Raw genomic sequence first — 56,668 nt, 5'->3', positions numbered from 1 at the left:
TTGCTTTTTTGATAGTGTGTGCTCACTTAAAATTTAACGTTGGCGCTTTGTTTTGTTCAGTTTTCAAAGAGCAATTTCGTTGTCGTTTACTTCGTAAGCGACTTTTACATCTTATCATGTCTTCAACATTGTTGTCAACATGTTTTTTTATTTTTTTTGTTTTGATGAAGCTGCGAAAGCTGATGTCCCGCAGCGACATGTATTAATATAACACCTATATTACTATTGGTCAACAATAAAAATGCATTTTTTTAAAAGTTTTTTGATACCCGATAAAACCGGTGATATACCTCGTGACCTTTTGTCTCCGCCTTGATGACGTCGATAACCTTCTTCTCTATCAAATATTCCAATAAAACACCCAGGTCGACTGAATAAAACTTAACTTCCGGATGCTCCATAAGCTCCGCAATCGTCCACGGATCTTCTTTCGTCCCCATTATTTCGATCAAATGCTGTGAACCTGCATTCGTCCTCGAATAAATAAGAAATTCGCTCGCAAGGAAAAGAAGCTCCAATCTTTTTTCGAGTGTTTCCTCGCTGCTGATCAATTCTTTATATAACTTATAGATCTCAGGTTCCATATGCTTCACTTGGTTCCAGACCGTAACCTCCGGATAAAAACCTTGTTCTATTATTTCCAAACGGGCCAAGTGATGCAAGGAATGAACGATATGGTTGTATGCCTCCAGATAATGGCCTTTTTCAAAGAAGCTTTTCCCATCCATGTACCTGCGAATTAACTTCGCAAACTCCATCCCCATCTTTAACTTCCTTCCATAGAAGGGGAACTCCCGGATTTCTGTTTTCAAACGGTCCAAATATTCATTCCGGTCAAAAAGAACCTTCCCGTTATATATCCAGTCAACCACTTTGCGGTTCGTACCTAATAGAAGCCATTCTTTTAACTGGTCTTCCTGTACGATATGCAAGGCTGCCTTTTTATCCCGGTAAGTGTAATGCTTTAAAAACACGGCCTCTTCGGCTTCGTCTGCAATCACAAAAAGGATGTAGTCAAATGTATCGGTAATCGGGCTATTATCATCCCTTTTTTCTATTAACAAGATTCCAAGTGTAGATTTTAAACTTGCTCGCTCTTGATAAATCGGGCGAAGGATATCTTCCATCATAAATTCCTCCAAAACCTTTTTTTTTAGACTTTCGACAAAACTCTTCAAATTCCTGCTTATCTCCCTTACCCCAAACCATCTCAATTCAAAAGTAATATGTATCCTTTATTTCTTTTTTGTTCCATCCGCTGTTTATGTTATAGTTAAAGTTATATTTTAGGAGGGACAATCCATGGCTAAATATTCTAGCAAAATCAATAAAATACGCACTTTTGCTTTGAGTTTGATTTTCATTGGCTTCATCGTAATGTACCTTGGGCTTTTCTTCAAAACGCATCCTGTTGTCATGACGATTTTCATGGGGCTGGGCCTTTTATTCATAATCGCAAGTACAGGGGTTTATTTTTGGATTGGAATGCTTTCCACAAAATCGATCCAGGTTGTCTGTCCTAACTGCGGCAAACCTACAAAAATACTAGGGCGTGTAGATATTTGCATGCATTGTGAAGAACCATTGACACTTGACAAAAAGTTGGAAGGCGAAGAATTCAACGAAAAATATAACCGGAAAAGCCTGCATGACTAAAGGAATTCGGCTAGCTGAATTCCCTTTAAAGAAGTCTATAACAATTGTATCATTTCTTCATAACATGAAAAAAAGTTCCAACCAAGTGGAGGAACTTTTTTTAATGCGATTCTTTTTTCGCACAATCCGTACAGTCGCCGTAGATTTCCATCCGATGGTGACTAACATTGAAACCGGTGACTTGTGCTGCGAAATGCTCGACTTCATCCAATGCAGGATAATCGAAATCCACAATTTTCCCGCAAGTTTGGCAAATTACATGATAATGATTCGTCGTCACAAAATCAAACCTTGCCGAAGAATCACCATACGTAAGTTCTTTCACCAAACCTACCTCACGGAACACACGCAGGTTGTTATAAACCGTTGCCACACTCATATTCGGAAACTTGCCTTCCAGCGCTTTATATATATCATCAGCGGTAGGGTGGGACATGGAGCTTATCAAATACTCAAGTATCGCATGGCGTTGAGGAGTTATTCTTACACCGGTATCTTTTAAGGAATCCAACGCTTCTTTTAACTGAACTTCAGACACCGTCATCCACCTCTTTTTCTCATTAAGTATGCATTCTTAAATTATAATGTTTATAAATAGTGTACCTTTTATGCGTTGAATTTGTCAATAATTCAATGGCTTAACCATTCTTTTTTAGTTTATTCATGAGCACATTGAATCTTTCCCATTTTTGCATTGAGTTTAGTATCCCCTGGATAAGTCGATTACATTGGTGAAGTCTTTTCCAGCTTTCAGGTATTCACGCATATTTTTTTCGAATATGGCAAAGGTTCTTGGTAAATATTCTCCGCTTTTACTTGAAAGATGCGGAGTGACTGTAACATTCTCCATCCTCCAAAACGGATGCCCTTTTCCTAAAGGTTCCGGATCAAATACATCCAAGATGGCATGAGATAATTCCCCGGCATCCAGGGCTTCGATCAACATTTCATCGTTAATCAGGTCACCGCGGCCAATATTCACGAATACTGCAGTTTCTTTCATTGCTTCAAAGTGTTCTTTTTGCAGAAGGCCCTTCGTTTCATCCGTACTTGGCAGGACGGATACGATATAATCGGCTCCCGGTATGGCTTCCAATAAATTATCCAGGGCATAAAGGTGATCGATGGATTCCACTGGCTTCCCGCTCCGGTTCACTCCTATCGTCTTCATCCGAAAGGCTTTCCCAAGACGAGCCACTTCCCCTCCGATTGCACCCACGCCAATAACGAGCATCGTCTTGCCGTTCAATTCCCCTACTTCAATCTTTCTATCCCACAGTTCTTCCTTTTCATTCTTCATAAGCAGTTTCAATTTCTTTTCATATTGCAAAAGCATCCCTATCGTATACTCTGCCATCGGTATTTTATGAATGCCTCTAGCATTCGTCACCAGAATGCCCCTTTCCTCTATGGCTTTAAATGGCATTAATTCCATCCCTGCACTCATGACCATGATCCATTTCAAGTTCGTGGCTTTCCCAATGATTTCTTCAGTTAAGTCTTCACCATATGTAATTAAGATTTCAGCTTCACGAAGCGGCCCATCCGTCCATCCTTTTTGATAAATGAAGCTCAAGTCAGGAAAAGCTTCCGTCATCTTCTTTTGGATGCCTTCATTCGGAATGACAGTTGAAAGTATTAACATGTTTATCTCTCCCTTTAATTAACATAAAAAAACACGGGCTCTATGTGTCCCGCGCAACTTTCTCTGAGGAGGTATTCCCTTAATAAAGCATATTCAGGTGTCCCCTTTTTGAGTTGGACAAAAGCCTTAGCCTTATTAAAAAAGGCTTTATTTTAAGGAATTTGGGTTTAATGCATCTAATTCCGGCAAAATGAAAACGCCATCCCTTCTTATCAGGACGTCGTCAAAGAAGATGTCACCACCCCCATATTCGGGACGCTGGATCAACACCATATCCCAATGAATCGATGATCGGTTTCCATTATCCGCTTCTTCATAGGCAAGTCCAAGAGCCAAGTGCAGACTTCCGCTTATTTTCTCATCGAACAAGATATCGTCCATAGGTTCCAATATGTATGGATTGATCCCAATTGCGAACTCCCCGATAAACCGGGACCCTTCATCAATATTCAGAATTTGGTTCATTTCAGAGTCACGATTGGAAGTAGCTTTAATGATTTTTCCCTTTTCCAAGTTTAATTCTATGTCACTAAAGGTGAATCCTTCATAGGTTGTTGGTGTGTTGAAGGATATCCTACCATTGAGACTATCTTTTATGGGTGCCGTAAACACTTCCCCATCAGGTAAATTCTTTTTTCCGGCACATATGACGGCCGGCATACCTTTGATGGAAAAGGTCAAATCTGTTCCTGGCGAAACGATCCTGACTATGTCAGTTCGTTCCATCAATTGTTTTAACGGTTTCAAGGCCGTCTCCATTTTCCCGTAATCCATGTTGCATACATTCAAAAGAAAATCTTCGTACCTGTCGAAGGTCATGCCGGCTTTTTGCGCTGATGCGTTGGTGGGATAATTAAGCAAGACCCAACGTCGGTTGTTTACATAGAAAAGAGTGGGGGAATTCATAGCCTCCCCCTGAAGACGGTGCCTCTCGATGGGAACATCGGTCATTTCCACATCGTTTTCTTCCCCGGTGATGATGATTACCGCATCGATATCCTTATATTTCTTCAAGGCCCATTGCGAAGAGGTGTCAAGTTGTTCCTTTACATTCCCTTGTAACAGGTGGCGGCTTATTTCATCGTCTTCGAGTTCTACATATGGATAAGCACCCACTCTGTATATTTCATCAATCAGCTCTTTCAATAATGGTTTCGTATTGATATTCCCCCGTATGAGGATTCTCTCTTTTGGCTGTAATTGTATCGAATGATGAATCAGCCTGGCTGCAAGCTTCGTTATTCGCTCATCCTTCATCTGCCTGTCCCTTATTTTTCGAGGTCGCGAAGAGTTTGAAGAGCTTCTTCGACATGGCCTTTGACCTTTACTTTACGCCATTCTTTGACTACCATACCAGCCTTATCAATCAGGAAAGTTGAACGTTCAATGCCCATATACTCCTTGCCGAAGTTCTTTTTCAATTGCCACACATCAAATGATTCAGCCGCTTCATGATTTTCATCAGCCAGCAGCAGAAAAGGCAATCCATGTTTTTCGATGAATTTTTCATGACGTGCAGCTGGGTCTGGGCTGATTCCAATGATGACCGCGTTCAATTCCTCAAATTGCTCATTATGGTCCCGGAAATCACAGGCCTCCGTCGTGCAACCTGGCGTCATGTCTTTTGGATAAAAATATAAAACAATATATTTCCCCTTAAAATCCGATAGGGACACCATTTCACCATTGTTTGCAGGGAGCTTGAAATCAGGTGCTTTTTCTCCAATTTTAACAGTCATATTGAACCCTCCATTTCTTTCATTATGGTAAGAGTACCCAATAATCGAAAGAAACACAACTTTCATTTATCCTTCCTATCTTTGTGCTCCAAATCGATCACCGTCCGGATCACGAACGCTGCCGGCAGTGTATAACCGATGAAAGCCTGAATCGTAGCTATCATCCTGCCCATTCCAATCGGGGCTATATCTCCATACCCTACAGAAAACATCGTCATCGCACTAAAATAAAAAGAAGTCTTCAACTGTTCATAGAAAGTGCCATCCAATCGATTGCCCATATCAAGAATCACCGAATGATTCTGAAGTTCGTATAATAAATAAATCAGTGCAAATCCAACTAATATCGTCGCATATAAATTGCCAAGCCACAGCATATCCTCCAGAGAAAACTTCTTTCCTCCCGACTCGACAAGAAATAACGTACGAATGCTCATCACCATGCAAAAAATGATTCCTGCAATCAAGATGTAGAAAGTCATCCCCCACGCCCCATTTCAAAACGCCACTTCCTCTATACATACTCCCTGTCCAAACAATATATTCTTTTTTAGGAACAGACCTCATCCTTATCACCCACACACCTTATAACCGGATACTTTTCCTGAATCGTTTTTCCATGTTGACCCTTTTGGTCGGATATGTTAAGATTGTCTAAATTTTTATAATAGTTTTTATTTTATAAATTTTTAACCTGCAAACAGTTATCAAGGCAGGTTTTGTCAAATTTCATATGTGGAAATAGGTTCCTAGTTTTTAATTAGGATTAAAAGGGAAGTCCGGTGTAATTCCGGGACGGTCCCGCCACTGTAATGGGAGTGTTAGCGCCATCCAATATGCCACTGATCAACGGATCGGGAAGGCCCGCCGCTAATGTTAATCCCTAAGTCAGGAGACCTGCCTATTTCGACAACACTGTTTTAACCTACGGGAGATAGGGAGGTGTTAGGGACCTTATAATTGTAAGGGGCATTTTGCATGCCTCTTTATTTTAAGCATTTCTAACCATCTCTTTTGACGGTTAGGAATGCTTTTTTTATTGCTCAATTAAATGAATATAGGAGGATGGGAATATTGAAAAGCAGTAGTTTGGGTTACCCTCGAATCGGGGAAGATCGTGAATGGAAACGTACATTGGAAGCTTACTGGTCCGGTAAAATCGATGAAGCAGAATTTACGGCACAACTAAAAGCCATCCGTTTAGGCAACTTACAAAAACAGAAGAAACGAGGCATTGATATCATTCCTGTCAACGACTTCACTTTCTATGATCAAATGCTCGATATGTCCGTAATGTTCGGTCTTGTTCCTGAACGTTATTCAGCCTATGAAAGCGGAAGCGTTCCCCTTTCCGTTTATTATTCAATGGCTCGCGGAAACAATGATGAAGTCGCTTCCGAAATGACGAAATGGTTCAATACGAACTATCACTATATTGTCCCTGAATTAAAGGTGCCACAGCTAACGTTAACGGAAAATAAACCACTTGCAGCATATCGGGAAGCCAAGGAAAAGCTAGGAATTGAAACAAAGCCCGTGTTGATCGGTCCTTATACTTTCATCTCCCTTTCCAAAGGCTTCAAAAAACAAGATATCCCTGGCATCATCCTGAGCCTGCTTCCCCTATACACGCAAATCCTCCGGGAGTTGGAGCAAGAAGGCGTGAAGTGGGTTCAAATGGACGAACCTTCACTTGTTTCATCGATTTCCAAAGAAGATATGCAAACTGTTACTTACCTCTATGAAAAACTGAATGAAGCAGCACCAAACCTGAACATCATGCTACAAACATACTTTGATGCCGTGGAACATTACCAGGAAGTCATCGAATTACAAGTCCAAGGAATCGGTCTTGATTTTGTACATGACAAAGGGAGGAATCTAAGCAACCTGGAAGCATTCGGCTTTCCGAAGGACAAAGTGCTTGCTGCAGGTTTGATTGACGGAAAAAACATTTGGCTTTCTGATTTATCGAAAAAAATCCAATTGATCGAGACTCTTAAGACAATGGTAGCCGAAGACCGAATCTGGCTTCAGCCCTCTTGTTCCCTGCTTCATGTCCCGGTGACCGTTCGTAATGAAACCGCCCTATCAAACGAAGTGAAAGAGGCCCTTGCTTTCGCTGATGAGAAACTTGAGGAAATCACACTCTTGGTCAAAGGGAATAATCAAGGCTTTGAAGCAATCGCCGAGAAAGTCGATGCAAATAAATTCACGCTTCAAACGTTAGCAAGTTCAAATGCCCGGAATCACGGAACTGTACAATCCAATGTCGAAAAGGTTAAAACCAGAACCGCCGGCCGTCAGCTTCCATTTAAAGAGCGTTACCAAAAACAACAGGCATTTTTCAAATTGCCTTTTCTTCCTTCGACTACGATCGGCAGCTTTCCGCAGACATTTGATGTTAAACAAGCACGCGGGAAATTCAAAAGAGGAGAATGGACCGCTTCGCAATATGAAACATTCGTTAACGAAGAAATCGGCAGGTGGATCGAAATCCAAGAAGAAATCGGTTTGGATGTCCTTGTTCATGGGGAATTCGAACGAACGGATATGGTTGAATACTTCGGCCATAAGTTAGGTGGATTCGTCTTTTTAGAAAAGGGGTGGGTACAATCCTATGGATCCCGCTGTGTGAAACCGCCAGTCATCTACGGCGACATCCATTTCATCGAACCGATGACAGTCAGGGAAAGTGTATACGCACAATCACTGACGAAGAAGACGGTAAAGGGAATGCTTACAGGTCCTGTTACGATTTTGAACTGGTCATTTGTCCGTGATGATATTTCCAGGGAGAATGTATGCTATCAGCTGGCACTCGCTTTGGAAAAAGAAGTCATTGCATTGGAATCCGCTGGAATCAAAATGATTCAGGTCGATGAGCCTGCACTTAGAGAAGGTCTGCCATTGAAAAAAAGCGATCGCGACGAATATTTGAACTGGGCTGTGAATTCGTTCTTGATATCGACATCAAGCGTGGAGGATACAACCCAAATTCATACGCATATGTGCTATTGCGACTTCAACAGTTTCATGGATGTCATCTCCTCCCTCGACGCCGATGTAATTTCCATCGAAACATCCCGCAGTCATGGGGAGCTTGCTTCCGCATTCGAGGAAAAAACATATGAAAAAGGTATTGGTCTAGGTGTGTATGACATTCACAGCCCGCGTGTGCCGGCAGTGGAAGAAATGGTCGATATGATCGAACGTGGGATCAAGGTATTGGATAAAGACCAGTTTTGGATCAATCCTGACTGCGGACTGAAAACAAGGGGTATCCCGGAAACCGTCGCATCCCTGAAAAACATGGTCGAAGCAGCAAAAATCGTCCGTGAAAACCTGTTAGCTAAACCAACCGGCAAATGATTGAAAAGCAAGTTGCCCACCCAACACAGCAGTCACGGACTTTTTTAACCGACCTTGTTTTTCCACCGGATACAAATCATCACAATACCATCTTTGGCGGAAAAGTAATGGCCTATGTTGATAAAATAGCCTGCATTTCAGCTATGCGCCATTGTCGAAAACCCGTTGTGACTGCTTCAAGCGACTCTTTTGATTTTTTGGCCCCCATCAAGACGGGGGATGCGATCAACCTTGAAGCTTATGTCACCTGTGCCCATCGCACATCAATGGAGGTATTCGTGAAAGTGGAGCGCGAAAACCTATTAACAGGTGAGAAACAGCTTACGGCCCGTGCTTTTTTAACGATGCTGGCCATTGATGAAGACGGTAAGCCGACAAACGTACCACAGGTCATTCCGGAAACCGAAGTGGAAAAGCAGCTATATGTTCAAGCACAAGCAAGATATATTGAAAGAAAGAATAAACGCAAATAAACAAAAACCCCTTCAACATGAATGCTGTTGAAGGGGTTTCTTTCAGTTCCCTGCACCGCGGTACCTCTTCACTCCCTGATTCCATATGAATACGGATATCATGAAAAAGGCTACCCCAATTACAGGTGTGGCAAATGCATATGCATACCACTCTTCTTTTCTAAGGAAATAAGATGCCGGATAGACACCAACAAACGCGAATGGCAGCACCCATGTAAGGACAAAACGAATGACCTTATTATAAATATCAACAGGATAGCGCCCATAGTTCCCGATATTGTACATCATTGGCATGATGGATGTTTTCGCATCCGACCAGAAACCAATGCTTGCTATCGCAACGAATATGGCTGCATAAGCAAGGGCCCCGCCTATTGCAAAAATGATGAAAAGAATCGGGTCATACCACGCAAGCTGCAGATCCAATGAAATCCCCGAATAGAATATAATGATCAAACCGGTCACAACACCAAATAACGCTTCAAGCTCGATTCTTTCTAAAATGACTTGAAACAGGCTATGTATCGGTCTTGTTAATATCCGGTCCATTTCACCTTTGACGATATAGCGGTCATTAAAATCCCAGATGTTGAAAAAGGCTGAAAAAAGGGCGAATGGGATAAGGAAAAATCCATAAATGAATATGATTTCTTCACGGCTCCAGCCGCTTAAAAATTGGGTATGTCCAAAAACGACTAAGATAAATACCAGATTCACGACCTGATTCAGCAGGTCAGATAGGATTTCCATGAAGAAATCGGCTCTATATTGCAGTCTTGTTTTCATATATTGACTCACATATTGAAAAAACATCGATACATAAAACATCCCGTCAACCTCCTTGAATAATCAGCTGTTTTTTTGCGACTATCCATAAAAGCTGAATCGGTATTATGAGAATGATGCACCAAATTAACTGCTGTAAAAGCGCCATGCCAATTTCGCCTGAACTGTACCCGTTCGTAAATATCATGCTTGGTACATAGCTGATCCCTTGAAAGGGTAAATATTTCATCACTTCCTGCGCCCATATAGGATAGAAACTGATGGGCAGCAGCAGGCCGGAAAATAAATCAATGATAACCCTTTTAGCGCGAATTAATCCGGCATTATTATATAAGAAAAAGGTAGTGATTCCCGTCAATAAGTTAATTTGTGTATTGATGATGAAGCTGAACAGCAAGGAAATGCCGAACATCCCCCACGTAGCCGGCTCGTGCGGCAATTCGATAGGAAAAATGAAAGCTACCAGCAGCATCCCCGGAATTGAGAAGAAGAAGAAACGGAATATCCCTTCCCCAAGTCCTTGCATCGTTTTCATGCCTAAATAGTTATAAGGCCGGATCATCTCAATGGCAACCTTGCCGTCTTTAATCTCAGTTGCGATTTCGCGGTCAATATTATTGAAATAAAAAGCGCGCGCCATCCATGCAACCGCGACATAGGTTGTCATCTGCATGCTTGAAAGTCCTTCGATGGAGCTTTTTTCTCCATATATCGCATTCCATAAGAAATAATAAGCACCGATATTAATGCTATAAATTAAAATGCCGGTATAATAATCCGTTCGATACGCAAGCATCATTAAAAAACGCATGCGGATCATGGCAAGATACTTCCCCATGGCCCTCCCCCTTCTTGATAGACACGTTGTTTCTTATTGATAAGAGAGTCAGACAGTGCCTTCTTCGTAAATATTGCGAACGATCTCTTCAATGGACGTTTCATGGATTTTGATGTCTTTTATTTTAAAATGAGATACGACAGCTGAAACAAGCTGTGAAATATGATCACTTTCTTCTTTCAACAAGGCAATGTAAGTTTGATTTTTCTCATCATAAACCCAGTTAGCGGTAAATGGGAGCGCTAATGATCGTAATTCCTTCAATGCGATCGGCTCGATGAATTGAAAATGAATCTGTTTTTCCTCAGCCCAGTTATCTTTCAAACTCTGCAATTCCCCATCATAGATGATTTGTCCTTCATCAAGCATGATTACACGCTCACATAATGCTTCAATGTCTCCTAGATCATGTGTAGTCAAAAGGATTGTCGTATTATATTTCTCATTGATTTCTTTCAGGAACTCACGAATCTTCATTTTCACGAGCACATCAAGTCCAATTGTCGGCTCATCCAGGAACAGCAAAGGCGGATTGTGGATCAAAGCTGCCGCAAGCTCACAGCGCATTCGCTGACCAAGCGAGAGTTTACGCACTGGTTTGTCCAGCAAAGGACCGATATCAAGCGTCTTGATGACATGTTCCATATGATCGTTATATTGTTCATCCGTTACCTTATAGACCTTTTTTAACAGCCTAAACGATTCTTGAACCGCAATATCCCACCAAAGCTGTGAGCGCTGACCGAATACGACTCCGATTGTCTGGGTGAACTTTTCCCTTTCTTTATGCGGATTCATGCCATTGACCGTGATTTCACCTGCTGTCGGTTCCAAAATACCTGTCAGCATTTTGATCGTGGTCGATTTCCCTGCACCATTTTCCCCGATATAAGCTACCATCTCACCCTTTTTTACAGTAAAATTGATATCATTGACGGCAGGGACGACCTTATAATTTCTGGTAAGTAAATCCCGGAAGGCACCCTTTAGCCCTGAACGGCTTGATGCCGACTTAAATTCCTTCCGAAGCTGTTTCACTTGAATTGCATCACTCATCCTGTTACATCCTCCGTAATCTCTTGTCCTAATGAATTAGTTTATCCAAACCAACCTTTTTAGACAATAAAAATGCTTGGATGCCATATACCATTTTCAGGGAGGAAATGGCCGTTGTACCAGATACTTATATAAAGGAGACGAGTATGCTATGAATATCAAAAAATTATTACTATCCCAAATTGAAAAAGTCGTTTTCGACCTTCGATATGACTTCCTTTATGAAGATGAGTACGGTGAATTATTATGCCAGGTCATCCAAAGGGATTCCAGCGGGTCCATCGAAAGCACACCCATCAGTTTCCACCTCCTCATTAATGAAGAGAAAGGGACCGGCCAGATAATCTATTACCAAGCCCAGGGCGAAATGAACCGCCAATCCTTCGACATCGAAAACCCTGACACCATCTTGGCCATTCTTACTTTCATAACAGGAGTTTTGAAATCCGACCCTATTTCGCATACAGAATGATGGCCCGGAACCCTGATACTTATAAGGCTGCAGCTCTTCCATCAGTGAATGAATCACATTTCCCAGTTTTCGACCCCAGATTTACGGACGAAAAAGTGCTATGATTAAGGGGAAATATGTTTATATTTTTAGGAGGTTTTAAGATTGGATTTTAGTAATTCGGAGCTTTTACATAAAGAGGCATTGGAACATATCGTTGGCGGGGTTAACAGCCCATCCCGTTCCTACAAAGCTGTAGGCGGCGGTTCACCTGTTGCGATGGATCATGCCAAAGGTGCTTATTTCTGGGATGTTGATGGCAATAAATATATCGATTACTTAGCTGCATATGGCCCGATCATCACAGGTCATGCGCATCCACATATTACGGAGGCGATCGTTAAAGCAGCAGAAACGGGCGTTTTATACGGCACACCGACCAAACATGAAGTCAAATTTGCCAAAATGTTGAAAGAAGCCATACCATCCATGGATAAAGTCCGCTTCACCAATTCAGGAACCGAGTCCGTCATGTCCACCATCCGCGTTGCCCGCGCTTACACAGGACGCGATAAGATCATCAAGTTTGCAGGCTGTTACCATGGACATTCCGACCTTGTTCTCGTCGCTGCAGGCTCTGGCCCGTCCACTTTAGGAACACCGGACTCTGCCGGCGTTCCCAAAAGCATCGCACAAGAAGTCATCACGGTACCTTTCAATGATATTGAGCCATTTAAAGAAGCACTGGATAAATGGGGTAATGAAATTGCTGGCGTGCTGGTTGAACCGATCGTCGGCAACTTCGGAATCGTGGAGCCAAGCCCCGGCTTTTTGGAAGAAGTCATTTCATTATCTCACGAAGCCGGATCACTAGTCATTTTCGACGAGGTCATCACAGCGTTCCGCTTCATGTACGGAGGGGCACAGGACTTTTTGGGAATTCAACCCGATTTGACCGCGCTTGGTAAAATCATCGGGGGCGGGCTTCCTATTGGTGCCTATGGCGGTAAAAAAGAGATCATGGATTCTGTCGCACCGCTGGGACCGGCCTATCAAGCGGGTACGATGGCAGGAAATCCGGCTTCCATGCTTTCCGGGATAGCTTGCTTAGAAGTACTTAAAGAAGAGGGGCTGTATGACGAGCTGGACCGGCTGGGGAAAATCCTTGAAGAAGGCATCCTGAAAGCAGCCCGCCAATATAATGTACCGATCACCATCAACCGCCTTAAAGGGGCGTTGACGATCTATTTCACGACAGAAAAAATTGAAAACTATGAGCAGGCGGAAAATACGGATGGCGAAATGTTCGCTAAGTTCTTCAAACTCATGCTAAACCAGGGAATCAATTTGGCACCTTCCAAATACGAAGCCTGGTTCTTGACGATTGCTCACACGGATGATGATATCGCTTATACTCTAAAAGCGGTTCAACATGCATTCAAAAACCTAATATAATAAATCGAATCAGCATAATTATGCATTTTTTATACACCCTCAGGATGTACATCAATCTTGAGGGTTTCTTATTTCCCTGTAATAAATCTTTAATATTGGCATTTGAAGCCACTCCTCACAAAAATCTCGCCAACCACAGCATCCAGTCCATTGTATAAAAAATTGATTTCTGAATATTTAAATGATATGATATGGATACATTTATATACATTTATACACTTTCTTTCAATCTATCAAAACTTGGACTATTGTTCGGGTTTACTAATATTTCCCCCATTAAACACATGCTACAGGAGGTGAAAGGCAGCGAATAAGGGTAACCTTATTCAAGCCACATATATGACCCAACAATGGACACCTGCTACATTCAAAGAATTTCACAAGGAAGAACATGATGCCTGCGGTATCGTTTCCTGCATCGAAAAAAAGAAGATCCCTACTAACGAAAACATCTTTGCCTGTATCGACGCCCTGGTTAAAATGAACCATCGCTGCGGCTTCATCAATGGTGAGGGCGATGGCGCCGGCATCCATATCGATATTCCCCGTGCTCTTTGGAAAAAGAAGCTTGAAGCGGTAAATGTCGATTCAAGCATCGTCGATCAAGATACCTTCATTGTCGGCCATTTATTTTTAAGCAAAAAAACAGAAGCTAACGACTTAAAAATCGAAGTCAAGGAGAAACTGCTCCAGCATGGTCTCTCATTGATATTCGAAACGGATAAAGCCTACCGTTCCGAGGCATTGGGACCGATTGCCATTCAAGAAGACCCAGTGTTCTGGCAATTTGCCTGTTCCTCCACCATCAATAACAACCAGGAGCTTTCAAATGTTCTTTTTGAGCTGACTTCCGACATCGAAAAAAGTGATTTCATCCATGTTGCATCTTTAAGCCAGCATCATGCGGTATACAAAGTGATGGGTGCTGGAGATACGCTCCCTGCCTATTATCTTGATCTTGCCGACCCTTTGGCTGCCTCCACCATGACACTGGGGCATAATCGTTTTTCAACTAATACTCTATCAAGCTTCTTCCGGGTCCAGCCTTTCAGTGTACTTGGACATAATGGCGAAATCAATACCATCGCCAAATTGCGTGATGAAGCAAAAATGATCGGAGTTCCCATCGCTAAAGATGGAAGCGACTCACAGGATTTAAACAAAACGATCGAAACTTTCATCTGCCGTCATGGCTACTCTTTATTTGAAGCTGTCGATCTTATGTTCCCGCCAATCATCAATGAAATCAAGGAATATCCCGAGCACTTACAAGACTTATATACGTATTTAAGGGAAGCATGGGGTCATTTTGCACAAGGTCCGGCAGGCATCATCTCCCGTTTCGGCGATGAAGCCGTGTTCTCAGTCGACTCTTTAGGCTTGCGCCCACTATGGAATATTGAAACGGAATCATCTTATATGTTCACTTCCGAACCAGGAATCATCCCTTCCAGTGAATATACCGGAGATCCGAAACCGATGGGGCCAGGGGAAAAAATCGGTTTGAAATGGAACGGCGACAGCATTGAATTGTACACATACAAGGATTACCAGGATAAAGTATTTGAACTCTTCAATGATCGTTTCGTCCTTTCCAATGACCGAGTTCGCTTACAGCAACAAGTGTTTGAAAAGGTTGTCTCCATGACAAATACGCAAGCCATTCATAATGGTCAGTATAAAGCCTTTGGGTGGGAAAGGGAGCATGTCCAATTAGTGGAACAGATGGCCGAAAAAGGTGCTGAGCCCATTCGTTCACTTGGTCATGATGCGCCACTCGCAGCACTTAATCCCCAACGGACCAACATTGCTGATTTCATTAAGGAAAGTGTGGCCGTTGTAACCAACCCTGCGATCGACCGGGACCGGGAAACCGAGCACTTCTCAACAAGAACGATCATCGGAAAACGTCCTTCCCTTTTCGAAGCGAATAAGGCAGGAAAGGTTACGGAGCTGCTGACTCCCTTATTGATTGAAGGGTCAACGGGTTATGAGTGTTCATCTATCGTATCGCAGCCAAGCTATGATCAGTTCATTAAATATAACCAAGATCAAAAACTCGTACACTTCATTTCAAGCACGTTCAAAGAGGATGAAAACATCACGGATGCCTTGACCAGGATTACGGATGAAAGTGTCACTGCAGTGGATGAAGGAAAAACGCTGCTCGTACTGGATGACGCCCTTGCCCATCAAAACGGCAACCTTTGGCTTGATCCCCACCTTGTCACCTCAGCCGTCGATCAAGCGTTGGTCCGTACAGGCAAGCGCCGTGATTGTTCCATACTTTTACGTTCAGCATCGCTAAGGTCACTGCATGATATCATCGTTTCTTATGGTCTTGGGGCCAACTTAATCAGCCCCTATTATATGTTCCTTTCCTTATCTTCGGATGACCTCAAGGGGGTTAGCAATCTATATAACTCCTTGACGAAAGGTCTTGAGAAAGTTATCTCCACCATTGGCATTCATGAGCTTCGCGGCTATGGAAGACTTTTCTCAAGCATCGGTTTACATGAGGAAATCGCGAAATATTTAAATGTGGCTAACTTCTTCGGATCCAATGATCTGGACTATAATTTTGATAAAATCAAGGCCGATGCCATCCAGCGTGCAGAAGATTACGGCAATGAAAAAGAACGGATGGGCAAAACTTTCCATTTGTTCCCAAGGATTTGGAAGTCTATCGGGGAAGTTGCTTCAACCGGGGACTATGATGCTTATCGCGAAAAGATCACCGAGCAGGAAGAATCCAATCCTACGACGATCCGCCACTTGACATCATTAAAAACTTCAGATGCTTCCATCCCTTCTGAAGAAGTCAGTCTTTCGGTCGGCGAACAGGAATTGCCGTTCGTCATTGCCTCCATGTCTTTTGGGTCACAAAATGAGATTGCTTTCCGGGCCTATGCAGAAGCTGCCGAGAGGTTAGGCATGATCAGCATGAATGGTGAAGGCGGGGAAATAAAGGATATGCTTGGCAAATACCCGAAATCGCGCGGACAGCAAATCGCTTCCGGCCGTTTCGGTGTCAATGCAGAACTATTGAACTCTTCAAATCTATTGGAAATTAAAATTGGGCAAGGGGCAAAACCTGGTGAAGGCGGTCACCTTCCAGGTTCCAAGGTCACAGCGAAAATCGCAGAAGCCCGAAATGCAACAATCGGTTCCGATTTGATCTCCCCTTCCAATAATCATGATATATACTCAATTGAAGATTTGGCCCAAATGATCCATGAGCTAAAAACGGCAAACGACAAAGCAAAAGTTGCCGTCAAAGTACCAGTCGTTCCTAACATTGGTACGATTGCTGTCGGCGTCGCAAAAGCGGGGGCAGATATCATAACGCTTTCCGGTTTTGATGGCGGAACGGGTGCTGCCAGGATCCATGCACTCGAGCATGTTGGTCTGCCAGTTGAGATAGGTGTGAAAGCGGCCCATAATGCACTGCTTGAGTCAGGTATCCGACAGAACGTTGAAATTTGGGCTGACGGTGGGTTAAAAAGCTCGATGGATGTATTGAAGGTAATGCTGCTTGGTGCAAACCGTGTAGGCTTTGGGACCCTTTCGATGATTGCCGTCGGCTGTACAACGTGCCGCGGATGTCACCTTGACACTTGCCATGTGGGCATCGCCACACAAATTGAATCGGAAGCACAGGCGAAAGAACACGGGCTGCGCCGTTTTGTTCCACGAAAATTTGATTTAGCCGTTCAGGGATTAACGAATATGTTCAATGCATTTGCAAAAGAACTCAAAGCTTTGACCGGATCACTCGGGGTGAAGAATCTTCAGGATATCGTCGGACGTTCTGATTTACTGCAGCAAGTTAAAGGACAACAATCATTGGATTTAACCTATTTATTGAAAAACTTGGATATAACACCGTTCTCACATAAGGAAACGGCGGCATATTTGAATGAAGGCTCCATGCAGGTGGCCGTTGGCGCTGAATATCTTGATTCGCATGTAGATGATCTGCAGCAATCCCGTAGCTATAGCTCAATCACTTCCGAGCAGCGTGTTCTCGGCAGCAGGGTGTCCTGTCACCGCGTTAGGGGCAGATTGGACGGATCATACAAAAAACTTCCCCCCGTTCACCTATCCTACCAGGATGGTTCCATCCCGGGTAATGGACTCGGGGCATACAATACGGAAGGAATTACAATCAGCGTGAATGGCGGTGCCCAGGATGGTATCGGCAAAACATCGATTGGCGGAAATATTTCCATCTTTAAATCTCCAGGAAAAGATGGAAAGTTCTACAATGGCTCTGTAGGCAAGGGGTTTGGATACGGTGCACAACACGGCCTTCTCATTGCCCAAGGTGATGCGGATGCCAGGGCGGGAATCCGGCTTTCCGGGGCGGATATGATCATTGGAGGATTATTGAAACAACCGCTTCCTAAAAAGGAAACCGGTAATATTGCGGTAACTTCCAATATTAAGGGATTCGCTTTTGAATATATGACAAATGGAAGAGGTTTGGTTCTGGGAGATCCCGGTCCATGGATTTGCGCAGGGATGACAGGCGGTGTCGTTTATTTACGGCAACAGCCTGAATCTGGATTAACCAAAGAGGTCATTAAGAAGCGGGTTGCGAAAGGGGCAAAGATTTCCATTGAGCCCCTATCCGCAAGAGGCCTGCAGGATGTGGCCGAACTTCTGGGCAAATACACAGCCCTATTGAAAGATCATGGCCAAACCGAAGAAGCGGCCTCTTTAGAGGCACTTCTTCAAAAGCCTGAAGAGCACTTCCTTCAGGTCGTTCCAGTTAAAGAACAGGCGGATCCTGCTGTTTCCACGGAGTGATGCCGAAAATATAAGAAAAGGCTGATGCTCGTTAATGCGAGCATCAGCCTTTTCTAGTCATATACCTCTGGAATGTCTTCAAACGATGGAAAAACAAACTTGAAAGCAATCAAGAAATTGCCTATCGTTTCTTTATATATTAAACTTGATTTTAGCTATTGTAACTCTTAGGAAAATCCTGTATATTACTTTTTGTTTACATCTTCTTATTTTAGTGTAAAGTACTAACAAATAAGTTAGAATACAACTTTAAGCAAAAGCCTATATATAAATAGAGCCACGATCCATTACAATACAAAGAAAGGATTAACCCATATATGAAGTTTGGTGCCCGCATTCTCAAAACAGGAATAGCAATCGTTTTAGCGCTTTATCTCTCGGAACTGCTTAACCTTCCTGCTCCTGTCCTTTCTGGGATTGCTGCAATTTTTGCAATACAGCCGACCATTTACCGTTCATATCAAACGGTGTTGGAGCAAATTCAAGGAAATATCATTGGCGCATTGGTTGCTGTCTCCTTCGTTTTGTTGTTCGGAAATGATATTTTTATGATCGGTCTTGCCGTAATGGTTGTCATAACCATCAATTTAAAATTGAAAATGGATAAAACGATCGTCCTTTCCATCGTGACGGTCATCGCCATCATGGAAAGCCAGGAAGGGGAATTCCTGAATTTTGCCTTTATTCGTCTCTCTTCCGTTTTGCTTGGAATCGTTTCTTCGTTTATCGTGAATCTTGTTTTCATTCCTCCAAAGTACGAAGCAAAGCTTTATACACGCATTACAGATGTAACCGAAGACATCTTGAAATGGATCAGGATCAGCACAAGACATGCTACAGAACATACTTTATTGAAAAAAGACATCAGCCGATTGAAGGCGGAGTTACTCGATCTGGAACATATCTATTCCATGTACAAAGAGGAACGGGAATATTTCAAGAAGAACAGTGTAGCTAAAGCAAGAAAGCTTGTCGTTTATCGGCAAATGATCATAACGACAAAAAAAGCGTTTGAAACCTTGAAGAGAATCCATAAATTCGAGAATGAAGTATATCAAATGCCTGAAGATTTCCAACGGAGCATCTTACAGCAGCTTGATTCCTTGATCCGCAAGCATGAACAGTTGATATTACTGCATATCGAAAAAATCAAGTCAATCGAGGAGATTGAAGATTGGGACCAGGATTGTTTAAGTCGTAAAGAGCTGCTCGCCCATTTTTTCGAACAGCAGAATCAAGTGGACGAAATGCATGATAACCTAGGCCACCTCTCTGCCCGCCTTGTACCATTGATTTCTGCAGTCATAGAATATGACGAACAATTGGAACACCTTGAAAAGCTGATCGTCAGCTTCCAGTCCTTCCATAAGGAAGATAACGAAATATCTGTCCAGTATGAAGAAGATTAAAAAAAGACGGTTCCCGGGAACCGTCTTTTTTCGTCTCTATTTAGAGCATGACCTCATTCAATCATCCAAAAGGTTCTTATCAGCAGCCTTTTCAATCGTATCCAATTTCTTCAAAAGATCCTGCAGCTCGTCTTCCGAGAATGAATTGAAGTTCTTGCCCATCAATTTGTTATGATCCGCAAGGACTCTCCCCAAAATCGCTTCCCCAGCCTCTTTCAATTCAAGGTTGATGACCCTGCGATCCTTATCAGAGGGCTGCCTTTTTACATAATCCATTTCGACCAACTTATCTACAAATACGGTAATCGCACTTGGCTTTACGGTTAAGAAGTCAGCCAGCTGAGTCGATTTGATCGACCCCTCTTTTTTCAATATCAATAATATGAAAAACTGAGGCGATGTTAATCCATAAGGCTGAAGATTTTTTGCTACGATGGCCCTAAGCTTCTTCCTAATCCGAAAAATCTGCATTTCTATACTATTAGTTACTTCCCATTTAAATTCCAGCCTTCTCACTCCTTATATAGGACAATCCTACCTCTTAAATTTAATTAAATGGCATTCCAATGTCAACTTTACTTTCCATATATCCTTAAAACTAAAAAAAATTCAAATTTTTACTATTTCTCTGTATTTATTTCCCACCATTTTTCCGAATAAATTACATGACAAAAAATAATTAAACTGGTAAACTCTTTACTTAATAATATTAATACTTATAAAAGTTAATATTTATTTAATTTAACAAATAAACATTAGAATAGGAGGCGTTGTCATTTCTGGCTAGTGAACAGTATCGAAAAAAGGAATACATCATCAATATTTTTTGGAGGCGAAACAAGTGAATAGAGGACGTTTAGTTTTAATCAATGTCATTGGTTTGGTTATTATCATAGCGGTATTAGCCGGTGGGGCTTATTACTATTATGAAAGCACGAATTTCATTAAAACGGATGAAGCGAAGGTTTCAGGAGAGCTATATACCATCGTTGCCCCCGCTGCCGGTAAATTAGCAGATTGGGACTTACATGAAGGAGACAGTGTAAGTAAGGATGACAATGTTGCCAATGTAACCACTTTAGATGGAAAAGAGGCGGTAAAAACCGCAGCACAGGGTACTATCGTTAAAACACAAGTGCATGATGAGCAGCTTGTTCAAGCGGGTCAAACGCTGGCTCAGACCATCAATATGGATGATCTGTCCATAACGGCTAATATTGAAGAAAATAAATTAAAGGATATCGAAAAAGGTGACAGCGTAGATATTATCATCGATGGAGATCCCGATACTGTCTTCGAAGGTACATTGGAACAGATCGGTTATGCTACAACGTCCGTCTTTTCAGTGATGGGCAATCAAAACAGCAGCGGAAACTATACGAAAGTCACTCAAAAAGTACCAGTTAAAATTTCCATCAAAGCACCATCCGATAAAGTTCTGCCTGGAATGAACGCAGAAGTGAAAATTTCAACTAAATAAAATGGCTACACAGTTATACAGAAAGGAGGCTTTTCTTTAAATGGCTTCTCAAACCATCACAGTAAATGAAAACAAGGGAATGAAGCAGTTTGCCCCCATGTTAATTATCTTAATGCTAGGTTTGTTCATGGTCATTTTGAATCAAACCCTGCTTAGTGTCGCCATGCCCAGGATGATGGCAGAATTCAATGTAGCTGCGACTACGATTCAATGGTTATCAACTGGATTCATGCTCGTGAATGGAGCCTTGATCCCACTGTCCGCTTTTTTAATTGAACGGTTTGGCACGCGCATTTTATTCCTTGCTGCCATGTTTTTATTCACCATCGGGACATTCATCTGCGGCATCGCACCAAATTTCCCCGTCATCCTTACAGGCCGGCTGATTCAGGCGGCTGGCGGCGGGATCCTGCAGCCATTGGTCATGACGATCATTCTTTTCATCTTCCCTCCGGAAATGCGCGGGAAAGGCATGGGAATCTTTGGACTTGCCATTATGTTTGCACCTGCAATCGGCCCGACTTTATCTGGTTGGGTCATTCAGGAATATAGCTGGCGGGTCATGTTCTACGCAATGGTGCCATTAGGCATGATAGTCATGACACTCGCCTTTTTAAGTATGCGTAATGTAGCAGAACCAAAGAAAATCAAATTGGATTTGTTGGGTGCGTCTCTATCCTTGCTGGGAGTTGCATCCTTACTATACGGTGTCAGTGAAGCGGGTTCCAAAGGCTGGACGGATCCCATCGTTCTGGGAACGATCATCATCGGGCTGATCCTTTTGACGCTTTTTGTGGTTCAACAGCTTAAATCGGAAACACCTATGCTCGACTTCCGTGTATTTAAGTATGACATGTTCGTATTATCGAATATCATTTCCGCCATCGTCACAGTGGCCATGTTTACCGGGATATTCTTATTACCTATATATTTACAGACTTTAAGAGGCTTCACACCAGTTCAATCCGGCCTATTGATGTTACCCGGAGCCCTTGTGATGATGGTGATGTCACCCATTTCAGGAGCATTATTTGACAAAATCGGACCTCGTCCATTAGCACTAATTGGTTTAGCGATTACTGCCGTCACAACCTTTGAGTTTGCTAAATTGACTACGGAAACTACCTATTCGACTTTGGTCATCATCTATGCCATCCGCGCACTTGGAATGTCTTTACTGATGATGCCGATCATGACTGCTGGGATGAATCAGCTTCCCAAGCATTTGAATACACATGGTACGGCAATGAGCAATACGCTTAAACAAGTGACCGGAGCCATTGGTACGAGCTTCGTCACAACCATTTATACAACCCGTGCATCTTTCCATGGAACTGCTTTAGGAACGGAAATGAGTACGAGTGATCCCGGTTTTGTTCAGAATTTCCAAACAATCGTTCAATCCATCATGAGTTCGATGAATCAAACTAGTGAACAGGCACAGGAAACTGCCATGTCGCTGATTTCTTCACAAATCCAGGGTCAAGCAAACGTGATGGGAATCAATGATGCATTCTTTTGGGCAACAGGCTTTGCAATTGCCGGTATCGTTCTTTCACTGTTTTTACGTGACGTTCGGAAGGACAAAGCAATGAAAAAAGCTAAACAAGAACACTTGGATGTACCTTTGCTTCCTTCACCAGTAAAAAAATCGGTTTAATTAAATGGGGGAATAAAAATGAAGATCTATGTTGTTTACGACAGTGAAGGCAACCATACGAAAGCACTTGCCGAATCAATAGCTCATGGGGCCGCCGCGGTCCCCGGCGCTGAGGTTCTCATTGACCATGTGAACGAGGCGGATGTTTATAAGCTCCAGGAAATGGATGCCATCATTTGGGGCTGTCCCGGTCATTTCGGCACCATCAGTTCGAGTTTGAAAACATGGATTGATAAACTTGGGTATCTATGGGCGGAAGGTGCGCTGATCAATAAAGTGGGTGCTGTGTTCTGTACGACGGCCACCGTACATGGCGGACTCGAGGCTACAATGCTGAACTTAATCACCCCTATGCTTCATCAAGGCATGATCATAGTTGGCTTGCCCGGCACTGTCCCGGAAAACGCCTTATATGGCTCCTACTATGGAGTAGGAATAAGCTGTCCGCCCGGTGTGGATGACAACATCACCAAAAATGACTTGCAGCTTGGAGAAGCATTAGGAAAACGGGTTGCCCATGTCACCCGTTCATTCATAAACGAGCTCTAGGAGGCTTGATTCAATGGGCATAATTCTAATTATCATCGTTGCCATATTAGCGGTTACGGGCTTGATCACATACAATATCAAGGCCTTATCCCCTGAAGGTAAGCCGCCGGGTGTCGAGGAAGAGAACTCGTTGGAAGAGTCCGCTTTCTCTTCGGCTGATGATTCCGTAACCGAAATCATCTCCCCAGCAGACAATGATGAATTGAAAATGAAAGATCAGGATTATCGTTTGGCACTTTCCAAGCTTCACAATCAAAAGCCAAATGATGAGCCAACTGCAGAAAAAAAGCCTAATCTTCGCAAAATGAAAGACAAGGAATACCGTGGTACATTGGAAGACTTCCGGCAAAATGGCGATTGAAGCACGTCACCCCATTCGGCATATTCGCCTCTTCTGGGGTTTTCCACACCGCCTTTATCTTAAAGATAGACCTGCAGGCTTAACTTATTTTTCTGGTTGACAAATATTCACAAAGACTTTAAGCTAGGGTAATGCAACACAAACATTTTTTTAAACTCAGCTTTTGTTGAGAGACGGAATTTTAAAAGGATTTCCTTTTTTCGTTCGTCACTTGCCTTTTTGGCAGGTGGCGATTTTTATTTTTACAGGGGTGAAAAATATGCAACTTTTGAAGTATTCCATAATGGTCTTAATCGGTTCGATCTCATATGGCACATTATCCACCATGATGAAGTTTGGATTCATGGATGGCCATTCATCCGGAGAACTGGTCGGCAGTCAATACCTCGTCGGTTGGCTGATTGTCTCCGTGTTATTTCTTTTTTCGTTTAAATATAAAGTTTCATGGAAGAGTGCCGGATTACTTTTAATCACGGGCATGATGTCCACTTTCGTCGGAAAGGCATATGCCGTTTCCGTATCCGAGCTTCCCGCTTCGATTGCCGTTGTCTTTTTATTTCAATTTACCTGGATAGGCGTCCTCATTGAAAGTTTCATAAATAAAAGACGCCCGGATAAAAATAAACTCATTGCCATTTTCGTTCTCTTCATCGGAACATTATTGGCAGGCGCGATCTTTGGTCAGCCTCTATCCGGCCTAAGCCTAAAAGGCGTATTGTTCGGTCTATTGTCTGCCTTGCTTTTTGCGCTATATATGTATTGCAACTCTCAATTCGCAGTTGGGGAATCTTCAATGAAACGGCTGTTTTTCATTGCAACAGGTGGTATGTTGACTGCTGTATTCACAACTAACCCCGTCACACTTGTGACGAATCTTGTCCAAACGAACCTATGGTACTACGGTCTGCTGCTCGGCACATTGGGTGTTTTAGTTCCTTTCTTTTTCTTTGCTGTCAGTTTGCCCAAAGTGGGTGTCGGCCTTGGAACGATTCTTTGTGCTGCGGAACTGCCCTCAGCGATGGTCGTTTCCGTCATCTTTTTGCATGAACAGGTTACGTCACTGCAATGGTTTGGGATGTGCTTGATCATCGTAGGCATCGCCTTGCCTGAGGGAATAAAGCATCTGCCGCATTTCCTTCCTGACAGAAAAAAAACGCTGCATGAAAAAAGGATTTCATAACGTGCATGCGCACAAGAAAGACCATTCCCGTTAGAGGAATGGTCTTCTTTTGTATATTGTTTTTCCTATTCTTCTTAAGAATCCAATTGTTGTACTTGAAATAGGTTGTAGTAATGCCCTTGCTTTTTCATAAGTTCTTCGTGTGTTCCCATTTCCGTAATTTCCCCATTATCGATATGAACGATCCGATCGGCATGGGTGATGGTGGATAACCGATGGGCCACGATGATGGTTGTCCGGTCTTTCGCTAAAATATCCAGCGCCTCCTGGATGTAGTGTTCACTTTCCAAATCCAATGCGGATGTGGCTTCATCAAGTACAAGGATTGGCGGGTTTTTCAAAAATACCCTCGCAATGGCCACCCGTTGCTTTTGGCCTCCGGATAATTTAACTCCCCGCTCCCCGACTTTCGTTTCATATCCTTCTTTCAGACCCATGATGAAGTCATGGGCATTCGCCGCCTTTGCCGCTTCAAATACTTCTTCATCACTTGCATCAGGTCGTCCCATAAGGATGTTGGCCTTAACCGATTCGCTAAATAAGATATTATCCTGTAGAACCATTCCTATTTTATCTCTTAGGGAGCGGACTTGATACTTACGGATATCCGTCCCATCCAATAATACCTTTCCCTCCGTCACATCATAGAAACGGGAAATCAAACTGACGATCGAGGATTTCCCGCCGCCGCTCATCCCGACAAGTGCAATGGTTTCCCCTGGTTTGACATCCAAGTTTATATGTTTCAAAACGGGTGCCTCTTTTTCGTCATAAGCAAACGATACATCCTGAAAGGTTATTCTGCCTTCCACATGCTTAAGCTCTTTCGCCCCTGGTTCGTCATCGATATCATACTTCTCATCCACAAACTCAAAAACCCTGTCCATGGACGCCAATGTCTGGGTCATTGTCGTCGAAGAGTTAACTAAACGTCTGAGGGGATTATAAAGCCGGTCAATGAAACCGACGAAGGCAACCATGGTACCCAGTGACAATTGTTCATGAATGACCTGATAACCGGCAAATCCTATTACGAGCAAGGGGGCAATATCCGTGATCGTATTCACGACGGCAAATGACTTGGCATTCCAGCTTGTATGCTTTAGGGCCTTATCGAGGAAATTCTTGTTTTGCTTCGCAAACAATTCCTGTTCCCTGTCTTCTATCGCAAAGCTTTTGATGACTGACATCCCTGAAACCCGTTCATGAAGGTGACTCTGTACATCAGCTAACGCTTGGGATCGAATCCTTGTATAGGTTCTCAGCTTGCCAAAGAAATGCTTAATCGAAAATGCGTAAAAAGGAAGCATGATGATCGATACAACGGTTAACTTCACGTCCATTGTAAACATGATGACTATCACTATGATGATCGTTGCTATATCGAGCCAAAGGTTCATCAAACCCGTGATGACAAAGTTCTTCGTTTGTTCCACATCCGTGATCATCCTCGAAATGACCTCGCCCACCCTTGTATTGGAATAATATTTAAAACTCAGTTTCTGTATATGAGTAAATAAATCATTACGAATATCATATAAGATTTTCGTTCCGGTCCATTGCGCAAAATATTGTCTGTAATACTCAATCGGCGGTCTAACTGCAACGAAAATGAAAATCATGATGGCCATTGCCCATAAAAGGCGTTCGGATTTCACGGCTTTGGACAGGTCACCATTTCCGATGATGTCATCCACTATATACTTACTGAGCAATGGAAGCAGAAGCGGAATTGCGAACTTTAGCAATCCAATCAGTACCGTTCCGATTATCTGCCATTTATATGGTTTGACGAATTGCAAATATCTCTTAATGCTCCCCACGGAATACCTCCTTTTCTGAATCATTAAATCCAAATGAAAAAAGTCCATAACAGCAATTTGGAATCTTATATGCACTGTTCAATTATATTTTCCTTTTCGATGATTAAGTATCAAAAGGATTTCATTCACTAACTTTCAAACACATTTAAAGGAGGTTTAATGGTTCCTGCATCGTGATAGATTGAAACAGTTGTGTAGATATATGTTACACAATGAAAAAGCCTGCCAATTAAGCAGCAGGCCTTTTCTATCATCGATAGGTTAAAAAGCGTTCATACCAACTATCAATAAACTCTGCGGAGAATGGTCCTTTTCGCTGGCGTATCATATAAATCAAATAGTCTACGTTCTGTTTCAATATTGAATCGATGGCATCCGGGTAATTCATTTCTTTCCGATGCCTTTCATATTCATCCTCATCCAGCAAATTAAACGTCATATCTGGGAATACTTTAATGTCCAGGTCATAATCAATGTATTTCAATGCTCCCGAATCGTATGTGAACGGCGAACTGATATTGCAATAATAATAAACCCCGTCCTCTCTCAACATACCAATAACATTAAACCAATACTTTGAATGAAAATAGCAAATCGCCGGCTCTCTCGTAATCCAGGTCCTTCCATCTGATTCCGTTACCATAGTACGGTCATTCGCTGCTATCACCAGATTTTGGGTCCCTTTTAAAACGGTTGTCTCTTCCCAGATACGATGGATATGTCCATTATGTTTATAGCTGTGGATTTGGATTTTTCCTCCTTCGGCAGGAACAATCCCCATTTATCTCTCCCTACTTTCTATAGACACCCTGACAGCGTACTGTGCCCTATTCCGTTTGCAGTTGTTGTGTGTATTTAAAATATATACTTTTTTCCATTTACCCTATATTCCTATATTATAGCGATTTATTCACAAATTTAAAACAAAAGTGGCTAATCTCCCAGTGAAAATGTGTAAATAAGTCGAAAAAGTCTGACCATCCACCCATTTTAACTAAGAAATTAGCCGGTTATTTATCGTATGGCAGCCTGTCCTTGCTGAAAATAACGGATGACTTCTTCCGTTTGCTTCTCGAACATATCATGGATACTTTTCAATTCCTGCTTTTTGAGTTGAATCTCTTCCTGAATGGTGACCGCTTCACTCTCCTCTTCCAGGGCAAGGAGTTGCTTCTCTATATCTTGGCATCTTTCGATTTCGGATTGTAAAAGTAAAAGCTTATCCATCGTTTTCAACTGGTCGTTAATAAGCCGGTTAAATTCCTCCATGAATGCACCTTCCTAATCTGTATTTTTTCTATAAGTATGTATATTCTATTTTAATCAGCTTTTTCCTTTGACATAAAATGTAAACACAACGAAACATTTGTCGAATACAATGAAAGGCAAAAAAAAGCACCCTTCATAAGAAGGATGCTTTTTCATCGGCAATTAGCCTTGGTTTTTATTGCTTTGAGATTTTTGGTTTTGTTGTTTCACTTCTTGAACGTTAGTTTCAGAAGCAAACTCTGTACCGAATTGGCCTTGTGCTTGACCTTGGCCTTTTCTTTGTTGAGATTGCGCGTTTTGTTGTCTCACTTCTTGAACGTTAGTTTCAGAAGCAAACTCTGTACCGAATTGGCCTTGACCTTGTTGAGATTGCGCGTTTTGTTGTCTCACTTGTTGAACATTTGTACCTGCTTGTGATTTATTCATGTTTTTAGCCATTGATATCACCTCCACGATAATAAGATAACCATTATCCAGGAGTGCTATCCAACAAAAATCATTTAAATTTTTCCAGTTACATTAAACAAGCAATGAAATGCCTCCATCAACAATTACGGTTTGTCCACGAATCATACTGGCTCCATCGGAAATTAAAAACAGGATGGTATTCACCATATCTTCCACCTCGACCATCCGGCCAGCGGGAGTCTGATCTGCCGCCTCAGCAAGCATTTCATCCCGATTCGGGAAAGACTTCAGGGCATCCGTATCGATCACACCGCCTGATACGGCATTGACACAAATATTTTTTGCAGCCAGTTCGACCGCTAAATATCTTGTCAGTGCTTCAAGTGCAGCCTTGGAAACTCCAACAGCTGTATAATTTTTCAAATAGCGAATGGAGCCCAGTGAACTGATGCTGACAATTTTCCCTCCGCCGTTCCTCTCCATTAATTTCGCCGCTTCCTGTGCGCAGAAAAGGAGGGCTTTTGTATTGATGTCCATGGTCCAGTTCCAATGGGATTCCTCCAGCTCCATCAATGGGCGCTGCACTCCAGAGGCCGCATTATTAATGAAAATATCCAAACGTCCATAATAAGCATCGATTTCCTCGAACATGCTTTTCACTTTCGCAACGTCACCGACATTTGCCTTAACTACAAGGGCTTTGCGCCCTAACGCTTCAATTTCGGCCGCCACTTCTAATGCTTTCGACTTGCTCCGGGCATAATTAATAACGAGGTCGTAACCTTCCTCTGCAAGCCTTATTGCCGTGCTTCTGCCTAAACCTTTACTGCTACCTGTAACGAGTGCCACTTTTTGTTCCATACGTTTATTCATCCTTTCTGAGTAAACACCTAGTAATAAAAATCATTTTTTAAGGAGTGTTACTGTTATGTATGTTGGACGTGATATGACAGAGTTATCGATGATGCAAAAATCGGATTGGGAAAATAGTGAACTTGCCTATTTTCATCACTCCCTTCAACAAATGGTACCTTATTTAAACCAAGAAGGACAGAGTATCCATAGCGAAATTGTCAAAGAAATTGAAAATAGAGGCGGACTTAATAGACAAGAAGCAGATTATACCCATGGAACGAAAACCATTTACGATTGATTTTATACGGATATCGCTTTAATAATCAACAAAAGGAAGAGGATATCTTAGCGGATATCCTCTTTTAGCATAATATCCCTGTTCCCACGGAAATACAAATCGCACCCAAAAAATAAAGAATGTAATATGATTGAACCCACGAATGCTTGAATACTATAAAGATTTATTCGATACTCTCTTTTTCTTTATACGCTCTCATCATTTTTTGGTGGGAAACCGGAAATGCCAACTCCTCCATCTCTGCCTCACTCACCCACTTAAGTTGCTGTTCTCTTAATGTCTCTTCACTGATGGCTTCTTTGACCACTCCGATATACGTGTCCACTTTCCAAACGAGGTGTGAGAAAACATGTTCAATTCTTACAAGTGATTCAGTGATTTCCGGTTTGACGCCATACATTTCCTGAAACCTACTTTCGAAGAACTCCCTCTTATGCAAAAGGGATGAATGGTTTTCGAAATTCGGATATTCCCAAAGATTTGCAAGCAATCCTTCTGGTGCTCGCTTGTGAATTAAAAACTCACCTTTTTCATTCGTTAAAACGGCAGCTACAATTGGTACATCCCGCGTCTTTTTCTTTTGGATTTTCACCGGCAATTCCGACTGAACCCCAGCTTCAAATGCTAGACAATGACTTTGGACGGGACATAATAGGCAGGCAGGCTTACCTGGTGTACAAATCAATGCTCCAAGTTCCATCAACGCTTGATTGAAGGCAGAGGTATGTTCATGATCGATCAGCTTTCTGACGGCTGCTTCGAAAGTTTTTCTTGTCTTTGGCTTTGCAATATCTTCATATATCATCAATATCCTTGATAAAACACGCATGACGTTTCCATCAACGGCTGGCTCCGGCTTACCGTATGCGATACTAAGTATCGCACCAGCTGTATAAGGGCCGACACCTTTCAATTTGGATATTTCATCGGGATCATCCGGTACAATCCCATTATAGGATGCCTTCACTTCCTGAACGGCACTATGCAGATTCCTTACACGTGAATAATATCCCAGCCCTTCCCATGCTTTTAGGATTTTCTCTTCATCGGCATTGGCAAAATCCTCGAGTGTAGGAAACCATTCCACAAACCGGTTGAAATAAGGAATCACCGTGTCCACTCTCGTTTGCTGCAGCATTATTTCAGAAACCCAAACACGGTACGGGTCCTTATTTTCCCTCCATGGCAATTCTCTTTGTTCTTCGAGAAACCAGGAAACCAAATCTTTTTGAAATTCATCGATTTTTATTTTTTCTATTGTCGGGATCGTTATTTCTTTCACATCAGTTCCTCCAAAGATGTTACACTCTTATCAAAATTGGGAATACCTATAGTAGGCCATTCTTTTTTTAATATCATGTTCATATTCATTTATTTGTAAAGATTCACGGAAATAAATCAAAATTATATTCATTTGATGGTTAATATATAAATACGGTATGATGAAAGAAGACCATTTTTTTCAAATTGTGGCAGGGAGGTTAGTTTTTTGGATACAGGTACTCACTTTGTCATGGGAATTGCTCTTGGAGGTCTTGCCACATTAGATCCTGTCATTGCGCAGAGCCCAGTCACTGCAAGTGCAGTCATAGCAGGTACGATATTGGGATCACAAGCTCCGGACATTGACACTGTTTTAAAATTAAGGAATAACGCTGTATATATACGAAACCACCGTGGAATCACGCATTCCATTCCCGCTGTTTTACTCTGGCCCTTGATTATCAGCGGAGCACTTTTCGCCATCTTACCTGAAGCAAATTACCTTCATCTTTGGCTTTGGACCTTTTTAGCCGTTTTCCTTCACGTGTTCGTGGATATATTCAATGCTTATGGGACCCAGGCTCTCAGGCCGATTTCGTCAAAATGGGTAGCTTTAGGGGTCATCAATACCTTTGACCCGTTCATTTTTGGAATACATGTTGCCGGCCTGATATTATGGGGCTTTGGATTTCCTCCAGGCTATTTATTTCTTTCCATTTACGGAATACTCGTCATTTATTATATTTCCAGGTTCAGGGAACAAGCTTTTATAAAAAAAGTGGTCAAAAAGCAAATTCCAGGAGCAAGGAAAATCCTATTATCACCGACCATGCGTTTTCATCGCTGGAAAATTGCGGTGATTACCGAAAAGAATTATTATGTGGCACGGGCCGATAATGGATATGTGACGATTCTAGATACCTTCGATCGAGTGCCATTGCCTGAAAGTGAAATTCTTGAAGCCGCCAAAAAGGATATCAACTTGGCAGCCTTTCTGTCCTTTTCGCCGGTTTACCGATTTGAAATCGAACAGATTAAAGAATATTATGAAGTCCGTTTTATCGATTTAAGATACCGCAGCAATGGATATTACCCGTTTGTGGCAGTGGTCCATTTAGACAGCGAATTGAATATCTTGAATTCTTATACCGGCTGGATCTTTAGCGAAGCGAAACTGCAGAAGAAATTGAATATTATTTTGTAGTCACTGCGTATTGAAAAAGAGCTGATTCCAGGGAACCCCTCTGGAATCAGCTTTTTTAATGCACTCGATTCTGCTGATTTAATAACTGTTGATATTTAGGGTTTTTTGCAATGAATTCGTGGAATTGCTCACCGTAGTTATCAATCCAGGTCCTTACAACTCGCGATGTCATTTCTTCTCCGGCATATTCATGCCCGGCCTTTGCATAGGTCGCCTCGAAATCTTCCCATAATAATTCCACCCAAGTCAAAGCTTGCTCATACGTGATGTGTTCATTTTTCTCAAGCAGTATCTTGGTTAATCTTTCATGGTAATCATTCATTAGAACCACCTCATTGCCAATATTTTTACAGAATGAACTATACTGTTCCATACCCATACTAGTGGTAAGCGGAAACGCTTCTGTCTTTAATCTGATGCTTGGAGGAGAAAAATTTGCGAAATAAACAAAAAGGATTCCCCAACCAAAACAATAATAAATTCCAAGGCGAGCCTCGTGCCAAAGCAAGGTATGCTTCAAAGCGTGCAGATGGCAGTATAAATACACACCCTCAAGAAAGAATGAAAGCCTCAAACGAGCGATCGAATTAAAAGATGCACCAGAAGGAATCGGGTAGTTCCCCGGTTCCTTTTTATTTTAACATTGAAATCGGCAGTGCTTCTTCCTTACCGCTTCCGCCTAAGCGGTATCCCCAGGCGAATACGCCATTCATATAATCAATTTTGAAATAGACACCGGGATCTCCGTCAATTTGATATATTTCACCTTTTTTGAAATCATCCGGATTTAACAAATAGGCCTTTGCCATCGTCACTTTTCGTTCCAATACTGAAAATTCATTAACCATTCCCAATTGCTCTGCTTTTCTCGCTTTTTCAGTCAACGCTGCAATTTCCTGCTGTAGTTCATAGGCGGACAACTTGCTGTATCTTACGTCGCTCATATATATGACTCCTTAAATGAAATATTAATTTACCTCTATATTAAACAAAATTTTGCGATTTGGCTATCGATGCACTTAATCCCCATCAGGATTGGAAAGATAACGCTCAATCAATTCTATTGGAAAACCTTTTCGGTATAATGCCTGCTTCATTTTTTGTTCATATTCGAAGCCTTCATGGTTTTTATATCGACGTTGCATTTTTTCGGCATGGTGGCAAAGAGAATCCCATTGTTCATCTTCATCCTTTTCAACCGTCACATCTTCAAGTGCTTCATGGATGACATCTCTTGGGAAGCCTTTCCGTAACAAGGTTTGTTCAACCTTCAGCTTTAAAGCTCGTTCGGAAATGTTTTTTTCCTTTTTGACCGCTTTTCCAGCAAGTTTGCTTGCATGTTCAATCTGAATATCATAGGGGTATTCCTTCAATGCCTCGACAACCAACTTTTCTTGCACCCCTTTTTCCTTAAGCTCGAGCTTAAGGGTAGTGGGCCCTTTATTGCCGCCATTCACATGGGTCCGTACGTAAGCCTTGGCAAATTCAAGGTCGTCTAAATAGTTAAAGCTGTAAAGTTTATGTATCGCTTCCTTAATGATCGGCTCTTCCGTTTCCTTCTTTTTTAAATAAAGGCGAATTTCCGATTCCGAGCGCATCCGGTATGATAAATAATTAAGTGCATCGGTAAATGCTTTTTGGATTTCATCATGGAATTGTATTTCAGCCAAAAGCAGGTCATCAAGTTCCATACCCTTTTTCAAGTGAAATTTCAGTAGCACTTCTTCGTCTACACTGAAGGCATATTTTTCGTCAACGAAAATGTTATAACGATCTTTACGTTTCTTTTGGGTTGTTATTTTTGTTATGTTTGGCATAAATCCACCCCCTCCACTACTTTACCCCTTTACGTTTACCATTTCTATATATAGCATGTCTAAAAATGAAAAAAGAACATGGGCATGTTAAAGTGAAGGAAAGAAAGGGAAAGGAAGTGGTTTTCATGAAAATAGCCATTGCTGGTGGAAGCGGTTTTGTCGGCACAGCCCTTATTGATGAATTATCAAAAGAAAATCATGATATATATATTTTGACGCGTCATCCCGAAAAATTTAATAAACAGACTAATTTGACATATATCGGCTGGTTGACCAAGGACGCAAAGCCGGAAAAACACTTGGCAGGGCTCGATGTTTTCATTAACCTTGCTGGTGAATCTTTAAACAGCGGGCGTTGGACACCTGAACGAAAACGCAGGATTGTCGAAAGCAGGGTCGAAGCTTCCAAAGAGATGAACCGGATCATTTCCATACTGCCCGATAAAGTGTCCGTCATCATTAATGCAAGTGCAATCGGATATTATGGTATTTCGGACGATGAAACCTTTACCGAAACCTCTGAATCGATTGGTGATGATTTCTTGGCCCGTACTGTTCAACTATGGGAAAAGGAAGCGGCTAAATCACGCTCTTACAGTAAAAGGTTGATTCTGACAAGATTCGGGGTGATTCTTGGAGAAAAAGACGGTGCACTGCCAATGATGGTCCTCCCCTATAAACTATTCGGCGGAGGAAAGATGGGCAAAGGGAATCAGTGGCTTTCCTGGATTCATATCCATGACGTGGTCCGTGCAATCATCTTTTGCATGAACGATGCTCGGATAGAAGGTCCAGTCAATTTTACTGCACCGAACCCCGTTCAGATGGATACATTCGGGAAAACGATAGGAGCTGTCCTGCACCGGCCCCATTGGTTGCCCGTACCTCCCTTCTTCCTCAAGAAACTGCTTGGGGAAATGAGCATACTTGTACTTGAAGGGCAAAATGTACTTCCCGCTAAACTTAAAGTGGAAGGATTCACCTTCTCCTTTCCAACCCTTAAAGAATCTTTACAAAATATCTTAAAAGAAGATTCTCACGTATGAAAGGGTCATTTTAGGAAAAAATAGGGATATTAAGTGGAATGGAGATGATCTAATTGCTTAAAAAACACGATAAAGAGAAAAGTAACTTGACTAGTACACAAGCGATTCTTTATGCTCGCGAATTTAAAAAAGCAGATCGGGCTGGTGGATATACCGAAAAGAAATCCCGTCGTTAAGTTTGGAGTTTTTTCCCGTACATTTTGAACAGCCACTCAACACAAAATAAGCTGGAGATGATAAATGAATTCATCTCCAGCTTATTTTTTATTCTAGGGGGCGCTAACATGGGACGCAATAACATACACCATAATCGAGATAAGAACAAACAGAAACTTCCTCAGGTTCCTAAAAACCTGAAAAGTGACGGACTTGACGTTGAATATTCTTCCGAACTGGCTGACCAGGAAGACATCGAGGCACAAGCCCGGGCAAATGCGGCTGACCGCCGTGCTCATAATCGCCGCTTATAAGCAGGAGAAACCAACCAAGGGGCTGTTAATCAGCCTCTTATGTTTTCTTTATTTACATAGCTTATCCACAGCCCTGTGTATATTGTGGATATATTCAGAAAATACTGATAAAAAACAAGTACAATAAATCACCTTATCAACATGAAAATAATGTTATTTCTGGATAACCCTGTGGATTATGTGGATAAAGTAGATTTTAAGCTAACCACTCAGCATTATTATTGTGGATAACTATTCTCTCTCCTTGAATTGTTCCACAGGATTATTATTTATATAATAACTATCTGTTACGGTCTATATTATGTCTTACCTCCAAGTATTATTGTATGCCAAATGACTTTTCCACCCCTAACTTGTCAGTAGGCTTATTGCTATTGACCCCAGCATTAAAGAAGGTTCCCCAAACTTTTTCCATCAGCATTTTCTTCCAACTGTTTACGAAGCATGAATTTTTGCATCTTCCCACTTGCGTTTCGAGGCAGCTCATTACTGAAGATATATCTTCTTGGACGTTTATAGTTCGCCAGTGTTTCACTGTTCTTACACCAGGTTTCTAAGTCGGATTCCGCTAGCGTTGGGTCTTTGGCTACGATGAAGGCCGTTACCATTTCCCCCCAATGATCATCTGGCTGACCAAGGACTGCACAGTCGAGAACTCCTGGATGCTCATATAATGTATCCTCCACTTCCCGTGGATATATATTTTCCCCACCGGAAATGATCATGTCGTCCACCCGGTCCTTGACCCACAGATATCCATCCTCATCCAGGAAACCGATGTCACCGGAATGGTACCAGCCTTTGTAAAGCGCCGTTTCGGTCTCTCTATCTTTTTGAAAGTAACCCCGCATGATACATGGACCCTTCACAAGGATCTCCCCTGTTTCCCCAGGTTCAAGCATATCCTCGGGATCCGATGGCCCTTCTTCATTCGGGCGGACAATGATGATTTCATGTTCGAAGCATGCCTTGCCGGCAGAACCCGCTTTCCTAATTTGATCTTCCTCCAATAGGAGAGTGATGGCGGGACCCATTTCAGTCATTCCATAAGCTTGGATGAACTGCATGCCGAGTTTCTCCTGACAGGCCCTTACAAGTGAGGGGGCCATCGGGGCTGCTCCATAAAGCCCAAGCTTCAAACTCTGGAATTTATAATCATCCAAGTTTTCCTGAATGAGCATGTTCCACATCGTAGGAGCAGCAAAAAACTTGGTGATCCCCTCGGATTCAATCAGTTCCATTACCTTTTTGGGATTAAACTGATGTAATATGACATTTGCGGCACCGACCTGTACGCGAGGTAAAAAGGAACAGTGCAATTCGGCACAATGGAACATCGGTGCAGTAATCAAACCGATATCAGAGCGTTCGTACTTCATTGCTTCTATTAAAATCTCTGCTTGTTTGACCATATCTTTATGAAGGTGGATGACCCCTTTGGGGCGTCCGGTAGTCCCGCTCGTATACATGATGGCATAGATATCATCCTCGTGAACATCCACTTCTTCTGGCTTTGATGAGATGCTGGCCAATTTCTGGCGGTAACCTTTGGCATATCCAGGTACATCATCATCAATATACCAAAAGGCTGTTTCCGAAAAACGCTTTTCAACCGCGGCAACGTTCGCTTCCAATTCGTGTTCGAATAAAACGACCTTTGGAGCAGCGTCGTTCAAGATGAAAGCCAACTCTTCCGGCATTAACCGGAAATTGATTGGATTAAAGATTGCACCGATTTTTGCACAGGCAAAGAATGCTGTTGCAAGCTCTTCATTGTTGTAAAGGTACGTAGAGACCCTGTCCCCTTTCCGCACCCCTTCCGCTTGAAGGGCCGCCGCCAACCTATTCACCTGCTCATTCCATTGAATGTACGTATAGCGGAAATTTCTTCTCACGTCGTAGATAGCTTCTTTAATGGGGAATTCCTGAACCGTCTGATCAAAGATATTTTTAATCGTCACTGACATATCATTTTCCTCCTCAAGTAGGCCCACCATCAACAGGAAGAGTTCAGGCAAAGCCTGCGATGGTCGGCTTCATCCCTTTTCAGCTTTTACTTTCGTGCGAATTACGAATATTCATAAATGGAATGTCCAGATTCAGTCCAATCTTTCTATGATGGTCGCATTCGCCATCCCATGACCTTCACACATTGTTTGCAGCCCATAACGGCCGCCAGTCCTTTCTAACTCATGGATCATTGACACCATCAATCTGGCCCCGCTGCCGCCAAGAGGATGACCCAAGGCAATCGCCCCGCCATTTGGATTCAGTTTCTTCGGGTCTGCCCCCGTTTCTTTTAGCCAGGCAATCGGTACAGGAGCGAAAGCCTCATTCACTTCAAAGATGTCGATATCATCAATTGTAAGACCTGCTTTTTCCAAAGCTTTTTGGGTGGCGGGAATCGGCCCCGTAAGCATCAGGGTGGGATCTGACCCGACAACAACCCGTGTATGCACTTTAAAGCGCGGTTTCAATCCAAGCTCTTCGGCTTTACTGCGTTCCATCAATAATAAAGCGGCAGCACCGTCACTGATTTGACTTGAATTCCCCGCATGGATTAAACCGTCTTCTTGGAAAACCGGTTTCAATCCAGCAAGTACTTCAAGCGTAGTTCCACCCCTTGGGCCTTGATCTTCCGTAACTTCGATATGATTTCCTTCTTTATCAGTACCCGATACTGATATCATTTCACGATTAAAATGTCCTTCTTTTTGAGCACGTATTGCCTTGGCATGGCTCTCCACGGAAAACTGATCACAATCTTCACGTGTTATTCCCCACTTATCGGCAATTCTCTCAGCTGATAATCCTTGGTTGATCACCTCATAAAGGTCCATATACTTTTGGCTTGTTACAGCACCTTGATAATTAGACCCCATGGGAACTCGTGACATGTTTTCCACTCCACCTGCCACTACCACATCCATATCACCCGACAAGATGGCCTGGGAAGCGAAGTGGACTGCCTGCTGACCTGATCCGCATTGACGGTCAATCGTCGTTCCCGGCACTTCAATCGGAAATCCGGCAATCAGTGCAGCAACCCTTGCTATATCACCGGCCTGTTCGCCCGACTGTGAAACACAGCCTAAAATGACATCATCGACAATAGCCGGATCGATGCCCGCCTTTTCAATCAGCTTCTTCAATACTTCCCCTGCCAGATCATCAGGGCGGACGTCTTTCAAAACACCGTTCCTTCTGCCTACTGGCGTGCGAATCCCTTCAACGATAACCACTTCCCGCATATACTCTCTTCCCTTCTCAACCTTTTTATTAAATTAAAGACCCATATTCTTAGCGATGATCTTCTTCATGATTTCATTTGTCCCGGCATAGATGCTCGCTACCGGAACATCCCGATACCTTCTGGCAATCTTGTATTCCTCCATATATCCATAGCCGCCATGAAGCTGCATGCATTCAATGGATATTTTTCTGGCAGTCTCCGTCAAACGCCATTTTGCCATCGAAACTTCAGTTACAACCTGTTCACCAGCCATATGTTTGGTGATCAATTGATCTAGGAAGGCACGCCCCATTTTGATTTCCGTTGCCATTTCCGCGATTTTGAATTGAGTATTTTGAAACTGACTTACGGATTTTCCGAACGCTTCCCTGCCCTTCACATACTCAATCGTATCGGCCAGCATATCCTCAGATGCGGTTTGAGCACAAATTGCCACCACAAGTCGCTCCTGCTGCAGTTTATCCATTAGGTAATTAAACCCTTTGCCTTCTTCACCAAGCAGGTTTTCCTTTGGAACACGGCAATCCTCGAAGATGAGCTCTGCTGTATCCTGACTGTGCAAACCAAGCTTCTTCAGTTTTCGACCCCTGGAAAACCCGGGTGTATCCCTTTCGACCACGACTAAGCTAACGCCTTTATGTTTCGGAACTGCATTTGGATCCGTTTTACAGGCAACGATGACCAAATCCGCATGTATGCCATTCGTGATGAATGTCTTTTGGCCATTTACTATGTAATGATCTCCATCCAAAATGGCAGTCGTTTTAATATTGGCCAAATCCGAACCTGTACCAGGCTCTGTCATGGCAATGGCTGTAATGACTTCCCCCGTCGTGCATTTGGGAAGCCAGCGCTGTTTCTGTGACTCATTTCCGTATGCGGAAATATACGGAACGGTGATGTCACTGTGAAGTCCGAAACCAATGAAACCAGAACCGACTCTTTCCAATTCCTCATTAATTATGACTGCAAAGCCCCAATCTACCCCTGAACCCCCATAATCTTCTCCTAGGTCCGGACATAAAAAACCCTGTTCCCCCATTTTCACCCAAAATGACCGGGGAATGATCCTCTCTTCTTCCCATCGTTCATAGTGGGGAACTGCTTCTTTCTCTAAAAACTTTCGGAATGACTTACGGAAAATCTCATGATCTTCACTTAGGTATGGATGTTTCATCTGTTTTATCTCCTCTCCAATTCTTTGTCGGAGGCTCTTTTCCTAGATTTAGAATGGATTGCCCTGAAGGAATTAACAACTTACCTGGGTGACATTCTAATGGCCCCATCCAGTCTGATGGTTTCCCCATTCAGCATTGGATTCGTTATGATGCTTTCCGTTAGTTTAGCGTACTCTTCTGGATACCCGAGCCTTGATGGGAATGGTACGGTTTTCCCTAATGACGTCCTAGCTTCATCAGGTAACGAATCGAACATCGGAGTATGGAATAGACCCGGTGCAATCGATACGACACGTATCCCTTTGCTGGCAAGCTCCCTTGCGATTGGCAGAGTCATACCAACAATCCCACCCTTGGAGGCACTATATGCGGCTTGTCCGATTTGTCCTTCAAAGGCAGCGACCGAAGCAGTATTGATAATGACGCCACGCTCCCCTTCTTGATTCGGCTCATTTTCGACCATTTTTTCCGCGGCAAGCCGGATTACGTTAAACGTACCGACCAAATTGATTTGCACGACTTTTGAGAACGCTTTCAATTCATGCGTACCTTTTCTGCCTATGACCCTCTCTGCAATTGCAATGCCTGCACAGTTGATGACCGCATTGATGCTCCCGAATTTTTTCATCCCTTCATCCAACGCCACCGATACGCTTTCTTCACTTGTTACATCCGTTTTAATAAATAGGACTGAATCTCCCAATTCCTGAGCCATTTTAGCGCCTTTTTCCTCAGAAAGGTCAAATATGACCGCTTTTCCACCTTTTTTAATGATGTTTCTTACTGTCGCGGCTCCAAGACCTGAAGCTCCTCCTGTCACAACTGCAATCGTTTCTTGAATTTCCAAATCCTCACCCCATTTGTTTCTAGAATATATATTCATCTTTCACTATCATCAAAACCTATTTTCAAGATTTATTTCACCGCTTGCCTGCTTTATCGTTCACTTTCAAGTCATGAAGGGTTTCGGTAAAGCCTTTGATTACCTGTTCAAAATCCTGCTTCAGCCCATCCAGCTCTTTAATGCGTTCATTTATTTCGTTCAGCTTCTGTCCTGCAGTTTCAATCGTTTTTTCCAATTGCTTTATGCCTGTCCTATCCTTATCGAATAAAAGGACGATATCTTTTATTTCCACTAACGAAAAACCATACTTCTTACCGCGCATTATGATTTTGAGCTGCGCATATTCCTTCTTTCCATAAACCCTTTTTCCCGTTTCGGTACGCTTTGGTTTAAGCATACCCAGTTCCTCATAATATCGGAGGGTCCTTGTCGTCAATCCGAATTCTTTTGCTAAATCAGAAATGGTGTACATGTTAAAACCACACTTTGCAAAGGGATTATTTACCTTCATTTTAACATTGACGTTAACGTAAACTTCAATAATTATTCACAAAATTTATAATATATGAAACTGTATGAAAGATTTAAATTGATATACTAAGGGTATATTCTTTTAAAGAAGGGAATGATCGCTCAATGCTATGTTCAAAAATATTAGTTGCTTATGATGAATCCGAATTGGCACTTAAATCTTTAGAAAAAGCGATTGAATTAGCGAAGCTGGATCCCGCTATCGAAATCCAGGTGCTTCACGCTGTTACGCTGCCAATCAAACCAAATATATATGGCAATGCCTTTCAGGAAATTGAAGAATCCATGCTCAAGTATGGCAAGGAAGTGATTAAAAAAGCGGAAGCGCTTTTATCCGAAATCCCGAATGCATCCCAAACATTTGTCATAGAGGGTTCAGCCATCACGGCTTTATTGGAACATGCAAAATCCCAGAATTGCGACCTTATCATCATGGGCAGCCGCGGATTGAGTGGCTTCAAGGAATTCCTTGGCAGCGTGAGCCACTATATCGTTCAACATTCCCCAGTTCCTGTCTTGCTGGTCAAATAAAATTCACGGCAGTACTCTTTATGACCAGCCCTTTCCTAGGCTGGGTTCCCCTTGGAATCCAGCTTATTTATGCGTGCATGAAATCCAAACTTATCATGTTTTACAAACACTTCCGTTTACAGGTAAAATGAAACTAATTTAAACGAGGATAACAGGTGACGCAATGGATATTAAACATTTGCAATACTTTATAGAGGTAACCAATTTCAATAGCTTCACTCGGGCTGCCGACCATTTATTCATTACCCAGCCGACCATCAGCAAGATGATTAAAAACCTGGAAGCCGAGCTAGGAGTTGAGCTTTTTGATCGTTCACGCAAGCAACTGATTTTGACCGATGCAGGCAGGGTCGTCTTAGAGCAGGCAAAATTGATTGATAAGGCCTTCCATAATTTAGAAACGGAAATGGACAATTTATTAGGTTTGAAAAAAGGACATATACGCATCGGGCTTCCGCCGATAATAGACGCTTCTTTCTTCCCCCGGATACTTAGCCGTTTTCACGAGGATTATCCTAATATTACCTTTCAATTAGTAGAGGATGGTTCAAAGAAAATAGAAGAATCCGTTCAAAGTGACTTAATTGATATAGGCGTAATAGTCCTGCCAACCAACACCGCACTTTTTCATCATTTTGCTTTTTTGGAAGAAGACATCAACTTGATTGTCCATCCCTCCCATCCGCATGCTTGTGTGGAAGAAATTGATTTGGCCGACCTGGAAAAGGAATCTTTCATCTTATTCAATAAAGATTACGTCCTTCGAGATCTCATCATTTCATCCTGTAGTGAAGCTGGTTTTTCTCCACATATCGTCACGGAAAGTTCACGATGGGATTTTATTGAGGAAATGGTTTACTGTAAACTTGGCGTTGCTCTATTACCTGAAAGTTTATGTCGTCATGATGATCGCGTAAAGACAATCAAGGTTAAAAACCCCTCTATTAGTTGGAATTTAGGATTTATTTGGAGTAAGGACCATTACCTTTCATACGCTGCAAAAGAATGGCTGAAATATACGAGGGAAGCGTTATCACATAAGCAGTGAATTATCTAGCATGATTGATGTAAGCACTATCATAGCTTTAGGTTATGCACATGATAACATCTAACCATTTTACAATGAGTTACAGCGGGGTTAGACTAGTATAAGTAAAAAGCACGGTAAATGCTGATGGATCCACATATTCTAAAAAGGAGATATTCATGATCACTTTATCTAGTGTCGATGAGTTACAGGCAACAGAAGCAGCGCTGGAGAAAATTAAATATTCATACCCCGAACTATTTGATAAACTGCTCCATGTCGTTGCCTTAACACGGGCTCTTCAATTTAAATATCAATATATGGGCACATTACTCATGGATGAAAACCCTAACGAATACACCCCTGAATTCGTTATGCCCTCCGTTATCGGATTATATATAGAGGAAGTTCAAAAGTTAAAGGATGATCCGAATATCCAGGCATTACTTCAGACCTTCTCCCAAAATAAAAATATTGGATATGCCAAAATCAGTATGCTTGTGCTCGGTAAAAGCCCTGAATCGCTTTTAGGCGCCTCATGCATCAAATGAAGCCCCCTGATATACCCGAAAAAAAACCTCCCTTTTATGGAAGGTTTTTTTCTTTACGTGTAATTAAAGCACTTTACTCAAAAAGGCTTTAGTCCTTTCCTGCTGGGGATTATTGAAAATCTCACTAGGAATATTTTCTTCAATAATATAACCTTCGTCCATGAAAATCACACGATCTCCAACTTCTTTTGCAAACCCCATCTCATGGGTCACAACTACCATGGTCATGCCTTCCTTAGCCAGCTGCTTCATGACCTCAAGGACTTCGCCGACCATTTCCGGATCTAGAGCGGAAGTCGGCTCGTCGAATAGCATGATTTTCGGTTCCATCGCCAACGCCCTGGCAATTGCGACGCGCTGCTTTTGTCCCCCCGATAATGAATCCGGATATGCGTTCGCTTTCTCGGCAAGTCCGACTTTCTTAAGCAGTTCCATCCCTCTTTGGGAAGCCTGTTCTTTGGATATCTTGCGGACCTTTATCGGCGCAAGCATTATATTCTCAAGAACAGTCTTATGTGGAAATAAGTTAAAATGCTGAAATACCATGCCAACTTCCGTCCGGACTTTATTGATATTGACCTTCTTATCTGTCGTATCAAGCCCTTCAATGAAAATATGGCCTCCCGTTATCGTTTCAAGTTGATTGATGCACCTTAGGAAAGTGGATTTTCCCGACCCAGAAGGACCAATCACCACGACTACTTCCCGAGGGGAAACGATTGCATTGATATTTTTCAATACATCATTATCGCCAAATGACTTCTTAAGATTCTCCACCTTTATCATTCTGTTTTCAACCTACTTTCGAGTCTATTTAATACAAAACTTAAGATGAGGGTAAGGAATAGATAGATGAAGGCACACGCCAAGTATGGCTCCCACACTTTAAAGTACTGACTCCCCATCGCTTTCCCCCAATACATCAATTCCGGGGCAGCAATGACACAAAGCAGTGATGAATCCTTCAATAATACGATGAATTCATTTCCTAACGGAGGAATCATCCGTTTGAAGGCTTGAGGCAATACAACATGTATCATTGTTTGGACATGGGTCATTCCCAATGAACGGGCCCCTTCCATTTGCCCTTTATCGATGGATTGAATGCCCGCCCGGAAAATTTCGGCAATATATGCAGCTGCATTTAAAGATAAAGCAATGACACCGGCAGTTACTGCATTCGTTTCCCCGGTAAAAAAGGGCACGATTCCAAAATGGATTAAAAAGATTTGAACTAAAAGCGGTGTTCCGCGAAAAACCGTGACATAACAGTAAAATGGAAAGGCAAGCACCTTGTTTCTCATGATTTTCCCTAAACCGATCAATAACCCCAAAAAGGTTCCGATGAGGATGGAGGAAACTGACAGCCCTATAGTAAGCAATGTTCCTTTTAATAAGAAAGGAGCATATTCAAAAATAATATCCCAGCGAAAACTCATTTTGTTTCCCTCCTAAGGCCAAAAAAACTGCGTAACTTCACACGTAAAGTTACGCAATCTTTTTACTATCCATTTATTTTTATTGTTGTGATTTCAATGTTTCTATATCTGGATCAGTACCAAACCACTCTTTATATATTTCTGCATATTTCCCATTTTCATAAATGGCATTCACGGCTTTATCGAACTCCGATTTCAATTCACTGCCTTTTGGGAACATAAGACCATAAAACTCCTCATTGAAACTTTTGCTATCTTCAACGACTTTCAGTTTTTGATCGGGGTTATTTTTCACATATTCTTCAACAACCGTATTATCAGCTACGACAGCCGCAGCTCCGCCTTTTAGTAATTCCTGAATGGCCAGGTTATTATTTTCGAATTTTTTGATATCCTTGTGATTCTTTCCAAGGAGTTTCTCTACCGCTTCCTGTCCAGTAGTACCGGTCTGAACGGCAATGACGTTTCCTTTCAATTCATCTCCAGATTTTATATCACTATTCTCAGGAACGAGAATCTTGTTTGTGGATAAGAAATACGGAACCGAGAAGTCATAAGATTGTTTTCTTTCGTCATTCACTGTAATCGCAGATATGGCGACATCCGCTCTCTTACCTTCGATTTCAACAAAAATCGGATCCCAGCCAACAGTTTCCAATTTAACTTCATAACCCGCTTCTTTTGCAACGGCATTGATGAAATCAACATCGAATCCTACAATCTTATCGCCTTCAAGATATTCAAATGGAGCATAGTTGGCGTCCGTCACGATCCTGAGTGTTTTTCCATTGGACTCTTCTTCATTACCAGTTGTCGAGACTTCCTTACCCTTCCCGCATCCTGTCATGACTAGTAACAAAGAAGCTACCATGGCAAACACTAAAAAAGAAACCTTTTTCAAAATAATCCCCTCTTCTCTCTCGTAAACTCTCTTTTTTTTTAAAAAAAACAGATAAATCTAACTTTAGAGAACATTCAGTATATTCTTTTAAGAATATTATACGTTTATTTGTTTTTTTATGCAATAAAAAGTCGACAAATAACTTTAGTAAAATAAAATTTTAATCAATTAACTTGGTAAATCAAATACGCAGCTAAGCTCCAATGGGGAAAGATGCACCCTTTTACCCTTTATTCGAATTAATGGATATTATATTGAAAATAGATAGTGCCACCTTTCAAAAGGTTTAATAGAACAAAAATAAGCAGCGGCCATATTAGCGTGGCCGCTGCTCAAATGATTATTATGGAACTTCCTTATTCCCCTCTTCAATATCTAACATATCCAACAGGAAGATGAAAATCGGTATTCCGATGATCAATCCCCATATCCCAAGGAAATGCTCGGAAAACAATAGGATGATGAAGGTGAAAAATGTTGGAAGATTTGTTTTTGCCGACATGAATTTCGGATTTAAAATATAGCTTTCAATTGCATGGATTACAACTATCATGATTAATACAGCAATCACTTTGGGCATGCCGCCGATACTATAGGCAATCATACTAAGTGGAATGAGGGAGATGATGACCCCTGCAACCGGAATCAACCCCAGGAAGAAAATCATGATCCCTAGACCGAGCAACTGCGGGAAGCCAAGAATCCATAAGAAAGTTACAGATAGGACAGCATTCGTAATGGCTATCAAGAACTGGACCTCAATCACCTTTCCGAATGAATTGATGAATTTGACGCCAAAGTGGCTTAAGTTTATAAAGAAAGATTTAAATTTGGCCCGCTTGAATTTAGAAGTGAAACGAATGATTTTATCTTTTTCCAATAAGAAAAATAGACTAAGCAACATGGAAATGAAAATTTGAAATGCCAGTTTACCGAAATCGGATATATAAAGATAGAGTGTATTCATCTGTGTTTGAAGATCGAGCGGCGATCGCAGCTCGTTCATTATATTAATGGCATATTGAATGACCCTGCTATCTGGTGGATGTTGAAAGAAGAAAACGATCTGTGTCACTAATTCCGTGAATTGTAGCGTAATGACCGGTAGATATTTATAAAGAACGATGGCTAAACAAGAAATGACGACTGCATATAAAAAGCTTATAACAACCTTAGAGTTGATATGCATCACTTTATTCAGCCGAATCATGATAAATTGCTCCAGCCTTCCCATCAGGAAAGTGAAAACAAATGTGAATAACACGATATTAACCATACTGCCGATGCTTATTAAAAAGAGAACTAATACAATTAATGTAATTAACCTTGAAAAACCTTCGCTTTGCAAATACTCTTTTACCACTTACCTATCTCCTAACTACCATTCTGCCGTGATAATTCCATCTACCTTTCATTTTACACGGAATTGAGGAATTCTACTACAATTACCTTCCATTGACAACAAAATTATTTGAATAATCGGTAAGACTCAGGATGAAGACGTAGTTAAGACCGTTTTCGAAAATTCGACCATTAATTTCTCAGCTCTTTCTGCATGAAAAAACATCTGCCAAATCGGCAGATGCCAGACTTTAGACAAACTCAATGAAAATCGAGTATGTCTAAGCTTTTTTATTGTTTTTTAGAATTTGGACGTTGATTTCCGCTCCAGCCACTCGCTTTCCGCGGGTGGTCGCGGAGCCTCCTCAGCTTGCGCCTGCGGGGTCTCCTCTAGACGCGCTTTTCCCTCAGAAGTCTCGTACCTTCCGCTCCAATCAACCAAATGGGCAGATGTTAATCTTCATCCTTCACATCGATATCTTCGGGGATGGGTTCGTTATAATAATCCGCTAAATCCTTCTTATATTTCTCCATCTGTTCAAGATGCATATTAAACTGATCTTTAAAAATCAAATGCTGCTCACCATCATGAACGGTGCGAATTTTATTTTGAACGATCAAACTTTCTATATAAGATTCCGGCATCGATAGATATTCCGCAGTCTCTTTTACTGTCAAGTACATGCCTTCACCCCTTTTCCTCTCTAACTATACTAGATATGAGGCATTATTTGAAGCGCTTGATTTTTAACTGAAAACCCCTTACATGCCAAGGAAAGGACGATACCCGATTCGGGGTATTGTCATGCAACCTCACCAGCTTAATCATTTTCCGCCAATGGAACATTTTAGATAAAACAACTTACAATCCCTTCCATTAACATGTAAGATAATGTTAAAGCAATATATCCATAGATTAAGAGGAGTGGACAAAGATGACCTTCTTTTATGTCATTCTTGCGGCAATTTTTGCTGTTTTCCTGGTCAATTTCGTTAAAGGGCTAAGTGAACCGGCTAAATTAGAACGCTATCAAAATGAATTCCGTAAATACCATGGTGAAACTTTAGATCTGCATGCAACGGAAATCGTTTCAGAAGCATTGATAGAAAAGCTTAATAAAGCACTGGATTTCAATTATATGGAAAAAGTCAATACTGAATTCCGCCTGAAGCATCCTCGGGACTCACAGTTAAAGGTCAATCAGGCTTGGCGTGAATTGAAACGCTATTTGATTATGGCTGCAGTGTTTGGAAAAGTTGAAATGTTTAATTCAGTCATCGATGAGTTATGGCATATCATGCTGAACTATAGACAGGAATATGATGAGTTTTGCCAGTTTTTCATCGGTAGGACCATTCAGCACCATCCTCATTCAGAACCTGTTTTCAAACCCGATGAGCGCACTCTTTTTGACTTTTACTATGTACAGCTATTTACGGTGGACTCCCATTCCATTCAAAAATGGGGCAAATTTTTCAAACATGATAAAGGGCTAACGCTTCTCCGAGATTTTGAAACGTTGGAGCTGGAGCAGTTAAAAGAGAAATATATGCGGAAACCGACAAGTATACAGGCGGAACGGACCTTTGAATCTTTCACTTCCCAATTTAAAGAAAATCGCCCCATGACAGAATTGAATTGGCGGAAAACGTACGATCAGACTGACTACGCAGCTCCCGCCTATTTCACTTATGCAAGCACCGATGATTTCGACAGCGATTTTAAAGATATTTTCGGTAATGAACCGAACACAGTTTCCACTGGATCCGGCCATGCAGATCATGGTGGCCATAACGGTTCCCATGACAGCAGTTCTGATTCCTCTTCAAGCTGTTCTTCATGCAGTTCTTGTTCGTCTTGAGCTTTTCGCTTGGAGAAATCCAAGCGTTTTTGTATACACAAGAATTAGATGAACTGGATTGATGAAGCTTAATTTTTCACTCAATTTTAAAGGAGTTACAACTGATATGCATGATAATGAGATACGAAAATTCAGACCAGTTTTTGTCTATGCAAATTTGGAAAATAAGAAAAAATTAGTACAAGGTTTAACTGAAGATCGAGTGAAATTAATTCAAGAATTAAAAAAATATAGAAATGCCCTTTCACCATTTTTAATTAATGTTTTGCAAACTAATATAGATCAGTGGGAAATAGAAATTCATGATTGGCAGGAAGAAATAAAGAAAGTAGAAGCAGAGAAAGAGAGCTTTTAAGTACTCTCGGTTTGCAGACAAAAAGGGTTCGGAATTTATAAATTCCGAACCCTTTTTGAGATTTCCTTTGAATTTTCTTCCAAGGTTAAGAGCTTGGGTATTTGACGCATTCCATTTCCTTCTTCATTAATTCCACCGATTGAACCAATTCTTGATCCTTTGTTTATTTTTCTCAAGAACCTCCTTCGATGTCCGGTTGTCTTTTTGTTTTTTCCATTCAAAGAAAGATGCAATTCCGATAAGCAGCCCTCCACCGATGATTAAATACAGCCACCATGGCATCTCGCTCCACATAGAATTGGTATTCATATAGACATTGAATAAAATCGTCCCAGTTCCAGCGATGAAATAGGATTTGTATTTCATCATGAATCCAAAGAGCATTGCTGCCAATGACACGGTTCCGATAATGAGGGCATCATATAAGGTGTTTCCTGCCATTGCATCAATGATCAGGGCTAAAAACAAAAGGAAAACAATACCGCTTTCGATATATTGTGTGATTTTGCCTTTAACAAAGATTTTCCTCAGCAGAGTGGTGCTGACAATGAACAGCGGCAGAATATTCGCCTCCTCCTCAAGTACAGGAGGGATCGTGAGCTGATCGACAATGACCCAATACGGATATAGGCTGAACAAAATCGCTGCTGCCAACTGGGATTTTCTTTCCAACATGCCTGTCGTCGTGCTTCTCATCAAAATGAAATAGGCCGGAATCAGAAGTGCCGCGATGATTTCCAAAATGAAATGTGCCGGTCCCCCTGTCAAAACATCCATGTTCATGGCAAGAAGAAACAGCAGACCATAGACTCTGTAAAAATCCAATTGAAGTCCTGCCCCGCCTTTATCTAGCAAGTCTTTAAAGTATTTCCTGCTTAGCAGGACCATTATGGCCGTACACCCAAAAAGGACTGCCGTTCCAACGAAAGGCTGTAATGTGTCCGCGTACATGATGATGATCCAATACGGATACAAACTGAGAACTCCCGTCAGCCAAACGTAGATGCCCTTTTCTTTTACATCCTTTGTGAAACTTCCAATCAAGATGAAGTAAACCGTGATCAAGAGCGATACAAAAACTTCGAGTAACTGGGTCAATGTTTCAGTTGCTGGAAATCCCCGATTCATGGCCAGTAAAAACAGCAGGCCATATATCCTGTATGCATCGAAGGTGATTCCTGTTTCTTCTTTTTTGATTAAACCATCGAAATAACGCCGGCTTAAAAGCAGCATCCCTGACATACAGCCAAAAAGGAATAGCAATCCCATTACAACAGATAAGCTGTCGGCATAGCCGACTATGATTAAGAAGGGATACAGACTGACTAGTGCAGCAATATTGGAATAGATTTTCCTTTCTAGCTTTTCCGCTGTCAAGCTTCTCAGGAAAATGAAATAAGCGGTTAACAGCAGCGATACAAAGACTTGGAGTAACTGATGCTTAGTATCATTAAAAACCTCCGCATTCATATCGATCAAAAAGAATAAACCATAAATCCTGAAAGGATCAAAGCTGATGATGCCTGATCCGTTTTTCTTGAGTAATCCGCTGGAATACAGGCTGCTTAACAACAACATTCCTGCCATACAGCCAAAAAGAACAGCCAAACTCGTGACGATTGGGAGTGTATGGGCATAAACTATGATATTGATGAACGGGAAAAGGCCGATGATTGCCGCTATTCCCGAGTAAATGCTTTTTTCTTTCTTATAGATCGTGAATCTTCCCATCAGGATGAAGTAGCTAGGCAACAGCAGGGAAACAAAAATCCCCAAAATCGCAGAACCTGTATCACTCATAAACACTTCCAGATTCAGAGTACACAGATATAACAAGCCAAAAATTCGATAATAATCAATGACTCTCTTCGTTCCCTCTTGGTTGAGCAATCCTTTGAAAAGGCGTCTGCTAGCCATCATCATCACAACCATACATACAAGCAATACGATAATCGCCATAACCAGAGCTAATGTATTTACATACATATTATAGAAGATGAACGCCAGGCCTAGAGGAACCGCAACATAGTTCCGCCAATTCCTTTGCATGAGCAGATACCAGGCAAACAAGAGCTGTACAGTCATCACTCCTACCCAGACTAACTCGCGGTTAAGTGGAAAGTCCCGGATTGCCGTTTCCAAAATGGATATGCTTATCCCTAAATGAATGAATGGAATAAGGTAATACTCAATGATGCCTTTCCAATTCTTATTGGATAACGCCCACAGAATGGTTATGAGTCCTGCTGTAATCATCATGCATATTGATGTAATGAATACCATTTGCTCCATGTTTACCACAAATAAATGGACCTGTAGGAAAAGGACTGAAAACCCTAGGTACGTAAAAACGTATTTTTCCCATTTCACATGCGCCCTTAAAGCACTTAAAATATAAATCGACAGTTGTGCAACATATAGTAACGGTGAGCTTTCCGTAAAAATAATGAGCAAATATCCAACAGGAATCGCCAGTAAATTGGCAAGGTGACTTGCGTAAATGAAATACAGTTTCCCATTTTTTGAATATTTCCCAAGCCATTCTCCTAATAGGAAAAAGATAATGGGGCCGAGCAACACGAACGCAATCCTCAGCACCATTGAAGCAAAATCAAAAACATCGTAGAGTGAAGCATATAAGCTGGCACTTGTAATCACGACAGGCACCCAGAATATGTGCTTCCGATGGATATGGACGGACCAGCCGTTTATTGCGGTAGCTACGGCAATCACTCCGCTTGCCTCCAAAGGATTCTGTGAATCGAATGGAATCGATATCAAGGAAAGGAAGGAAAGAATCTGTCCGCTATATGCAAAAACTGGAAATAATTTATGGTATCCCTTTTTAAATGTGTAAGCTGCACCGATGGAAATCAGTGAAACACCCATTAAATAGACGCTGAGCGGGATATTTGACCGAACCCATTCTAAACTCTCCATCAAATATGGATAGAAAGCAACCAAAGCCAGTACGAAAGTGATTGGAAATCCGTATAAGGCATTTTCCTTCATATGCTTTGTTTCGTCTTTTATAAATGTGATGAAGAAAAGCCCAGAGATCATGGCGAGCGCCACACTAACTGCAAGCCAATCCATTTCGCTGAATTTAATGGTCAGTATCACTAACATGATCATTGGGGAGATAAGTAAGATACTCTTCCTAAACAGGATGTACCTTGGGTGACGATTATATAAATATACTCCAAGATATTGAATGACCTGAATAACAAAAATCAGATTTAAGATGGTAGAAAAAGAGACTGGCAATGCAAAGAAAAGGTATAGTAACGCTAAGTCGAAAATAACAACAGCCGGGTACGTGAGGCTTGAATTTCTCGATTGAAGGGAAACATAGGCAAGCTGAGCGGATACTAACATGAGCGCGACGAATATTTGCGCATAGTTCTCCTGGTACACCATCGCGTTACTATATAAGAAAACGATCCCGCTCCCAATCAAACTGGTGAACATGAAGTTCTTGGAAAGCTTAGTCATTTTTGATTTAACCAGATATTTCGATAGCATGGTAAAAATGATTGGTACAAATGCAAATGCGGTGATCATGTACTCACTTAAAAACGAGTTATAAACAAGATGGATATATCCATACGTGAAAACGGCGCTAAAAGCCATTTCATAATATTTTTTTTGGAATTTGACAGAAATAATTAAAAACAAAACAGAAAAGACCATCAACGTTAGCGAATACACCAAGTTGCTTGAAAATAACGTCAGGATCACAAAGGTCTCCACGATAATCTTAAACTGGATAAATTGAAAAATGAATGGTTTAAATAACGTTAGTGCTTTTTGATTTTTCAATTGCTCAATATTCCATAATAGCATTAAATTAAGAACGCCAATCGCCAAAAACATCCACGCAATAGTCGGCGTCACAAAAGCCAATCCGAAATAGCAGGTAATGGCAAACGTGAATATTGAAATGAAAATGAATATTTTCGACTTGAAGTAGTCAGCAATCTTACAATAAATGGCTAAGCAGAGTAATCCCCCAAGAAACCCCAGAAGCCCCCGCCCCCCACCATTAAGTGAAAGGTACTCTCCAAAAATCCGATAATATGAAGCTGATAAAATCGTAATCGGAATGAATAAACCCGCTAGCGTCAGGAATGCAAAAGAGGTCTGTTCAATTTTCAGTTTCGAAGCGATGAAGGCCATCCCTGCAAAAATGACGGATACCATTCCAATGAAGAGAACTTTCAGGACCGCATTCAGATCCCCCCATGAAGTGGTTGCTAAAATCAACCCGCCAAACAGAAGCAATATGACCCCAGTGAGCAGGATGACAGAAATATTCCGTTCCCTGATTTGCTCAGGTGTTTTCTTCGGCCTTGCCGGTTTTACCGGTTTCTCCCGCTTGATGGCCTGCTTTTGAATAACCGGTTTCCTATCAGTGATCTCCTTGACAGGTTCAAGGCTCTCCTCTAAACCGGATTCAATGTGAACATACCCGGCCTTCTCATCTTTCATTATCGATTCGTTCAATCCACTGGATTCCTGAAATTGCAATGAAGATTCTTCGATCAGGCTATCCTGAATCCTCTTATCGGCACTTTCACCGATTACCGTTTCAGTTCCATGGGTGGATTTCTTCTTTTCTTGCTCTAAGCGCTTTTGTTTATGGAGGGCTAATTGAAAATGCCGATTGTATGCCCTGCTAATCCGGATATATTCTGATTTAGGGATGAGCCGCCTTTCCCATAAAACATCCAGCTCTTCTTGGAAAATACGCTTCCTTCTTTCTAATGTCATTTCTTCGTTTGAAGAGTCATTCATTCCAAGCTTCCCCTTCCTTCAAATAGACCTTCTATCATCTTATGTATAATCTCTTTTCGATAATAACAAAGTTTTTCCATTTTTAAAATATTTAGGATAATGCACCAAGGTTGTTCCTACTGACTCAAAAAAAAAGAATGACTTCCATTGAAGCCATCCAACGTTTCTATTATATTGATTTTACTTTATCCTCGCTCCTGATAATGCATAAATAAACGATCATTGAAATGAAAATCGAGGCGGCTGCAGTGATATAGATGCTCCTATATCCGAAGAGGAAGCCAATCTGCCCGAACACGATGGCACCTATGCCCACTCCAAGATCGAAAAATGAAAAGTATGTGGCATTCGCCATCGCCTTCCGATTTGGTGCCGTCTTTTCAATCGACCATGCCTGCAGCGCCGGCTGGACAGAACCGAATCCAAATCCATAAAGCACTGCCGCAATGTAAAGGACCGCTTCACTCGGCATCCATGCAAGCAGGAGCATCCCAGCCATGATGAGTACTGTTGAAGGCACGAATATGGCTCGATGTCCCCTTCGGTCATATAATCGACCCGCAAATAATCTCGTGACCATGAGGGCCATTGCATATACTAAAAAATACCACTGAATTCCATCCACACCTTTTTCCGCTGTATACAGGGGAAGGAAGGTTGCAATTCCACCGAATGTAACGGAAATGAAGAAAATGAGCAATGATGGCTGAAGGGCACTTTTTTCATATATATCAAACCTTTTGGCTCTGACAGCCGCGGAAGGATCACTTTCCACTTTTTGATACCGAATAAGTGATGCTGTAACAATGGCGAAAAATCCCAATAATGAACAGATCAAAAACAACTCTTGAAACGGAAGGACCGTAACTAGAAAAAGACCCAATGATGGCCCGAATGCCAGCGCTAAGTTACCCGATAATCCGTAATACCCCATCCCCTCACCACGCCGTTTCGCAGGGATTATATCGGAAGCAATCGTTCCTGAAGCCGTTGAAGAAAATCCCCAGCCGACGCCCTGTACAATCCGCATCATGAATAACAAGCCGATGCTTCCCATAAAACCGAAGGAACCCACTGACAATGCAAAAATGGCTAAACCGGCAAGAAAAACCATGCGCCTTCCCTTCGTCTCCAATAATCTGCCGGCAATCGGCCGAACGAGCAAGGCCGAAAAAGTGAAGATTCCAAGGACAGCCCCCACCAGGCGATCGTCACCGCCAAGCTGTTCCACAAACAGCGGGAGGGTCGGCATCGTCATTTGAAAACCCATGAAGATGCACATATTTGCCAAACAGATCATGATGAAATCACGTGTCCAGATTTTATCAGTCCCTCTTACCCGTTCATCCACTAAGGTTTCCCTCATATCCCTTCACCTTCTAATTATTATAGTCATTGCCAGTTTACTAAAATTGGTTAAAATAAGCGAATGATTTATTTCGGGTACCTAAATATATATATATAAATAAAAGCCCAGTATGACACTGGCCCCCCCCTATATCTTTCATCTACCGGCCCGAACAAGTTTCTGTTCTTTTCTTCGCCGTTTATCTTGAAACATTTTTTGATCCGCTTCCATGAATAAACTATCCATATTTCCTTTTGAATTCGAACGGTAAGCATGCCCAAATGACATACTGATGTGAGGGCCTTTTTTTAGATCGTTTTGCAAAAGGATTTCTTCCTTTAATAATTCACAAAGAGATTCCACTTCTTGCTTGCTTCTATCAATTAGCAGAATGGCAAACTCATCTCCTCCCACTCTCGCTAAAACAGCGATGTCAGAGAATATCCGTTTCAATAGATTTGCCGCTTCTTTAATCAATTCATCCCCTTTCTTATGGCCATGCGTATCATTCATATATTTCAGCTCATCTAAATCACACAAAATCATGGCAACCGGAGTATCAAAATCCAGATTGGATTTGGCAAATATATTATCAAAAAACTGTCGATTATGGATATTCGTTAATGGGTCATGGGACATTTGATACTCAATATCCTGTATGAATCTCACTCTTTCATCGATATTGCGAATGATTCCTTGAACGGCTACCAATTCATCTTTTTCATATATAGGTGTAGCATATTCCTCGAACCACAAAAAATCCCCCTCGATATTTTTCCAACGTTGAATGACCGGCTTAGTATAATCAATCCCACCATATATCTTTTCATTTAGGATTTCAAAGTCATCAGGATGAATCCTTCCGAAAGGGGAGGAAGGGTCATTGTATGCTTCTTCCAAGACGCCATGACCTAAAAGTGTATTGATGGATGGACTTAGATACCTGAACTTGGAACTTGGGTTTGTTTCGTAGAAGTAGATAATATCCTTAGAACTTTCCACTATATTAAAAACCTTTTTTTGCACTTCGAATCCTTTCTTCCGATAGTCCTTTTCCCTTTTCTTGCGAGTGAAGATCGTACGTTTAAATATATCCAATGACAATTTATTGAATTTCATTCCACAGCCCCCATACTTTTGAAGTCATTTTCATTAAAATCTTTCCTTAGATTTGATGGCGGACTTACACTCATTACTTTTAACATAATTATCCTTTATATATTATAATTCCAAAACATCTAAAGGAAAAACTTTAAATGTTTTTCCTTATCTCCTTAAGTAAATGGGAAAGCTTCTAGCAATGGCCGCATAATTGAAAAAAGCCGCTTCCAATTG

General features: G+C 41.8%; 55 protein-coding genes and 1 riboswitch. Of the genes, 23 read left to right on the top strand and 32 right to left on the bottom strand.

What is annotated here, in order from left to right; genetic code table 11:
- Positions 1-251: 251 nt before the first annotated feature.
- The gene (locus ACYP5M_RS23455; protein ID WP_101225974.1) at positions 252-1,127 is read right to left on the bottom strand and encodes a nucleotidyltransferase-like protein; all 876 of its coding nucleotides are present in this window, start codon (positions 1,125-1,127) and stop codon (positions 252-254) included.
- A 175-nt stretch (positions 1,128-1,302) separates the two neighbouring features.
- Between ACYP5M_RS23455 and ACYP5M_RS23450 the strand changes: the two genes are divergently transcribed.
- On the top strand, positions 1,303-1,656 hold the full coding sequence (locus tag ACYP5M_RS23450) for a YgzB family protein (protein ID WP_101225973.1): 354 nt from the start codon (positions 1,303-1,305) through the stop codon (positions 1,654-1,656).
- A 100-nt stretch (positions 1,657-1,756) separates the two neighbouring features.
- On the opposite strand, the gene perR is transcribed toward ACYP5M_RS23450, so the two are convergent.
- The 5 genes from perR to ACYP5M_RS23425 form a co-directional block, all read right to left on the bottom strand.
- The gene (perR, locus tag ACYP5M_RS23445) at positions 1,757-2,200 is read right to left on the bottom strand and encodes a peroxide-responsive transcriptional repressor PerR (protein WP_076371177.1); all 444 of its coding nucleotides are present in this window, start codon (positions 2,198-2,200) and stop codon (positions 1,757-1,759) included.
- Positions 2,201-2,356: 156 nt separating this feature from the next.
- Positions 2,357-3,301 carry a D-2-hydroxyacid dehydrogenase gene (locus ACYP5M_RS23440; protein ID WP_402944820.1) on the bottom strand — a complete coding sequence of 315 codons (945 nt, stop codon included), beginning with the start codon at positions 3,299-3,301 and terminating at the stop codon, positions 2,357-2,359.
- Between the two features lie 147 nt (positions 3,302-3,448).
- Entirely contained in the window at positions 3,449-4,558 is a 1,110-nt protein-coding gene (locus ACYP5M_RS23435) for an aminopeptidase (protein WP_434167892.1), read from the bottom strand.
- Positions 4,559-4,569: 11 nt separating this feature from the next.
- Positions 4,570-5,040: a thioredoxin-dependent thiol peroxidase gene (gene bcp, locus ACYP5M_RS23430; protein WP_402944826.1), complete on the bottom strand. Its 471-nt coding sequence runs from the start codon at positions 5,038-5,040 to the stop codon at positions 4,570-4,572.
- 62 nt (positions 5,041-5,102) lie between these two features.
- A complete protein-coding gene (locus ACYP5M_RS23425) occupies positions 5,103-5,522 on the bottom strand; it encodes a potassium channel family protein (protein ID WP_101225970.1) in 420 nt (139 codons plus the stop codon).
- Between the two features lie 244 nt (positions 5,523-5,766).
- Positions 5,767-5,959, top strand: a riboswitch (cobalamin riboswitch).
- 146 nt (positions 5,960-6,105) lie between these two features.
- On the opposite strand from ACYP5M_RS23425, the gene metE reads away from it, so the two are divergent.
- Together metE and ACYP5M_RS23415 are read left to right on the top strand one after the other, a co-directional pair.
- Positions 6,106-8,412, top strand: coding sequence for a 5-methyltetrahydropteroyltriglutamate--homocysteine S-methyltransferase (gene metE / locus ACYP5M_RS23420; protein WP_459735584.1), 2,307 nt, complete (start codon positions 6,106-6,108; stop codon positions 8,410-8,412).
- Positions 8,409-8,885: an acyl-CoA thioesterase gene (locus tag ACYP5M_RS23415; protein ID WP_459735583.1), complete on the top strand. Its 477-nt coding sequence runs from the start codon at positions 8,409-8,411 to the stop codon at positions 8,883-8,885. The genes metE and ACYP5M_RS23415 overlap by 4 nt, the downstream gene beginning before the upstream one ends.
- 42 nt (positions 8,886-8,927) lie before the next feature.
- Here ACYP5M_RS23415 and ACYP5M_RS23410 read toward each other — a convergent pair whose 3' ends face one another.
- Genes ACYP5M_RS23410 through ACYP5M_RS23400 form a run of 3 tightly spaced genes read right to left on the bottom strand, consistent with a single transcriptional unit; the run spans position 8,928 to position 11,565 of the window.
- Positions 8,928-9,713 (bottom strand): ABC transporter permease, encoded by a 786-nt coding sequence (locus tag ACYP5M_RS23410; protein ID WP_101225968.1) that lies wholly within the window; start codon positions 9,711-9,713, stop codon positions 8,928-8,930.
- Between the two features lie 4 nt (positions 9,714-9,717).
- A complete protein-coding gene (locus ACYP5M_RS23405) occupies positions 9,718-10,509 on the bottom strand; it encodes an ABC transporter permease (RefSeq protein ID WP_072272421.1) in 792 nt (263 codons plus the stop codon).
- A 48-nt stretch (positions 10,510-10,557) separates the two neighbouring features.
- On the bottom strand, positions 10,558-11,565 hold the full coding sequence (locus tag ACYP5M_RS23400; protein ID WP_459735582.1) for an ABC transporter ATP-binding protein: 1,008 nt from the start codon (positions 11,563-11,565) through the stop codon (positions 10,558-10,560).
- A 151-nt stretch (positions 11,566-11,716) separates the two neighbouring features.
- Here ACYP5M_RS23400 and ACYP5M_RS23395 point away from each other — a divergent pair, with 151 nt between their 5' ends.
- The 4 genes from ACYP5M_RS23395 (at position 11,717) to ACYP5M_RS23380 (ending at position 19,692) form a co-directional block, all read left to right on the top strand.
- Positions 11,717-12,037 carry a hypothetical protein gene (locus tag ACYP5M_RS23395; RefSeq protein ID WP_459735581.1) on the top strand — a complete coding sequence of 107 codons (321 nt, stop codon included), beginning with the start codon at positions 11,717-11,719 and terminating at the stop codon, positions 12,035-12,037.
- A gap of 144 nt (positions 12,038-12,181) precedes the next feature.
- Complete coding sequence (locus ACYP5M_RS23390) at positions 12,182-13,471, top strand: glutamate-1-semialdehyde 2,1-aminomutase (RefSeq protein WP_459735580.1); 1,290 nt, start codon at positions 12,182-12,184, stop codon at positions 13,469-13,471.
- Between the two features lie 339 nt (positions 13,472-13,810).
- Entirely contained in the window at positions 13,811-18,283 is a 4,473-nt protein-coding gene (locus tag ACYP5M_RS23385) for a glutamate synthase-related protein (RefSeq protein ID WP_459735579.1), read from the top strand.
- Positions 18,284-18,600: 317 nt separating this feature from the next.
- On the top strand, positions 18,601-19,692 hold the full coding sequence (locus ACYP5M_RS23380) for an FUSC family protein (RefSeq protein ID WP_230178792.1): 1,092 nt from the start codon (positions 18,601-18,603) through the stop codon (positions 19,690-19,692).
- Between the two features lie 57 nt (positions 19,693-19,749).
- Here the strand turns inward: ACYP5M_RS23380 and ACYP5M_RS23375 are convergent, their stop codons facing one another.
- Entirely contained in the window at positions 19,750-20,208 is a 459-nt protein-coding gene (locus tag ACYP5M_RS23375) for a MarR family winged helix-turn-helix transcriptional regulator (protein ID WP_082196714.1), read from the bottom strand.
- 325 nt (positions 20,209-20,533) lie between these two features.
- On the opposite strand from ACYP5M_RS23375, the gene ACYP5M_RS23370 reads away from it, so the two are divergent.
- From ACYP5M_RS23370 to ACYP5M_RS23350, 5 genes are all read left to right on the top strand, one after another.
- The gene (locus tag ACYP5M_RS23370; protein WP_101225963.1) at positions 20,534-21,172 is read left to right on the top strand and encodes an HlyD family efflux transporter periplasmic adaptor subunit; all 639 of its coding nucleotides are present in this window, start codon (positions 20,534-20,536) and stop codon (positions 21,170-21,172) included.
- 40 nt (positions 21,173-21,212) lie between these two features.
- Entirely contained in the window at positions 21,213-22,832 is a 1,620-nt protein-coding gene (locus ACYP5M_RS23365; RefSeq protein ID WP_101225962.1) for a DHA2 family efflux MFS transporter permease subunit, read from the top strand.
- An 18-nt stretch (positions 22,833-22,850) separates the two neighbouring features.
- Positions 22,851-23,381 carry an NAD(P)H-dependent oxidoreductase gene (locus tag ACYP5M_RS23360; protein ID WP_214787499.1) on the top strand — a complete coding sequence of 177 codons (531 nt, stop codon included), beginning with the start codon at positions 22,851-22,853 and terminating at the stop codon, positions 23,379-23,381.
- A 13-nt stretch (positions 23,382-23,394) separates the two neighbouring features.
- A complete protein-coding gene (locus ACYP5M_RS23355; RefSeq protein ID WP_101225960.1) occupies positions 23,395-23,742 on the top strand; it encodes a hypothetical protein in 348 nt (115 codons plus the stop codon).
- Between the two features lie 259 nt (positions 23,743-24,001).
- Positions 24,002-24,922: an EamA family transporter gene (locus ACYP5M_RS23350; RefSeq protein WP_241593526.1), complete on the top strand. Its 921-nt coding sequence runs from the start codon at positions 24,002-24,004 to the stop codon at positions 24,920-24,922.
- A gap of 74 nt (positions 24,923-24,996) precedes the next feature.
- Here ACYP5M_RS23350 and ACYP5M_RS23345 read toward each other — a convergent pair whose 3' ends face one another.
- The 5 genes from ACYP5M_RS23345 to fabL all read right to left on the bottom strand — a co-directional run bounded on the left by ACYP5M_RS23345 (position 24,997) and on the right by fabL (position 29,283).
- On the bottom strand, positions 24,997-26,745 hold the full coding sequence (locus tag ACYP5M_RS23345) for an ABC transporter ATP-binding protein (RefSeq protein WP_434167902.1): 1,749 nt from the start codon (positions 26,743-26,745) through the stop codon (positions 24,997-24,999).
- Positions 26,746-26,995: 250 nt separating this feature from the next.
- Entirely contained in the window at positions 26,996-27,526 is a 531-nt protein-coding gene (ntdP, locus tag ACYP5M_RS23340; RefSeq protein WP_048685440.1) for a nucleoside tri-diphosphate phosphatase, read from the bottom strand.
- A 233-nt stretch (positions 27,527-27,759) separates the two neighbouring features.
- Entirely contained in the window at positions 27,760-28,014 is a 255-nt protein-coding gene (locus tag ACYP5M_RS23335) for a YgaB family protein (protein WP_452445089.1), read from the bottom strand.
- A gap of 162 nt (positions 28,015-28,176) precedes the next feature.
- Positions 28,177-28,452 carry a gamma-type small acid-soluble spore protein gene (locus ACYP5M_RS23330; protein ID WP_434167903.1) on the bottom strand — a complete coding sequence of 92 codons (276 nt, stop codon included), beginning with the start codon at positions 28,450-28,452 and terminating at the stop codon, positions 28,177-28,179.
- A gap of 81 nt (positions 28,453-28,533) precedes the next feature.
- Positions 28,534-29,283 (bottom strand): enoyl-[acyl-carrier-protein] reductase FabL, encoded by a 750-nt coding sequence (fabL, locus tag ACYP5M_RS23325; RefSeq protein WP_230178804.1) that lies wholly within the window; start codon positions 29,281-29,283, stop codon positions 28,534-28,536.
- Between the two features lie 67 nt (positions 29,284-29,350).
- Between fabL and ACYP5M_RS23320 the strand changes: the two genes are divergently transcribed.
- A complete protein-coding gene (locus ACYP5M_RS23320) occupies positions 29,351-29,575 on the top strand; it encodes a hypothetical protein (RefSeq protein ID WP_101225956.1) in 225 nt (74 codons plus the stop codon).
- A gap of 163 nt (positions 29,576-29,738) precedes the next feature.
- Here the strand turns inward: ACYP5M_RS23320 and mutY are convergent, their stop codons facing one another.
- Positions 29,739-30,857 (bottom strand): A/G-specific adenine glycosylase, encoded by a 1,119-nt coding sequence (gene mutY / locus ACYP5M_RS23315; RefSeq protein WP_434167904.1) that lies wholly within the window; start codon positions 30,855-30,857, stop codon positions 29,739-29,741.
- Between the two features lie 207 nt (positions 30,858-31,064).
- Between mutY and ACYP5M_RS23310 the strand changes: the two genes are divergently transcribed.
- On the top strand, positions 31,065-32,042 hold the full coding sequence (locus ACYP5M_RS23310; RefSeq protein WP_260359074.1) for a metal-dependent hydrolase: 978 nt from the start codon (positions 31,065-31,067) through the stop codon (positions 32,040-32,042).
- 55 nt (positions 32,043-32,097) lie between these two features.
- Here the strand turns inward: ACYP5M_RS23310 and ACYP5M_RS23305 are convergent, their stop codons facing one another.
- A complete protein-coding gene (locus ACYP5M_RS23305) occupies positions 32,098-32,364 on the bottom strand; it encodes a YfhJ family protein (RefSeq protein WP_101225953.1) in 267 nt (88 codons plus the stop codon).
- 113 nt (positions 32,365-32,477) lie between these two features.
- Between ACYP5M_RS23305 and ACYP5M_RS23300 the strand changes: the two genes are divergently transcribed.
- A complete protein-coding gene (locus ACYP5M_RS23300) occupies positions 32,478-32,633 on the top strand; it encodes a small, acid-soluble spore protein K (RefSeq protein ID WP_034305387.1) in 156 nt (51 codons plus the stop codon).
- Between the two features lie 41 nt (positions 32,634-32,674).
- Here the strand turns inward: ACYP5M_RS23300 and ACYP5M_RS23295 are convergent, their stop codons facing one another.
- Together ACYP5M_RS23295 and recX are read right to left on the bottom strand one after the other, a co-directional pair.
- Positions 32,675-32,986, bottom strand: a complete 312-nt coding sequence (locus ACYP5M_RS23295) for a YfhH family protein (protein WP_063234815.1) — start codon at positions 32,984-32,986, stop codon at positions 32,675-32,677.
- A 75-nt stretch (positions 32,987-33,061) separates the two neighbouring features.
- Positions 33,062-33,859, bottom strand: a complete 798-nt coding sequence (recX, locus tag ACYP5M_RS23290) for a recombination regulator RecX (protein WP_101225952.1) — start codon at positions 33,857-33,859, stop codon at positions 33,062-33,064.
- A gap of 125 nt (positions 33,860-33,984) precedes the next feature.
- On the opposite strand from recX, the gene ACYP5M_RS23285 reads away from it, so the two are divergent.
- The 3 genes from ACYP5M_RS23285 (at position 33,985) to ACYP5M_RS23275 (ending at position 35,375) form a co-directional block, all read left to right on the top strand.
- Positions 33,985-34,905 (top strand): TIGR01777 family oxidoreductase, encoded by a 921-nt coding sequence (locus ACYP5M_RS23285; protein WP_434169734.1) that lies wholly within the window; start codon positions 33,985-33,987, stop codon positions 34,903-34,905.
- A 53-nt stretch (positions 34,906-34,958) separates the two neighbouring features.
- Positions 34,959-35,081, top strand: a complete 123-nt coding sequence (locus tag ACYP5M_RS23280) for a YfhE family protein (protein ID WP_081088510.1) — start codon at positions 34,959-34,961, stop codon at positions 35,079-35,081.
- A gap of 108 nt (positions 35,082-35,189) precedes the next feature.
- Complete coding sequence (locus ACYP5M_RS23275) at positions 35,190-35,375, top strand: YfhD family protein (RefSeq protein WP_101225951.1); 186 nt, start codon at positions 35,190-35,192, stop codon at positions 35,373-35,375.
- A gap of 386 nt (positions 35,376-35,761) precedes the next feature.
- On the opposite strand, the gene ACYP5M_RS23270 is transcribed toward ACYP5M_RS23275, so the two are convergent.
- The 5 genes from ACYP5M_RS23270 to ACYP5M_RS23250 all read right to left on the bottom strand — a co-directional run bounded on the left by ACYP5M_RS23270 (position 35,762) and on the right by ACYP5M_RS23250 (position 41,122).
- Positions 35,762-37,342: a fatty acid--CoA ligase gene (locus ACYP5M_RS23270; RefSeq protein WP_459735578.1), complete on the bottom strand. Its 1,581-nt coding sequence runs from the start codon at positions 37,340-37,342 to the stop codon at positions 35,762-35,764.
- Positions 37,343-37,474: 132 nt separating this feature from the next.
- Positions 37,475-38,626: a thiolase family protein gene (locus tag ACYP5M_RS23265; protein WP_459735577.1), complete on the bottom strand. Its 1,152-nt coding sequence runs from the start codon at positions 38,624-38,626 to the stop codon at positions 37,475-37,477.
- A 33-nt stretch (positions 38,627-38,659) separates the two neighbouring features.
- Entirely contained in the window at positions 38,660-39,805 is a 1,146-nt protein-coding gene (locus tag ACYP5M_RS23260) for an acyl-CoA dehydrogenase family protein (protein ID WP_434167908.1), read from the bottom strand.
- 80 nt (positions 39,806-39,885) lie between these two features.
- Positions 39,886-40,653: a 3-hydroxyacyl-CoA dehydrogenase gene (locus ACYP5M_RS23255; protein WP_459735576.1), complete on the bottom strand. Its 768-nt coding sequence runs from the start codon at positions 40,651-40,653 to the stop codon at positions 39,886-39,888.
- A 73-nt stretch (positions 40,654-40,726) separates the two neighbouring features.
- Positions 40,727-41,122, bottom strand: coding sequence for a MerR family transcriptional regulator (locus tag ACYP5M_RS23250; RefSeq protein WP_101225946.1), 396 nt, complete (start codon positions 41,120-41,122; stop codon positions 40,727-40,729).
- A 164-nt stretch (positions 41,123-41,286) separates the two neighbouring features.
- Here ACYP5M_RS23250 and ACYP5M_RS23245 point away from each other — a divergent pair, with 164 nt between their 5' ends.
- The 3 genes from ACYP5M_RS23245 to ACYP5M_RS23235 all read left to right on the top strand — a co-directional run bounded on the left by ACYP5M_RS23245 (position 41,287) and on the right by ACYP5M_RS23235 (position 43,290).
- Positions 41,287-41,712 (top strand): universal stress protein, encoded by a 426-nt coding sequence (locus ACYP5M_RS23245; protein WP_101225945.1) that lies wholly within the window; start codon positions 41,287-41,289, stop codon positions 41,710-41,712.
- Positions 41,713-41,875: 163 nt separating this feature from the next.
- Positions 41,876-42,760 carry a cidABC operon transcriptional activator CidR gene (cidR, locus tag ACYP5M_RS23240; RefSeq protein ID WP_434167909.1) on the top strand — a complete coding sequence of 295 codons (885 nt, stop codon included), beginning with the start codon at positions 41,876-41,878 and terminating at the stop codon, positions 42,758-42,760.
- 158 nt (positions 42,761-42,918) lie between these two features.
- A complete protein-coding gene (locus ACYP5M_RS23235) occupies positions 42,919-43,290 on the top strand; it encodes a hypothetical protein (RefSeq protein ID WP_101225943.1) in 372 nt (123 codons plus the stop codon).
- Between the two features lie 63 nt (positions 43,291-43,353).
- Here ACYP5M_RS23235 and ACYP5M_RS23230 read toward each other — a convergent pair whose 3' ends face one another.
- From ACYP5M_RS23230 to ACYP5M_RS23210, 5 genes are all read right to left on the bottom strand, one after another.
- Positions 43,354-44,076 carry an amino acid ABC transporter ATP-binding protein gene (locus tag ACYP5M_RS23230; RefSeq protein WP_076371113.1) on the bottom strand — a complete coding sequence of 241 codons (723 nt, stop codon included), beginning with the start codon at positions 44,074-44,076 and terminating at the stop codon, positions 43,354-43,356.
- Entirely contained in the window at positions 44,073-44,729 is a 657-nt protein-coding gene (locus tag ACYP5M_RS23225; RefSeq protein WP_101225942.1) for an amino acid ABC transporter permease, read from the bottom strand. Before ACYP5M_RS23225 ends, ACYP5M_RS23230 begins: the two co-directional genes overlap by 4 nt.
- A gap of 79 nt (positions 44,730-44,808) precedes the next feature.
- Positions 44,809-45,630: a basic amino acid ABC transporter substrate-binding protein gene (locus ACYP5M_RS23220; RefSeq protein ID WP_101225941.1), complete on the bottom strand. Its 822-nt coding sequence runs from the start codon at positions 45,628-45,630 to the stop codon at positions 44,809-44,811.
- A 343-nt stretch (positions 45,631-45,973) separates the two neighbouring features.
- Complete coding sequence (locus ACYP5M_RS23215) at positions 45,974-46,993, bottom strand: AI-2E family transporter (protein WP_230178816.1); 1,020 nt, start codon at positions 46,991-46,993, stop codon at positions 45,974-45,976.
- Between the two features lie 431 nt (positions 46,994-47,424).
- Positions 47,425-47,655, bottom strand: a complete 231-nt coding sequence (locus ACYP5M_RS23210) for an excisionase family DNA-binding protein (protein ID WP_048687214.1) — start codon at positions 47,653-47,655, stop codon at positions 47,425-47,427.
- 251 nt (positions 47,656-47,906) lie between these two features.
- Here ACYP5M_RS23210 and ACYP5M_RS23205 point away from each other — a divergent pair, with 251 nt between their 5' ends.
- Together ACYP5M_RS23205 and ACYP5M_RS23200 are read left to right on the top strand one after the other, a co-directional pair.
- On the top strand, positions 47,907-48,833 hold the full coding sequence (locus tag ACYP5M_RS23205; protein ID WP_459735575.1) for a glycine-rich domain-containing protein: 927 nt from the start codon (positions 47,907-47,909) through the stop codon (positions 48,831-48,833).
- Positions 48,834-48,939: 106 nt separating this feature from the next.
- Entirely contained in the window at positions 48,940-49,188 is a 249-nt protein-coding gene (locus ACYP5M_RS23200; RefSeq protein WP_434167910.1) for a hypothetical protein, read from the top strand.
- Between the two features lie 126 nt (positions 49,189-49,314).
- On the opposite strand, the gene ACYP5M_RS23195 is transcribed toward ACYP5M_RS23200, so the two are convergent.
- The 3 genes from ACYP5M_RS23195 to ACYP5M_RS23185 all read right to left on the bottom strand — a co-directional run bounded on the left by ACYP5M_RS23195 (position 49,315) and on the right by ACYP5M_RS23185 (position 56,452).
- Positions 49,315-53,985 (bottom strand): hypothetical protein, encoded by a 4,671-nt coding sequence (locus ACYP5M_RS23195; protein WP_459735574.1) that lies wholly within the window; start codon positions 53,983-53,985, stop codon positions 49,315-49,317.
- A gap of 169 nt (positions 53,986-54,154) precedes the next feature.
- Complete coding sequence (locus ACYP5M_RS23190; RefSeq protein ID WP_230178422.1) at positions 54,155-55,351, bottom strand: MFS transporter; 1,197 nt, start codon at positions 55,349-55,351, stop codon at positions 54,155-54,157.
- 138 nt (positions 55,352-55,489) lie between these two features.
- The gene (locus ACYP5M_RS23185; RefSeq protein WP_459735573.1) at positions 55,490-56,452 is read right to left on the bottom strand and encodes a sensor domain-containing diguanylate cyclase; all 963 of its coding nucleotides are present in this window, start codon (positions 56,450-56,452) and stop codon (positions 55,490-55,492) included.
- Positions 56,453-56,668 lie beyond the last annotated feature (216 nt).

The organism is Peribacillus sp. N1 (genome assembly GCF_054600815.1).
Note: the sequence above shows the minus strand (reverse complement) of the source record. Positions and strands in the feature narration are given on the sequence as shown.

Excerpts from the sequence above, each read along its gene's own strand:
- ACYP5M_RS23455 (WP_101225974.1), bottom strand. The coding sequence starts at position 1,127 with ATGGAAGATATCCTTCGCCCGATTTATCAAGAGCGAGCAAGTTTAAAA.
- ACYP5M_RS23450 (WP_101225973.1), top strand. The coding sequence starts at position 1,303 with ATGGCTAAATATTCTAGCAAAATCAATAAAATACGCACTTTTGCTTTG.
- perR (WP_076371177.1), bottom strand. The coding sequence starts at position 2,200 with ATGACGGTGTCTGAAGTTCAGTTAAAAGAAGCGTTGGATTCCTTAAAA.
- ACYP5M_RS23440 (WP_402944820.1), bottom strand. The coding sequence starts at position 3,301 with ATGTTAATACTTTCAACTGTCATTCCGAATGAAGGCATCCAAAAGAAG.
- ACYP5M_RS23435 (WP_434167892.1), bottom strand. The coding sequence starts at position 4,558 with ATGAAGGATGAGCGAATAACGAAGCTTGCAGCCAGGCTGATTCATCAT.
- bcp (WP_402944826.1), bottom strand. The coding sequence starts at position 5,040 with ATGACTGTTAAAATTGGAGAAAAAGCACCTGATTTCAAGCTCCCTGCA.
- ACYP5M_RS23425 (WP_101225970.1), bottom strand. The coding sequence starts at position 5,522 with ATGACTTTCTACATCTTGATTGCAGGAATCATTTTTTGCATGGTGATG.
- metE (WP_459735584.1), top strand. The coding sequence starts at position 6,106 with ATGGGAATATTGAAAAGCAGTAGTTTGGGTTACCCTCGAATCGGGGAA.
- ACYP5M_RS23415 (WP_459735583.1), top strand. The coding sequence starts at position 8,409 with ATGATTGAAAAGCAAGTTGCCCACCCAACACAGCAGTCACGGACTTTT.
- ACYP5M_RS23410 (WP_101225968.1), bottom strand. The coding sequence starts at position 9,713 with ATGTTTTATGTATCGATGTTTTTTCAATATGTGAGTCAATATATGAAA.
- ACYP5M_RS23405 (WP_072272421.1), bottom strand. The coding sequence starts at position 10,509 with ATGGGGAAGTATCTTGCCATGATCCGCATGCGTTTTTTAATGATGCTT.
- ACYP5M_RS23400 (WP_459735582.1), bottom strand. The coding sequence starts at position 11,565 with ATGAGTGATGCAATTCAAGTGAAACAGCTTCGGAAGGAATTTAAGTCG.
- ACYP5M_RS23395 (WP_459735581.1), top strand. The coding sequence starts at position 11,717 with ATGAATATCAAAAAATTATTACTATCCCAAATTGAAAAAGTCGTTTTC.
- ACYP5M_RS23385 (WP_459735579.1), top strand. The coding sequence starts at position 13,811 with ATGACCCAACAATGGACACCTGCTACATTCAAAGAATTTCACAAGGAA.
- ACYP5M_RS23380 (WP_230178792.1), top strand. The coding sequence starts at position 18,601 with ATGAAGTTTGGTGCCCGCATTCTCAAAACAGGAATAGCAATCGTTTTA.
- ACYP5M_RS23365 (WP_101225962.1), top strand. The coding sequence starts at position 21,213 with ATGGCTTCTCAAACCATCACAGTAAATGAAAACAAGGGAATGAAGCAG.
- ACYP5M_RS23360 (WP_214787499.1), top strand. The coding sequence starts at position 22,851 with ATGAAGATCTATGTTGTTTACGACAGTGAAGGCAACCATACGAAAGCA.
- ACYP5M_RS23355 (WP_101225960.1), top strand. The coding sequence starts at position 23,395 with ATGGGCATAATTCTAATTATCATCGTTGCCATATTAGCGGTTACGGGC.
- ACYP5M_RS23350 (WP_241593526.1), top strand. The coding sequence starts at position 24,002 with ATGCAACTTTTGAAGTATTCCATAATGGTCTTAATCGGTTCGATCTCA.
- ntdP (WP_048685440.1), bottom strand. The coding sequence starts at position 27,526 with ATGGGGATTGTTCCTGCCGAAGGAGGAAAAATCCAAATCCACAGCTAT.
- ACYP5M_RS23335 (WP_452445089.1), bottom strand. The coding sequence starts at position 28,014 with ATGGAGGAATTTAACCGGCTTATTAACGACCAGTTGAAAACGATGGAT.
- ACYP5M_RS23330 (WP_434167903.1), bottom strand. The coding sequence starts at position 28,452 with ATGGCTAAAAACATGAATAAATCACAAGCAGGTACAAATGTTCAACAA.
- fabL (WP_230178804.1), bottom strand. The coding sequence starts at position 29,283 with ATGGAACAAAAAGTGGCACTCGTTACAGGTAGCAGTAAAGGTTTAGGC.
- ACYP5M_RS23320 (WP_101225956.1), top strand. The coding sequence starts at position 29,351 with ATGTATGTTGGACGTGATATGACAGAGTTATCGATGATGCAAAAATCG.
- ACYP5M_RS23305 (WP_101225953.1), bottom strand. The coding sequence starts at position 32,364 with ATGAATGATTACCATGAAAGATTAACCAAGATACTGCTTGAGAAAAAT.
- ACYP5M_RS23295 (WP_063234815.1), bottom strand. The coding sequence starts at position 32,986 with ATGAGCGACGTAAGATACAGCAAGTTGTCCGCCTATGAACTACAGCAG.
- recX (WP_101225952.1), bottom strand. The coding sequence starts at position 33,859 with ATGCCAAACATAACAAAAATAACAACCCAAAAGAAACGTAAAGATCGT.
- ACYP5M_RS23285 (WP_434169734.1), top strand. The coding sequence starts at position 33,985 with ATGAAAATAGCCATTGCTGGTGGAAGCGGTTTTGTCGGCACAGCCCTT.
- ACYP5M_RS23275 (WP_101225951.1), top strand. The coding sequence starts at position 35,190 with ATGGGACGCAATAACATACACCATAATCGAGATAAGAACAAACAGAAA.
- ACYP5M_RS23270 (WP_459735578.1), bottom strand. The coding sequence starts at position 37,342 with ATGTCAGTGACGATTAAAAATATCTTTGATCAGACGGTTCAGGAATTC.
- ACYP5M_RS23265 (WP_459735577.1), bottom strand. The coding sequence starts at position 38,626 with ATGCGGGAAGTGGTTATCGTTGAAGGGATTCGCACGCCAGTAGGCAGA.
- ACYP5M_RS23260 (WP_434167908.1), bottom strand. The coding sequence starts at position 39,805 with ATGAAACATCCATACCTAAGTGAAGATCATGAGATTTTCCGTAAGTCA.
- ACYP5M_RS23250 (WP_101225946.1), bottom strand. The coding sequence starts at position 41,122 with ATGTACACCATTTCTGATTTAGCAAAAGAATTCGGATTGACGACAAGG.
- ACYP5M_RS23245 (WP_101225945.1), top strand. The coding sequence starts at position 41,287 with ATGCTATGTTCAAAAATATTAGTTGCTTATGATGAATCCGAATTGGCA.
- cidR (WP_434167909.1), top strand. The coding sequence starts at position 41,876 with ATGGATATTAAACATTTGCAATACTTTATAGAGGTAACCAATTTCAAT.
- ACYP5M_RS23235 (WP_101225943.1), top strand. The coding sequence starts at position 42,919 with ATGATCACTTTATCTAGTGTCGATGAGTTACAGGCAACAGAAGCAGCG.
- ACYP5M_RS23230 (WP_076371113.1), bottom strand. The coding sequence starts at position 44,076 with ATGATAAAGGTGGAGAATCTTAAGAAGTCATTTGGCGATAATGATGTA.
- ACYP5M_RS23225 (WP_101225942.1), bottom strand. The coding sequence starts at position 44,729 with ATGAGTTTTCGCTGGGATATTATTTTTGAATATGCTCCTTTCTTATTA.
- ACYP5M_RS23210 (WP_048687214.1), bottom strand. The coding sequence starts at position 47,655 with ATGTACTTGACAGTAAAAGAGACTGCGGAATATCTATCGATGCCGGAA.
- ACYP5M_RS23205 (WP_459735575.1), top strand. The coding sequence starts at position 47,907 with ATGACCTTCTTTTATGTCATTCTTGCGGCAATTTTTGCTGTTTTCCTG.
- ACYP5M_RS23200 (WP_434167910.1), top strand. The coding sequence starts at position 48,940 with ATGCATGATAATGAGATACGAAAATTCAGACCAGTTTTTGTCTATGCA.
- ACYP5M_RS23195 (WP_459735574.1), bottom strand. The coding sequence starts at position 53,985 with ATGAATGACTCTTCAAACGAAGAAATGACATTAGAAAGAAGGAAGCGT.
- ACYP5M_RS23190 (WP_230178422.1), bottom strand. The coding sequence starts at position 55,351 with ATGAGGGAAACCTTAGTGGATGAACGGGTAAGAGGGACTGATAAAATC.
- ACYP5M_RS23185 (WP_459735573.1), bottom strand. The coding sequence starts at position 56,452 with ATGAAATTCAATAAATTGTCATTGGATATATTTAAACGTACGATCTTC.